The following is a 46,861-nucleotide window of genomic DNA, read 5'->3' as shown; positions in this document are numbered from 1 at the left end:
CTTCCAAGAAAAACCTCTAAGCTTCAGGTTATAAGAACCCGTACCGTAAACCGACACAGGTAGTTGGGATGAGAATTCTAAGGTGCTCGAGAGATTCATGGCTAAGGAACTAGGCAAAATAGACTCGTAACTTCGGGAGAAGAGTCGCCCTACTCCGGTAGGGCCGCAGTGAAAAGATCCAGGCGACTGTTTATCAAAAACACAGGGCTTTGCTAAATTGAAAGATGATGTATAAGGCCTGACACCTGCCCGGTGCTGGAAGGTTAAGTGGAGTTGTTAGCTTCGGCGAAGCAATCAAATGAAGCCCCAGTAAACGGCGGCCGTAACTATAACGGTCCTAAGGTAGCGAAATTCCTTGTCGGGTAAGTTCCGACCTGCACGAATGGTGCAACGATCTGGATACTGTCTCAGCCATGAGCTCGGTGAAATTGTAGTATCGGTGAAGATGCCGATTACCCGCAGCGGGACGAAAAGACCCCGTGAACCTTTACTATAGCTTCGTATTGACTTTGGATAAGTAATGTGTAGGATAGGTGGGAGACTTTGAAGCGGCGTCGCTAGGCGTTGTGGAGTCATCCTTGAAATACCACCCTTTGCTTATCTAGAGCCTAACTCAGTAATGAGAACAGTGCGTGGTGGGTAGTTTGACTGGGGTGGTCGCCTCCAAAAGAGTAACGGAGGCTTCTAAAGGTTCCCTCAGCACGCTTGGTAACCGTGCGTAGAGTGCAATGGCATAAGGGAGCTTGACTGAGAGACATACAGGTCGATCAGGTACGAAAGTAGAGCATAGTGATCCGGTGGTTCCGCATGGAAGGGCCATCGCTCAAAGGATAAAAGGTACTCCGGGGATAACAGGCTGATCTCCCCCAAGAGCTCACATCGACGGGGGGGTTTGGCACCTCGATGTCGGCTCGTCACATCCTGGGGCTGGAGAAGGTCCCAAGGGTTGGGCTGTTCGCCCATTAAAGTGGCACGCGAGCTGGGTTCAGAACGTCGTGAGACAGTTCGGTCTCTATCTGCTGTGGGCGTTAGAAATTTGAGTGGATCTGACTTTAGTACGAGAGGACCGAGTTGGACTGACCTCTAGTGTATCTGTTGTCTCGCCAGGGGCACTGCAGAGTAGCTACGTCGGGAAGGGATAAGCGCTGAAAGCATATAAGCGCGAAACCCACCACAAGATGAGATTTCTTTAAAGGGTCGTGGAAGATCACCACGTTGATAGGCTATAAGTGTAAGTGCAGTAATGTATGTAGCTGAGTAGTACTAATAACCCATAGGCTTATGTACAGTCTTCCCCTCCTAGTGAGGGGAAGCGAAACTCTTTGATAGATTTATGATATGATTTTACTAATATGTTAACTTTTACAGTTGAAATATACTGCAACGATTTAAGGTGATTATCGCAATGGGGCTCACCTCTTACCATTCCGAACAGAGAAGTTAAGCCCATTAGCGCCGATGGTACTGCCACTGGTGGGAGAGTAGGTCGTTGCCTTTCTTTTTAAACCTCATTACTATATTAGTAATGAGGTTTTTTGTTTTTATAATAATTCCCTCACTTATGCTTAACTAATCAAAATAACGCTCCTCGAGCGTACCTTTTTAAAATTATAGCGTTGTTTTTTTTAACTTTAAAAAAGTAATTTTGTTTTTTTAAGCTAATAAGATGAATAAAGCAATTTATATAGCAGCAAGTGAGGCAAACTCGGGTAAGTCTATGTTAAGTTTAGGTTTAATGCAGTTGCTACTTAGGACAAAACCGAAGGTTGGTTATTTTAGACCTATAATCGATAATCCTATTGATAACAAAAGAGATAATCATATTAATACAGTTCTAAACTATTTCAATTTAAAATGTGATTATGAAGATTGTTATGCTTTTACAAGATCTGAATTGCTTACAAAGCTAAATAATGACGAAGAAGATGAACTCATCAATAGAATTATAGAGAAATATAAGAAGTTAGAAGAAGAAAATGATTTTGTAATTATTGAAGGAACCGATTTTTCTGATCATGGAGCGGTAATTGAAATGGATTTAAACGTTTTAATTGCTAAAAATATCGGAGCTCCAGTAATTATTGTTTCAGGAGGAGTAAATAAATCACTTGAAGATTTTATTCAAAGTTTGAGATTAACTTATGATTCTTTTGTAGATAAAGACGTGCAAGTTATAGCTGTAGTTGCTAACAAAGTACAAGAGAAAAATATTCCAACTATAAAAAATGAAGTTGGAGTTAACTTGCCAAAATCGGTTTCAATTAATGCAATTCCAATTGATGAGAAATTAAACAATCCAACAATTAAGGAATTCTTACTAGAAATTGACGGTAAAGTATTATTTGGCAAAGAATTTTTAAACAATACTACAGGTGAAATTAAAGTAGGAGCTATGCAGTTGGCTCATTTCTTACATCATTTAAGTGATGATAGTGTTGTGGTGACACCTGCAGATAGATCTGATATTTTATTAGGAACTTTACAAGCTAATATATCAAGTAATTACCCTAGTATTTCTGGGATTGTTCTTACTGGAGGAATGGAGTTGAACTCATCTATTATTAAGTTAATTGAAGGTTTAGAAAAGATTATTCCTATACTTTGGGTAAAAGAAGGTACATTCAGTGTAGCATCAAAGTTAGGAGCTGTTCGTTCTCATATTTATGCAGAGAATGTAAATAAGATAAAAATGTCTATCAATACGTTTGAAAAATATGTTGATGTGGCTGGATTGAATGAAAAATTAGCTAGTTATAAAGGTTCAGAAGCATTAACTCCAAGAATGTTTCAATATAATTTACTAAAAAAGGTTAAAGAAGTACATAAGCATATTGTATTGCCTGAAGGTAATGATGATAGAATTTTAATAGCTGCCTCTCAGTTACAAAAAACAGATGTTGTTAAGTTAACTATTTTAGGTAAAAGAGTAAATGTTGAGGCATCTATAAAAAGATTAAATATTCCTTTTGATTTTGATAAGACCGAAATAATTAATCCTATTGAATCAGAATGTTTTACTGATTTTTCAAATACTTTATATGAATTAAGAAAGCATAAAGGATTGAGTCCTGCTATGGCAGAAGATTTAATGGCTGATGTATCCTATTTTGGAACTATGATGGTACATAAAGGATTGGCAGATGGAATGGTGTCAGGAGCTGCACATACTACGCAACATACAATAAAACCAGCCTTACAGTTTGTGAAAACAAAACCAGGGTTTTCAGTAGTTTCATCTATTTTCTTTATGTGTTTAGAAGACAGAGTTTCTGTTTTTGGCGATTGCGCAATAAACCCGAATCCTACCGCAGAAGAGTTGGCAGAAATCGCAATTTCATCGGCAGATTCAAGTATCGCTTTTGGAATTGACCCTAAAATAGCTATGTTGTCGTATTCCTCTGGAACTTCAGGAAAAGGAGAAGATGTTGATACTGTTAGAAGAGCTACAGAAATAGTGAAAGAAAAACGTCCTGATTTAAAAGTAGAAGGACCAATTCAGTACGATGCAGCTGTAGATCCTTCCGTAGGAAAAAAGAAATTACCAAATTCAGAAGTTGCTGGTCAAGCAAATGTGTTGATTTTCCCTGATTTAAATACAGGAAATAACACCTATAAAGCGGTACAACGTGAAACAGGAGCTTTGGCAATCGGACCAATGTTGCAAGGATTAAATAAACCGGTAAACGATTTAAGTAGAGGATGTACCGTGGACGATATTTTTAACACCGTAATTTTAACAGCAATTCAAGCACAAGAATAAGTCAGTCTATGAAAGTTTTAGTTATAAACTCAGGAAGTTCTTCTATAAAGTATCAATTGTTTGAGATGCCTCAACAAGAAGTTATTTGTTCAGGTTTAATTGAAAGAGTTGGCTTAGAAATCGGAGGAATTCACTACAAGTCAAGTAAAGATAAAATTGAAGAAGAAGTAGCAATTAAAGATCATAAAGCTGGTTTAGAAAAAGTAGTTGGTTTATTATTGGATGAAAAAGTAGGAGTAATCTCTTCTACCGATGAAATTAAAGTTGTAGGACATCGAGTAGTACATGGAGGAAGTACATTTACAAAAACTACTTTAGTGACGGAGGAAGTAAAAAAGAAAATTGAATCATTATTTTCGTTAGCACCTCTTCATAATCCAGCAAACTTAGAAGGGATAACAGTATCTGAATCTATTTTTAAAAATGCACAACAAGTAGCAGTTTTTGATACAGCATTTCATCAAACGATACCTGTTGAAGCATACAAATACGCGATACCTAATAAATTTTTAGACGAACATAGAATTCGTTTGTACGGTTTTCATGGAACAAGCCATAAATATGTGTCTGAAAAAGCGAATAAATATCTTCAAAAGAAGAATTCTAAAATTATCACGATTCATTTAGGTAATGGATGTAGTATTACTGCTGTACAAAACGGGCAAAGTATTGACCATAGTTTAGGATTCGGTCCTGTTACAGGTTTAATTATGGGGACTCGTTCTGGAGATATTGATCATTCATTGATTTTCTATTTAATCAATAACTTAGGATATGACGCTGGTTATGTAAATAATATGTTACAAAAAGAAAGCGGAATGTTAGGTTTAACAGGTTTTAGCGATTTACGTGATATTGAAGCTGCTGCAGCTGGTGGAGATAAAAACTGTCAGTTAGCGTTGGATATGAATGCTTATAGAATAAAAAAATACATAGGTTCATATGTAGCTGCGATGAATGGTTTAGATGCGATTGTATTTACAGCGGGAATCGGAGAAAATTCTGACACGATTAGAAAATTGGTTTGTACCGATATGGAATATTTAGGAATTGAATTGGATGTTGATAAAAATGCTGTTCGAGCAAAACAATTAACAGAAGTTCATAAGGAAACTTCTAAAGTAAAAGTTTTGGTAATTCCAACAAACGAAGAGTTAGAAATCGCAAAACAATCGTACGAATTATTATAGTATGAATTACAACTATGCTTATTTAGTTCGGTTTCAATATTTAGGTTTTCGCCTTCACGGTTGGCAAAAACAACCAAACTTAAAAACAGTTCATTTTTTTGTGGATAAAACCTTGAAGTTTGTCTGCAAAGGAATTCGATGTAAGTCCGTAGGAGTTGGTAGAACCGATGCAAAAGTTTCATCTACCGATTATTATTTTCAGTTGTTTATTGATGAAAAATTAGAGGAGTCTTTTTTTATTGAAGATTTTAATCGCAATTCACCTTCTGATATCCGCGTGCAAGCGGTGGAGCAACTTCACGACGAAGAGTTCAATATTATTCAACATCCAAAAGTTAAAGAGTATCGTTATTACTTTTCTTTTGGAGAAAAAAATCATCCTTATTGTGCGCCTTTTTTAACAGGATATTTGGATAAGTTGGATGTTGAATTGATGAAACAAGGCGCACAATTATTTGAAGGATTCCATAATTTTAAACATTATTGTACCAAGCCTTCACCAGAAACTAGGGTAGAACGTACCATTGATACTTGTATAATTGAAGAAAATACTGAATTGTCAGCTTCTTTTTTTCCTGAGAAAAGTTTCGTTTTAATTATTAGAGGAAGCGGATTTTTACGCAATCAAATTCGTTTAATCATGGGAGCATTAGCAGAATTAGGAAAAGGAAATTATGATTTAGAGTTTATCAAAAAAAGTTTAAGTCCTGAAAATAGTAATATCAATTTTATGAAAACGATTGCACCCGCATCTGGATTGCATTTACATAAAGTTGAGTTCAAAAAATAAAGCTTGTCAATCGACAAGCTTTATTTTTACTATTCTTTTATTTAAAATTAATCTCTAATTAAACTTCTTGAGATTACGATTTTTTGAATTTCTGAAGTACCTTCATAAATCTGTGTAATTTTAGCATCACGCATTAAACGCTCTACATGGTATTCTTTAACGAAACCATTACCTCCATGAATTTGAACAGCTTCAACAGTTTGTTCCATAGCTACTTTACTAGCGTATAATTTTGCCATAGCTCCTTCACGATCGTAGTTTTCACCAGCGTCTTTTTTGCATGCAGCAGCCATAACTAAATGACGAGCAGCAGCAATTTCAGTATACATATCAGCTAATTTAAAAGCAATCGCTTGGTGGTTGCAAATTTCAGTACCGAAAGCTTTACGTTCTTTAGAGTATTTTAAAGCTAATTCATAAGCACCTGAAGCAATTCCTAAAGCTTGAGCAGCGATACCAATACGACCACCAGACAAGGTTTTCATCGCAAATTTAAATCCGAATCCGTCTTCACCGATACGATTCTCTTTAGGAACTTTTACATCATTAAATTGTAAAGTATGCGTATCAGAACCACGAATTCCCAATTTATCTTCTTTTGGTCCAACATCAAAACCTTCCATTCCTTTTTCAACAATAAAAGCGTTGATTCCTCTATGTCCTTTCGCTCTATCAGTTTGTGCAATTACTAAATATACACCAGCACGTCCACCGTTTGTAATCCAGTTTTTAGTACCGTTTAATAAATAATGATCACCCATATCAATAGCGGTTGTAGCCTGTGATGTAGCGTCAGATCCTGCTTCAGGTTCACTTAAACAAAATGCTCCGATTTCTTCACCAGTAGCTAATTTTGTTAAGTATTTTTGTTTTTGTTCTTCCGTTCCATAAGCCTCTAAACCATAACAAACTAATGAATTGTTTACAGAAACCATTACAGAAGCAGAAGCATCAATTTTAGATAACTCTTCCATAATTAATACGTAAGAAATCGCGTCCATTCCGCTTCCTCCGTATTTAGGATCTACCATTACTCCCATAAAACCTAATTCACCCATTTTACGAACTAATTCGTCAGGGAATTGTTGTTTTTCATCTCTTTCTATAACTCCAGGTAATAATTCGGTTTGAGCAAAATCACGCGCAGCATCACGAATCATTAAATGCTCTTCAGTTAGGTTAAAATCCATTCTCTTTTATGTTTTGTTAAAATATTCGTAAAAATTGAGCTCAAAGATACTTTTTTAATAGCAATTTTTCAATAGAGTTGTTATTTTTACTTCATGCAAAAAAAAGATATGTACTGCATCGGATTGATGTCAGGGACTTCATTAGATGGAATTGATTTGGTATATCTAAAAATCAATCCATCTTCTTATACAAATTTTGAAATTTTAGAAGCAGAAACTGCACCCTATTCTAACGAATGGAAAACCAAATTGCAAACGGCTATTTCTTTTAAAAAGGAAGAATTGATAAGATTAGATGTTGCTTATGGGAATTTGTTAGGAGATGTGTTAAATAACTTTATTGATAAATATGCTATAGAAGACATTGATTTCATCGCTTCTCATGGACATACAATTTTGCATCAACCAGAAAACGGAATTACGCTTCAAATTGGTGATGGACAAACAATAGCGAATAAAACAAAACAAAAGATTGTTTGTGATTTTAGAAAACAAGATGTGCAATTAGGAGGTCAAGGAGCTCCTTTAGTACCTATTGGTGATAAATTGTTATTTGCTGATTATGATTATTGCTTGAATTTAGGAGGCTTTGCTAATGTTTCTTTTGAAAAGAAAAACGAAAGAATTGCTTTTGATATTTGTCCTGTAAATATTGTTCTAAATTATTATTGTAAACAAATGAATTTAGAGTATGATAATGAGGGAGAAATAGCATCAACAGGTAAAATAAACCAAAACTTGCTAGATAAATTAAATGAGTTGGGATTCTATCAAAAGAATCCACCAAAGTCGCTTGGGTTGGAATGGGTACAGCAACATGTTTTTCCGTTAATTGCTGATTTAGAAAGTGATATTCCTTCAATATTAAGAACTTTTGTAGAGCATTCTGCAATGCAAATTGGTAAGGTAATTCAAGGAAGCTCATCGGTTTTAGTAACAGGAGGTGGCGCGTTTAATACTTTTTTGATGCAGCGAATTGAATATCATGCTCAAGGGAAAATTGAGCTTCCTAATCAGCGCTTAATTAATTATAAAGAAGCATTGATTTTTGCTTTTCTTGGACTCTTGAAGATTGAAAATCAGGTAAATTGCTTAAAATCAGTAACAGGAGCGAGCAAAGACCATTCTTCAGGTAAGATTTTTTATCCTTTTTAAATGATTTAAAGTATTTGAGTACTAATTTTTTTATGGTAAATTTGTTCGGAAACAACTACATAACAAAATCTACACAAAAATGAATCAACTTTAGCTTCCCTAGCGGGAAAAATGACAAAGATTTTTTAAAAAATGAAAAGGAAATAAATTAAAGTTGAAAATCATCTATTACAAAACTAAACAATGAAAGAATTACTTAAGAAATACGAAGAAAAACAACCAGAAATAGTGTTTAACTGGAAAGACTCTGAAACTGAAGCAGAAGGTTGGACAGTTATAAATTCATTAAGAGGAGGAGCTGCAGGAGGTGGAACTCGTATGCGTAAAGGATTAGATAAATACGAAGTAATGTCGCTTGCAAAAACAATGGAAGTGAAGTTTACGGTTTCTGGTCCTGCAATTGGAGGAGCAAAATCAGGAATAAATTTTGATCCGCACGATCCAAGAAAAAAAGGAGTTTTAGAGCGTTGGTATAAAGCAGTGGCTCCATTATTAAAAAATTACTACGGAACAGGAGGAGATTTAAATGTTGATGAAATTCATGAAGTAATCCCGATTACAGAAGATAGTGGTGTTTGGCATCCGCAAGAAGGAGTTTTTAACGGTCACTTTAAGCCAACGGAAGCAGATAAAATCAACCGTATAGGTCAGTTACGCCATGGAGTTATTAAAGTGTTAGAAGACGAAAGTCTATCTCCTAGTGTAGCTAGAAAATATACCGTAGCAGATATGATTACTGGTTATGGTGTTGCTGAAGCTGTACGTCATTATTATGATATTTATGGAGGAACTGTTGTAGGTAAAAGAGCAGTTGTTCAAGGTTTTGGTAACGTTGGTTCCGCTGCAGCTTATTATTTAGCTCAAATGGGAGCTAAAGTTGTTGGTATTATCGATCGTGTTGGTGGAGTAATTAAAGAAGAAGGGTTTTCTTTCGAAGAAATTCAACAACTATTCTTACATAAAGACGGTAATACGTTAGTTTCAGAACATATGGTTCCGTTTGAAGAAATGAACGAGCGTGTTTGGAACTTGCCTTGCGAAATTTTTGCACCATGTGCAGCTTCACGATTAGTTACCCAAGAACAAATCAATAGTATGATAAGTACTGGTTTAGAAGTTATTTCATGTGGAGCAAATGTTCCGTTTGCAGATAAAGAAATTTTCTTCGGACCAATTATGGAAGATACAGATAAGAAAGTAAGTTTAATTCCGGATTTCATTTCTAACTGCGGTATGGCAAGAGTATTTGCCTATTTTATGGAGCGTAGAGTAGAAATGACTGATCAGGCTATTTTTGAAGATACTTCAAATACAATAAAAAAAGCATTACAAAGAACGCATGCTAAGAGTGCGGCTAAAACTCAAATAAGCGAAACAGCTTTTGAAATCGCTTTAAAAGAGTTGGTATAAAATTAAAATTTTAAAATTATGTTCAAATATTTTTTAGGAAACAGTCCTAGGTGGTTTAAAATGACCATGATTGGTTTTTTAATCTTTAATGTGTTTTCGTTTTTTGTTTTAGGAAAAACAATTACAGCATGGCTTTTTATTGGTGAATTCATTTTTACCTTGGCAATGGCGTTAAAGTGTTATCCGTTACAATCTGGTGGTTTATTGGCTATCGAAGCATTAGCATTAGGACTTACAACTCCTAAAAATGCCTATCATGAAGTAGATCAGAACTTAGAAGTAATTTTACTTTTAGTATTTATGGTTGCCGGAATTTATTTTATGAAGCCTTTATTAATGTATATTTTTAGTAAAGTGTTTACGAAGATAAAATCTAAGCTAATACTGTCTTTATTATTCGTGTTTTTAGCGGCTATTTTATCAGCGTTTTTAGATGCGTTAACGGTAACTGCAGTATTAATTAGTGTTGCAGTCGGGTTTTACGGAGTGTATCATAAAATTCATTCGAGTGCTGGAGATTACGATCATGATGGAATTCTAGATAGAAAAGAACTGAGTGGTGAAACCTTAGAGCAATTTCGTAGTTTTTTACGTAGTTTAATTATGCACGGGGTAGTAGGTACTGCTTTAGGAGGGGTGTGTACACTGGTAGGTGAACCTCAAAATTTATTAATTGGAGAGCGTTTAGGATGGGACTTTATAGAGTTCTTTAAACAAATGGCTCCAATAACTTTACCTGTTTTATTTGCTGGTATGGCAACCACTGCAGTTTTGGAAATGACAGGTTGGTTCGGATTTGGAGCAAAGTTACCTAACATAGCAAGAGATATTATTGAAGGATATACAAAAGAAGAGGATGAAAAAAGAACTGATAAACAAAAATATGGGTTAATAGTTCAAGGTGTTTCAGCAGTTTTATTAATTATAGGTTTAGCGTTACATTTAGCGCCGGTAGGATTTATTGGTTTGGCTTTAATAATCGTTCAAACTGCTTTTATGGGTATTATTGATGAACATCAATTAGGACATGCTTTTGAAGAAGCTTTGCCATTTACAGGTTTGTTGGTAGTATTTTTTGTTATTGTAGCAATGATTCACGATCAGCATTTATTCAGTCCTATTATTGCTTGGGCATTAGAGCAAGATCCAGCATCTCAACCAGGGCTTTTTTATATAGCTAACGGAGCGTTATCAGCAATTAGTGATAATGTATTTGTTGCTACTGTATATATTGGTGAAGTACAAGAAGCGTATAAAAGTGGGGCAATATCAAGAGAACATTTTGAAAATTTAGCAATCGCTATTAATACAGGAACAAATTTACCTAGCGTAGCTACACCAAACGGACAAGCAGCTTTCTTATTCTTATTAACATCGTCATTAGCACCGTTAATCAACTTATCATATGGTAAAATGGTGAAAATGGCATTACCTTATACTATCGTTTTAGGTGGTTTAGGATATTTAATGGTGAAGATTGTATTAGGATAGTAAATTAATAAATTACAATTTTGAAATCCTGAATTTTTTAAAGTTCAGGATTTTTTTAAACAATTAAAAAAGAAGTCATTCGTTAATAATAAGACATATAAAAATTACTTTAATGTTAGCATATTTTCAAGAACAAACCGAGTTACTAGAAGAAGCTCCACAAGAAAAAACATTATCAATCTATAATTTAATTATGGATGGTGGAGTTGGAGGTCAAATTATCATTGCGCTATTATTTGTGTTATTGGCTGTAGCACTTTACATTTATTTTGAACGTTTTTTTGCTATTAAAGCTGCGTCAAAAGTAGATGTAAATTTTATGGATCAAATTAGAGACCATGTAACCAACGGAAGAATTGATAGTGCTAAATCACTTTGTGATATTACCCAAAGTCCAACTTCACGATTAATAGGAAAAGGAATTTCTAGAATAGGAAAACCTTTAGAAGATATTAATACAGCGATTGAGAATGCAGGAAAATTAGAAGTATATCAGTTAGAAAGAAATGTTTCTGTATTAGCAACAATAGCAGGAGCAGCACCAATGATAGGTTTCTTAGGTACTGTAATTGGAATGATTGTTGCGATACATGAAATAGCAAACTCTGGTGGGCAGATTGATATTAAAATGTTATCTGACGGATTGTATACAGCAATGACAACTACTGTAGCAGGATTAATTGTAGGTATTATAGCTTACATTGCTTATAACCACTTGGTAGTTCGTACTGATAAAGTGGTATATCAGATGGAAGCAAAATCGGTAGAGTTTTTAGATTTATTAAACGAGCCCCTATAATGAATTTAAGAGGAAGAAATAAAGTCAATCCAAATTTCAATATGTCATCAATGACTGATATTGTTTTTTTGTTATTGATATTTTTTATGCTAACATCTACATTAGTTACGGTAAGTGCTATTGATGTTTTGTTGCCAAAAGCAGGAGGTAAAACCGAAAATCAAACTTCGGTAGCGGTAACTATTACAAATGATGCTTCTTTTTATATCGATAAAAGGAAAGTAAGTAATGCAGATTTAGAAAAAGAATTATTAACTAAAGTAGGAGCTGATAAAAAGAAAACAGTAGTAATTCGAGGAGATCAAAATGTACCGTATAAAAATGTAATGAGAGTAATCGATATTGCTAACAAGAACAAGTTAAAAATGATTTTAGCGGTAAAAGGCAAATAAAATGACAGTTTTAGATACGCAACATAAACGTAAATCAGCTGTAATCACAGCAATTATTCTGATACTTTTATTAGTAGGAATATTCAATTATGGAATGAAGTATCTAGATCCGCCTATAGAATATGGTTTGGCGATTAATTTTGGAAATTCTGAAGTTGGAAGTGGCGAGCCAGTAGAAAAAACAAAAGCACAAGCAACTCCTCAACAAGAAGAAGAGATAGTTGAAGAGCAAGTAGAGGATGCCCCTAAAGAAACGATAAAGGAAGAAATTATTACGGATGATACTTCGGAAGAAGTTCCAGTAGTTGAAAAAAAAGTAGAAAAGAAAGAAGCAGTAAAAGAAACCCCGAAAGAGGTAAAACCAAAAGAGAAACCAAAGCCTAAACCTTCAAAAGAAACAACGGATGCGTTAAACAGTTTGTTAAACGGAACATCAAAAGATGGGACAAACTCAGGAGAAGGAGACGATCAACAATCAGGTGTAAAAGGAAATGAAAATGGAGACCCAAATTCTGATAAATACTACGGAAATTCAGGAAGTGGTTCCGGAGGTAATTATAATTTAGCAGGAAGAAAAGCGTTGTCTAAACCTATCGAAAAACCCGATTGTCAAGAAGAAGGAACTGTTGTAGTAAGTATAGAAGTAGACCAAAACGGAAAGGTAACTAAAGCAACTCCTGGAGCTAGAGGGACTACAAACTCAGCCTTTTGTTTGTATGATGCAGCAAAAAAAGCAGCGTTAAAGACAAAATGGAACGCAGATGGAAATGCTCCTTCAAAACAAAGAGGAACGATTATCTACAAGTTCTCTCTCTCAAAATAACATATCTTTGCAAAATAGTGACAACCTAATGTTGTTAATATTGGTTGTGTTTATAATACTAGCTATCTTTAAAAACTCAATAAAAATTAGTACATGAAATTAACTGTCATAGGAACAGGATATGTAGGGTTGGTATCAGGAACATGTTTTTCAGAAATGGGGAACAAAGTTACTTGTGTTGATATCGATCAAGAGAAAATAAATAAACTGCATCAAGGAATTATTCCAATCTACGAACCAGGGTTAGAAAAAATGGTGCTAAAAAATGTAGAAAAGAAGAATTTGTTTTTTACTACAAAACTAGAAGAAGCTATTCAAGAAGCAGAGATCGTTTTTATTGCGGTTGGTACTCCTATGGGAGAAGATGGTTCAGCTGATTTACAATACGTGTTAGCAGTTGCTAAAGAAATAGGTCAGAAGATGAACCATAGGTTGATTATTGTTGACAAATCAACAGTGCCAGTAGGAACAGCTGATAAAGTTAAAGCTACGATTCAAACGGAATTAGATAAAAGAAAAGAAGCGATTGAATTTGATGTAGTTTCGAATCCTGAATTTTTAAAAGAAGGAGACGCTATCAACGATTTTATGAAACCTGATAGAGTAGTAATTGGAGCAGAATCTGACTATGCTTTTGAAAAAATGCGTCAGTTATACACGCCATTTACCATGTCACATGAACGATTTATAGCTATGGATGTTCGCTCAGCGGAAATGACAAAGTATGCAGCAAATGCAATGTTAGCAACAAAAATTTCATTCATGAATGAAATGGCGAATATTTGCGAGCGAGTAGGAGCAGATGTTAATAATGTCCGTGCAGGAATCGGTTCTGATTCAAGGATTGGTTATAGTTTTATATATCCAGGTGCAGGTTACGGAGGTTCATGTTTTCCGAAAGATGTAAAGGCGTTGAAGAAAATTGCAGAGGAAAATGGATATGAAGCGCAATTGATAAAGTCTGTTGAAGATGTAAATGACCGTCAAAAGTTTGTGATAGCACAAAAAATTATCAAAAGATTTGGAGAAGATTTATCAGGAAAAATTTTTGGTTTGTGGGGATTAGCATTCAAACCAGGGACTGATGATATGCGTGAAGCTCCAGCTATTTATGTTATTAAGGAATTGATAAAAAGAGGAGCAAAGGTGCAAGCGTACGATCCTAAAGCGATGGAGGAAGCGCAACATTTCTATCTAAAAGGAGTTGAAAATGTAGCTTATAAAAATGCTAAGTATGAAGTTTTAAATGATGCCGATGCTTTAATATTGTTAACGGAATGGAAAGAATTCCGTTCTCCAGATTTCTCAGAAGTAGAAAAGCAATTAAAAACTCCTATTATTTTTGATGGAAGAAATCAATATAATAGCTACAATTTGGAAGAAAAAGGTTTTGAATATTATCAAATAGGAAAGAACTAATGAAGATTTTAGTTACAGGAGCTGCAGGTTTTATAGGTTTTCATTTAAGTGAAAAACTATTAGTTGAAGGACATACAATTGTAGGAATAGATAATATCAACGATTATTACGATGTCAACTTAAAATATGCTCGATTAAAAGAGCTTGGGGTAGACAGGGAAAAGGCTGAATTCTTTTATCAAGAAACAAGGAGCAAGAAGAATGAAAACTTCAAGTTTATTAGACTAAACTTAGAAGATAAAAAAGAATTATTTCAACTATTTACTACTGAAAATTTTGATATTGTTTGCAATCTAGCAGCGCAAGCAGGAGTTCGTTACAGTATTGAAAATCCAGATGTTTATATTCAAAGTAACATTGTTGGTTTTCTAAATATTTTAGAATGTTGCCGACATCATGAGATTAAGCATCTTGTATATGCAAGTAGTTCGAGTGTTTATGGAGCTAATAAGAAAGTGCCTTTTTCAGAAGAAGATATAGTAGATAATCCTGTGAGTTTATATGCAGCTACAAAGAAGAGTAACGAATTAATGGCGCATACGTATAGTCACCTGTATAAAATTCCAACAACAGGGCTGCGATTTTTCACCGTTTACGGACCGTGGGGGAGACCAGATATGGCGCCAATATTGTTCGCTGATGCGATATCAAAAAACCGTTCAATAAAAGTATTTAATCATGGAAATATGGAGCGTGATTTTACTTTTATTGATGATATAGTAGAAGGTGTAAAAAGAGTAATTGAGAAGTCTGTTGAAGATAGAGAATTATACAAAATATATAATATTGGTAATAACGATTCAGTTAAGTTGTTAGATTTTATCACTCAAATGGAACTTAGTTTAGGTAAAAAAGCTACTAAAGAAATGTTGCCGATGCAAAAAGGAGATGTAAAAAAAACCTGGGCAGATGTAGATGAATTAATCAATGATTATAGTTATAAACCTGAAGTAAAAGTTGAAGAAGGAGTTCGTCGTTTTGTAGAGTGGTATAAAGAATACTCAAGCTAAGTTTATCCATTTTTATGAATTATCAAGAAGTTTTAAATTGGATGTTTGCTCAGCTTCCAATGTACCAGCGTCAAGGACAAACAGCATTTAAAAAAGATTTAACTAATATAGTTGCTTTTTGTAAAGAGCTTGATAATCCTCAGCAGAAAATTAAAACCATTCATGTAGGTGGAACAAATGGAAAAGGTTCTACCAGTCATATGCTCGCTTCTATTTTACAGGAAGCGGGTTATAAAGTAGGACTGTATACTTCTCCACATTTAAAAAACTTCACGGAACGTATCCGAATCAACGGAGAAGAAATTTCAAAAGATTCAGTAGTTGAATTTATTGTGAGCAATAAAACTTTTTTAGAGAAACAAGGATTGTCTTTTTTTGAAATGACGGTTGGTATGGCATTTCAAGAATTTGCAAATCAAAAAGTAGATATAGCTATTATTGAAGTTGGTTTAGGAGGAAGATTAGACTCTACGAATATTATCACACCGGAAGTTTCAGTAATTACAAATATAGGTTTAGATCATACAAAATTTTTAGGAGAAACCTTGCCTGAAATTGCGTTTGAGAAGGCAGGAATAATAAAAAGTAATGTTCCAGTAGTTATTGGGGAACGCCAGAAAGAAACTCAAAATGTTTTTATCGCTAAAGCGGAAGAATGCAAAGCTTCAATTGTTTTTGCTTCAGATAATGAAGAAAAATATTCAACCGATTTATTAGGAGGTTATCAAAAACATAATGTAACAACAGCGGTAAGAGCTATTCAGCAGTTAAAAGAGTTTAAGATTTCTGAAGAAAATATTAAAAACGGATTATTAAATGTCGTACAAAACACCAATTTAAAAGGACGTTGGCAAGTTTTACAAGAATTTCCAAAAATAATCTGTGATACAGCACATAATAAAGAAGGGTTAACCTATACACTTGAACAGTTAAAAAAAGAAGATTATAAAAAACTTCATATTGTATTAGGGGTAGTTTCTGATAAAAAGTTAGACGAAGTTTTTCCTTTGTTTCCCAAAAAAGCAACTTATTATTTCTGCAAACCAAATATTCCTCGTGGATTACTAGCTGAAGAACTACTGCAACAAGCAAGCGTGTATAATTTAGAAGGAAAGGTTTTTGATTCTGTGTATCAGGCTTTTGAAAAAGCTAAAAGAGATGCTTTAGTTGAAGATGTGATTTATGTTGGGGGGAGTACGTTTGTAGTGGCAGAAATTTTATAGAAAAAAAGTAAAAAAGTTATTGTAGATATCTAAAAGAGTTATATATTTGCACCCGCAATTAACAATTAAGGGCGCGTAGCTCAGTTGGTTCAGAGCACTTGGTTTACACCCAAGGGGTCAGGGGTTCGAATCCCTTCGCGCCCACAACTCTTAAAAGTTAAATTGCAATCGGGCGCGTAGCTCAGTTGGTTCAGAGCACTTGGTTTACACCCAAGGGGTCAGGGGTTCGAATCCCTTCGCGCCCACAAAAAAAGTCTCATCATTTTTTGATGAGACTTTTTTACTTTATAACCTTTTGTTAATAATGATTTTTGTAATTTCGCGCATTATTGTATCGAATAAAAATGAGAGAAGAAAAAATTGCAGTCATAGGTTTAGGTTATGTGGGGCTTCCACTTGCTCATTTGTTTGCAAATAAATATTCTGTTGTTGGTTTTGATGTAAATAGTGACAGGATTAAGGAGTTGAATAAAGGTGTTGATTCTACCTTAGAGGTAGATGATGCTTCTTTGAAAGAGGTGTTAAAAAAACAACCTTCAGGACTAAAAGGATTGTATTGTACAAATTCTATGGATGATATAAAAGACTGTTGCTTTTATATTATTACAGTTCCAACACCTGTTGATAAAAACAATAGACCAATTCTTTCTCCGTTAATTAAAGCGAGTGAAACAGTTGGTGCTGTTTTAAAGAAAGGAGATGTAGTTATTTATGAGTCTACAGTGTATCCAGGAGTGACAGAAGATGAATGTGTGCCTGTTTTGGAGCGAGTTTCTGGATTGAGATTTAATAGCGATTTTTATGCTGGATATTCACCAGAAAGAATAAATCCAGGAGATAAAAAACATACAATAGATAAAATCATAAAGGTAACATCTGGTTCAACTCCAGAAATAGGAGTTAAGGTGGATAATTTATATAAGTCTGTGATTACAGCAGGAACTCATTTGGCACCGACGATAAAAGTAGCTGAGGCTTCGAAAGTTATAGAAAACTCCCAAAGAGATATAAATATAGCCTTTGTAAATGAGTTAGCGAAGATTTTCGGATTGATGGGGATTAATACAAATGATGTTTTAGAGGCAGCTAGTACCAAATGGAATTTTTTACCATTTAAACCCGGATTGGTCGGAGGACATTGTATAGGGGTAGATCCTTATTATTTAGCTCAAAAAGCACAAGAGTTTGGATATCATCCTGGTATAATTTTAGCTGGAAGGAGAATGAATGATAGTATGGGAGAATATGTTGCTTCTCAAGTAGTAAAATTGATGATTGAGAATGACATAAAGATAAAAAATGCTGATGTTCTAATTTTAGGAATTACATTTAAAGAGAATTGCCCTGATGTTAGAAATACTAAGGTAGTTGATGTGGTAAAATCATTAAAAGAGTACAGTATTAATATAGATATTCATGACCCTTGGGCAAATGAACAGGAAGTAGAAAAGGAGTACGGATTAACTTCTAAAAAAGAAATACCAAATAAAGTATATGATGCAATTGTGTTAACTGTTGCTCACGGTGAGTTTTTAGAATTGAATTTGAAAACTTTAAAGAAAAAAGATACTGTTGTTTATGATGTTAAAGGTATCTTACCAAGAGAAATGATTAATAAAAGTTTATAATTGAAGAATTTTGCACTCATAGGAGCGGCTGGATATATTGCTCCACGTCATTTAAAAGCAATTAAGGATACGAATAATATCTTGATAGCTGCATTGGATAAGAATGACAGTGTAGGGATACTAGATAGTTATTTTCCTAAAGCAGACTTCTTTGTAGAGTTCGAACGTTTCGATCGTCATATTGAAAAACTAAAAAGACAGAAAAATATTCAGTTAGATTATGTGAGTATTTGTACACCAAATTATTTGCATGATTCTCATATTCGTATGGCATTACGTAGAGGAGCCGATGCAATTTGTGAAAAACCTTTGGTGTTAAATCCATGGAATGTAGATGCCTTAGAGGCAATTGAAAAAGAAACAGGCAATAAAATAAATACGATATTGCAGTTACGATTACATCCGAGTATCATTGCTTTAAAGAATAAAATTGAAAAAGAAAACAAGAAAGAAAAATACGAAGTAGATTTAACCTATATCACTTCTAGAGGCAGTTGGTACGACATTTCTTGGAAAGGAGATGAAAGTAAGTCTGGGGGAATAGCAACGAATATAGGAGTGCATTTTTTTGACATGCTTTCTTGGGTTTTTGGAGATGTTCAAGAAAATATAGTTCACCTAAGAGAAAAACACAAAGCATCAGGGTATTTAGAGTTTGAAAAAGCCCGTGTTCGTTGGTTTTTGTCAATAGATGAAACTTCGTTGCCAAAAGAAGTTCAAGTAAAAGGGCAGCGTACTTATCGTTCTATTACAGTAAACGGTGAAGAAATTGAGTTTAGCTCAGGTTTTACCGATTTACATACAACTAGTTATCAAGAAATCTTAAAAGGAAATGGCTTTGGTTTACATGAAGCAAGACAATCTATTGAAATTGTACATGATATTAGAAACAAAGATGTGTTTGTTTCTGATAATCACCATGCTTTTTTAAAGCTTTAACACTAGTTTTTAAAATAGTTAGAAATGAGCCAGTTAAAAAAAGGAGCTGCACTATCTTATATCACTATTATATTAACAAATATTGTAGGTTTAGTTTTAACTCCGTTTATAATTAAGAAATTAGGGGATGCCGAGTATGGTTTGTATACTTTAATAGGTGCTTTTGTAGGTTATATTAGTGTTTTAGATTTTGGATTAAATAACACTATTGTAAGGTTCGTGGCTAAGTATAGAGCAGAAAAAGATAAGCAAGGAGAAGAAAGCTTTTTGGGGACAACAATGTTTATTTATGGAATAATATCTTTAGTTATTCTTTTTTGCGGTGTACTTCTATATTATAATTTAGACAGTATTTTTTCATCTTCATTAACCAGTACCGAATTAGAAAAAGCTAAGGTAATGTTTGTTATTTTGATTTTTAATTTAGCAATAACATTACCCGGAGGAGCTTTTGCGGCTATATGCTCTGGTTATGAACATTTTGTTTTTCCAAGAGCTGTTAATATAGGAAGGTATATCTTTAGGTCATTAATGGTTGTAGGATTATTGATGTATGGAGGAGATGCAGTAGGGTTAGTTATTTTAGATACTATTATGAATATATTGGTAATAGTTTTAAATAGTATTTATGTTTTTAAAAAACTGAATGTAGATTTTAAGTTTAATATTAAAGATTTATTTTTAGTTAGAGAGATATTCTCATATTCTATATGGATTTTTGTTTTTGCAGTTGTAGGACAATTTCAATGGAAAGCAAGTCAAATAGTTTTAGGTAGTTTAACAAACACAACAATGGTAGCTATATATGCAATAGGGGTAATGCTAGGTACATATTATGGAGCTTTTTCTACTGCAATATCTGGTGTGTTTTTACCAAGAGCAACTAAAATGATTGTAAAGAATGCTTCTGGATATGAATTAACAATGATGATGGTTAAAATAGGTAGAATATCTTTAGTAGTATTACTGTTAATTTTAGGAGGGTTTGTTTTGTTTGGGGAACAGTTTATTGATTTATGGGTTGGGGAAAATTATAAAGAGTCTTGGTTTATAGCTTTGGTAATTATGATAGTCTACACAGTGCCTTTGGTACAGGCATTTGGTAATTTAATTCTAGAGGCTAAGAGTAAGTTTAGGTTTAAAGCGATTGTTTATATTAGTTTTATAGTTGTAGGTTTGGTATTAGGTAGCTTTTTAGTTCCAAGTTATGGATTAAAAGGAATGGTTATAGGTGCTTCTACTGGATGGTTATTAAGTGTTATTATAATGAATGTTTATTATCAAAGAGAAATTAAACTGTCAATTTTATTGTTTTTTAGAGAGTTATTGAGGTCAATATTGCCAACATATTTAATAATAATGCTAATAGGCTTTTTTATAAATAAAATACCAGGAAATGATTGGTTTAATTTATTAATTAAAATTTTTCTTTATTCCCTAGTTTTTATTGTGTTAATTGTCAGATTTGGACTTAATAAAAATGAACATGAGATGTTTAAGGGTTTTATTCAAGTAAAAAAAAATAAAAATGTTTACAATCAATAAAATAAATTTTAAAAATCAAGGAAGGACAATTTCTTACGATTATGATATAGATTATTCTATATTAAAATATTTTAATAATAAGGAATCTTTTTATGTTACATATCAGGAGGATGTAAGTAGTCTTCCAGAAAGTATAAATATAATACCTTTACTAGCAAATATTATACCTATAGCTTGGTTTGTTGGATTTGATGTTTATGTTGATGAATTGGATGAAACTTTTTACAAGTCATTGCAGAATTTAAAAGAAGAATTTTTAATTCACTTTCCTCAAATTAAATTAAAATCAAATTTGTATGTGAATTCTTTGGTTAAAAATATGATTCCTGGTAATAATAAAGGGCTTTTGTTTAGTGGAGGGTTAGATTCATTTGAGTCATTAACTAGGAATATTGATTTTAATCCGTATTTAATTTCTGTGCTTGGTGCCGATATTGAAATAAATGATAAAAGGAGATGGAGTGATTTTAAAAAGTTTAATAACGAAGAAAAGATTATTAATACGAAAAGGTTATTATATGTAGAATCAAACCTTAGAACTTTTTATACTTACAAAGTTGATTTATTAGTTGGTGTTAGCTGGTGGGGGAAAATTCAACATGGAATGGCTTTGATAACTTTGATTGCTCCTTTAAGTGTATTGTATGGAATTAAAACAGTTTTAATAGCGTCTTCAAATACAGGCGAAGTCTCTTTTGGTTGGGGTTCTACTTTTGAAACGGATGAAAAAGTAAAATGGGCAGATCAGCAAACAGTTCATGATGGATTTCATTTAAGGAGAACTGAAAAGATTCAAAAAATTGTTGATTTTGCAAACAGAAAAAAAAATTATATAAACTTGAGGGTTTGTTATTCTGAGTGGCGGGAAGGCTATAACTGTAGTAAATGTACTAAATGCCAAAGAACAATACTTGGAATAATTTTATGTGGTGAAAACCCTAATAATTATGGGTTTGATGTTCCAGGTAATTTTTATGATTTAATTTTTGAAAATTTTCAACATAATACCAAAATGACGATTGGTGTTTCATATGAATGGCGTTGTTTACAGGAAAAAGCGACCCAAGTTTGTTCGCCTTTCATAATTGAAAACGAGCATTTAGAGAAGATAAAAATTAAAACTTTCTCAAACTTAGAGATTCAAGATGATATTAATAAAGAAAATGAAAATACTCAAAAATTAGATCAAATAAAATTTATTTTGATTAATAAATTTAAATTTGTTTTTAAATATTATCTTCAAATGAGAAAAAAACTAAACTCAAAATAAAATGATAATGAAATACGGTTTGTTAAAATATGAAGAAAATAAAAAATTTTTTAACGTTGGAGATAATATTCAAAGTTTAGCTGCAAAACAATTTTTACCAAAGGTTGATGAATATGTGAGTAGAGAAAAAATGGCGGATTATAGAGGGAGTAAAATAAAAATGATTTTGAATGGATGGTTTACACATAATGTGCATAATTGGATACCTTCTGAAAAGATAGACCCCCTTTTTGTTTCCTTTCATATAAATAATACAGCAGCTCCTTACATGTTAGATGAAAAAGGAGTAGAGTATCTTAAAAAACATGAACCTATTGGATGTAGAGATCAATTTACAGCAGAAACACTTCAGGAAAAAGGAATTGAAGCCTATTTTACAGGATGTTTAACGTTAACCCTAGATACATATAAAGTAGATGATAGTCAAAGGACAGATGAGGTTTATATCGTTGACCCTTTATATGGTTATACTACTTACAAAAAGGTAACATATAGCTTTAGAAGCTTTGTAAGAAGTATTCTTAACGGTAATATATTTCACTTAGGGAAAAAAAATAAACATTTGAATAAAATTATTGATAAATCTTTATTAGAAAAAGCAATTTATATCAATCAAGAGCCAGAGGCTAATAAATATACTACAGAAGAAAAGTTTGAGATGGGAGAGGATCTATTAAAGAAATATGCTAAAGCAAAATTGGTTATAACTTCAAGAATTCATTGTGCTTTACCATGTTTAGCTTTAGGAACACCTGTAATATTTATTAACGGCTTTGATAGTTTTGTTGATTCTTGTAGGTTTGAAGGGATATTAGATTTATTTAATAGAGTTGATATAAGTAGTAAAACAGGAGAGTTTACTACGAATTTTATATTAGAAGGAAAAATAAACGAAAATACTGTAATAAAAAATCTGACAAAACATCATTCAATAGCAAGATCTTTAAAAGAAAAATGTAGAAAATTTATCAATGCATAATTAGTAAATTATTTAATTTAAGAATGTCATCAATTACATTAAGACAGTCCAATCACCTTAAAGCAATTGCCATTTTGATGATGCTGTTCCTTCATTTATTTAATAGAGATTATAAAGGGGTGTTTCAACCCTTTTTATTTATTGGTAATCATCCTTTGTCATACTATATCTCTTTATTTTGTGATTCATGTGTGCCAATTTTTGCTTTTGTTAGTGGTTATGGATTGTTTTTTAAATATAAGAAGTCTTCTGGAGTATATTTTAAAGATAACTTAAAACGGATTTTTAAGTTGTATTTAAATTTTTGGATAATACTTTTTATTTTTGCCCTAATTTTAGGTTTAGTTTTAAATAAGGAAGGTTATCCAGGTTCATTAAGTAAGTTTTTGTTAAATTTTACAGCAGTAGATACTAGTTATAATGGAGCATGGTGGTTTTTAACTACATATATATTATTCGTTATTACTTCATCTTTTTGGTTTAGATTAATTAAATCACATGGTTCAATATTGTTTATAGTGTTTTTGTTAGGACTTTATTTTATAGGAGTCTATTTTAAAATTTATAAAACACAAATTTTTGAATATCCTTTATTAAAGTTACTACACAAGCAAGGAGCTTTGTATTTATTTACACTTTTCCAGTTTTTATTAGGAGCACTTACCTTAAAGTTTAAATTGATAACTAAATTTCGTAATTTTATCGATAAGGTACCAAATGCTAATATATTTTTAATTTTAGGGATGTTATTATTAATCATAGTTCATGGTTTAATTCCTAATGTTATTATTGCTCCGTTTATAGCTTTAACTTTTATTTTTCTATTTAGTCAGTTTTCATTTGGGGTTAATTCTGTTTTTATGAAAGCTCTTGAATTTATTGCCCCACATACGACGAATATTTGGTTAGTTCATACATTTTTTTATTTAGTTTATTTTCAAGAACTAATTTACTGTCCCAAGTATACTGTCTTAATATATCTTTGGTTACTTTCGTGGTGTGTTTTTAGTTCTTTTTTAATTAATTATTTAAATAAGTTAGTACTGAGGTTACTTGGATTCAAAAAATAGAAATTAATAATTATTATTTAGCAATGAAAAAAAAGATACTAGTTTGTTTTGGTACTAGACCCGAAGCAATAAAAATGAGTTCATTGGTTCATGAATTGAAAAGTGAACCGTTGTATGATGTTCAAGTGTGTGTTACTGCTCAACATAGGGAAATGTTAGATCAAGTAGTTGATTTTTTTGAAGTAACTCCAGATTATGATTTAGATATCATGAAAGCTAATCAAACATTGAATGAATTAAGTGGGCGCATTTTTTTAAAAATGGATGCGATAATATCAGATTTTAATCCAGATTTGGTGCTAGTACATGGAGATACAACGACTTCAAGTATTTGTGGTTGGACAGCTTTTAATAAAGGAATTAAAGTAGGACATGTTGAGGCAGGGTTAAGAACGCACAATAAATTCTCTCCTTTTCCAGAAGAATTAAATAGACAAATTACAGGTAGAATAGCAGATTTTCATTTTGCACCAACAACGATATCTAAACAAAACCTTTTAGAAGAAAAGATACAAGAAAATAATGTAACTATTACTGGAAATACAGTAATAGATTCTCTTTTATGGACAGTAGATAAGATCGATGGGGGATATTCTAATTCGGTAATTTCAAGTTTAGAAGAGAAAATAGATTTTACAAAAAAAGTAGTTTTAGTAACTGGCCATAGAAGAGAAAACTTTGGAGACGGTTTTTTAAACATTTGTAAAGCTATGGTAACTATAGCAGAACGTGAAGATGTAGAGATTGTTTTTCCTGCGCACTTAAATCCTAATGTGCAAAGGCCAGTAAATGAGTTGTTATCAAACTATAAAAATATTCATTTAATTGCTCCTTTAGATTATCCTGTGTTTGTTTGGATGATGAAAAAATCTCACATGATTATTACAGATTCAGGAGGGGTACAAGAAGAAGCACCTTCTTTAGGAAAACCTGTCTTGGTAATGAGAGATACAACAGAAAGACCGGAAGCAGTAAAAGCGGGAACTGTTAAGCTTGTTGGAGCAAACTACGATAGGATAACAGAAAGTGCTTTTGAATTGCTAAACGACGAAAACTTATATAATACAATGTCGAAAGCCCATAACCCTTATGGAGATGGAAAGGCAAACAAAAGGATTTTAGAATTTTTAAAAGAAAATTTATAAAATGATACCTAAGATAATTCATTATTGTTGGTTTGGAGGAAACCCTCTTCCGCCGTTAGCTGTTAAATGTATAGCGTCATGGAAGAAATATCTTCCAGAATATGAAATAATTGAATGGAATGAAAGCAATTTTGATTTAGAACAATATTTATTTGCTAAAGAAGCATTAGAAAACAGAAAGTTTGCCTTTGTTTCAGATGTATGCCGATTACATGCATTAAAAGAAATAGGAGGAGTTTATATGGATACTGATGTTGAGGTCTTAAGAGGTTTAGATCCGTTTTTAGAAAAGAAGGCTTTTTCTGGTTTTGAAAATGATGATTTTGTACCTACAGGTATCATGGCAAGTGAAAAAGATGGAGTATGGGTTACTGAAATGTTAGCATATTATGATGGAAGATCTTTTGTAAAAGAAGATGGAGAATTAGATACAACTTCAAATACTAAAATAATAACTGATTTAATGATTGAAAAAGGATTTGTTATGAATAATTCTTTTCAAGAAGTTGAAGATTATATAGCATTTTATCCTAATGATTTCTTTTGTCCTAAAAGTTATAAAACAGGTAATATAGAGCTAACTGAAAATTCATACTGTATTCATCATTTTGCTAAATCTTGGATATCCCCAACGGGAAGATGGAGAAACATTATTAAAATGAAAGTAATGAATGTTTTTGGGGCACATCGTGTGCAAAAAGTTATAGACCTCATAAAGAAGTAGAAGGTGAGAGTAGTTTATTTAATGGATCAAATGTATTTGCATGGTGGAGCAGAAAAAATTGTTTCATTAAAAATTAATTCATTGATTGAAGATTTTGGATATGATGTTTTTTTGATTACTAATGGTCAAAGGAATAAAAAGAATGTGTATACCTTATCGCCAAAAGTAAATCAATTAGATCTTAATATAAATTACATTCAAGGAATAAGTTTCTTCCATCCTGTAAACTTATTAAAAACAATACAGCATTTTTTTAAGTTAAAAAGTACATTTAAAAAAATTGATCCAGATATAATAATATCAGTAAGCCAAACACCAGATCAGTTTTTTTTACCCTTTATTAGAAAGAAAACACCTAAAATAAAAGAATTTCATTCCTCGGGAGTGAGTCTAAACTTAGGTTTCTTAAAACGAAAGTTGTTTAACTTATATAAAAAATACACAACGTTAGTTTTATTAAATAAAGACGAACAACAGTATTACCCTTTTCCAAATACATTTATCATACCTAATTTTATTGATAAAAGAGAGGAAGAGTTATTTACGGATTATTCTAATAGAGATAAGGTTATTATTGCGGCAGGAAGAATTGCACCTGTAAAACAATTTGATCATTTGATAGAAGCTTGGAAATTAATTTTCAAAAAATTTTCTGAATGGGAAATTCATATTTACGGAGAAGGAGACGATGAATTAAAAAATCAATTACAAACTATTCAGTCGAATTACGAAATTAAAAACTTGTATTTCAAAGGAGCTGTTTCAGATTTGGATCAAAGAATGAAAAAAGCTTCTTTATATGTAATGACCTCTTTAACTGAATGTTTTCCGATGGTATTGTTGGAAGCAATGTCAAATGGAATCCCTATAATAAGTTATGATTGCCGAAATGGACCAAGAAATATTATGAGTAATCAAAAAGAGGGTATATTGGTCAAAGAAAATAATATAGAGGTGTTTTCAAAGAAACTAGAAGAAGTACTTTTACAAGTAGAAAATAGAGAAAAGTTCAGTAAAAACTCATTAGAAACAAGTAAGAATTTTTTGAAAGATAAAGTTATAATTGAGTGGGTTAACTTATTCAAAATATTAACCAAAGCTTAATCATGACACATGTTTAATGTAATTTTTTATATGTCAATAATACCATTACCATATTATACTTCAATATATTATACTTTTTTACTATTTATAATAACGGGAAGCTACCTAAAAGTTAGAAGACAGAGATTACATTTTGATGGTAGAAGTAACGCGCTTATTTTATTAGTAATAATTGTTCTGTATATGGGGTTAAGACCTATAAGTGGACGTTATTTTGGCGATATGGACACTTATAATAGGTATTTTGAATATTATAGTCGAGGAGGAGGGATTATAGGTGCGAAAGATATTCTGTGGCATTTATTTATGAAGATGTGTAGTAATATTTTAAATGCAAAATCTTTTTTTTTATTATGTAGTGTTTTATATGTAACACCATTATATATAGCTTGTAAAAAATGGTTTGGTAAAGAGTTATATATTCCTTTTTTGATGTTTATCGCTTCGTTTTCTTTTTGGGGTTATGGAACAAATGGAATTAGAAATGGAATCGCTACTTCTTTAGTAGTCTTAGCATTTTCATATGGGCACAAGGAAAAAATCAAATCATTATTACTTTTAGTGATAACTTTTTTTATACACTCAAGTATAATTATACCATCTATCGCATACTTAATTACTTTTTTTTATAAAAAACCGAAATATTATGTAAGAGGATGGTTGTTATGTATCCCTTTATCATTACTGTTAGGAGGTTTTTGGGAAAACTTCTTTGCTTCATTTGGGTTTGATGATAGAACAGGTTATTTAACGGAAGGAAATGTTAATGACGTTAGTTTTGCATATACAGGTTTTAGATGGGATTTTTTATTATATAGTGCAACTGCAATTTATGCGGGATACTTTTTTAGTATAAAGAAGAAATTTAAAGATAATACTTATTTAAGATTATTTAGTATCTATGCTACATCTAATGCCTTTTGGGTTTTGGTTATTAGAGCAAATTTTTCTAATAGGTTTGCTTATTTATCGTGGTTTATGATGGCAATTGTTATATTTTATCCTTTTTTGAAACAGCAATTTTTTAAAAATCAACCTAAAGTTTTAGGAACTGTAATATTATTATATTTTGGTTTTACATACATAATGTATATTTTAACATCATAATGGAAAAGAAAACACTAACAGTATTTACACCAACATTTAACAGAGCGTACTGTTTACATCAACTATATAAAAGTTTATGTAGGCAGACTTCAAGTGATTTTTTATGGTTAATAATAGATGATGGGTCTACTGATAATACAAAAGAAATAGTAAGTTCTTGGATAAATGAAGATAGAGTCAATGTAGTATATATATATCAAGAAAATCAAGGAATGCATGGAGCTCACAATACTGCATATAATAATATAATAACGGAACTAAATGTTTGCATTGATTCAGACGATTTTATGCCAGATAATGCTGTGGAAATAATCATAGAGAAATGGAAAACTGTAAAGAATGATTTTAGCTTAGCAGGAATTATAGGGTATGACGTGTATAAAAATTTAAAAACAGTAGGAACAGACTTACCCCAAAAGGTCAGTAAAACTACCCTTAGTGACTTGTATTATAAGTATGGAGTTAAAGGGGATAAAAAACTAGTGTTAAAAACAAGTATAGTGAAGAAATTTCCTGCTTATCCTTTATTCCAAGAAGAAAAATTCGTACCTCTCCATACTTTATATTTAATGATAGATCAAGAATATGAGTTAGCGTGCTTAAATGAGCCATTATGTGTTGTTGAATATATGCCAGATGGTTCATCTCTGAATATTTTTAAACAATATAAACGACACCCTAGAGGGTTTAGATATTCTAGGATTATTGAATTGAAGTATTTAAAGAATGTTAAAACGAGAGTAATTAAAACTTTGCATTTAATTTCTTCAACTTTGTTTATTGGAGATTATAAGTTTTTTAAAGGTAATCCAGCCAAATTTTTAACCCTTATTTGCTTGCCTTTAGGAATACTTTTCCATTTATATATAAAACACAAAATAAAGAATAGCCAATGATTTACGATGATTTATATAGATATACAGGTAAGAAAACCTTTGTTTTGTTATTACGTTATGTTTTATTTACTCCAGGTTTTCGTTACGTTTTTTTTCTTAGAAAATGTCAACAATCGAAAAATAGTATTGTAAAAATATTTTGGTTAATCTGTTTAAGACTATGCATGCATAGAACTGGAATTCAAATTCCATATCAAACCAGAATAGATAATGGGTTCAGAATCGCACACTTTGGAAATATAGTGATTAATCCTTCAGCTAGCATCGGAAAAAATTTTAATATAGCAAATGGAGTAACGATAGGTAATGCTTCAGGGAAGAAAAGTGGGGTGCCAGTAATAGGAAACAATGTTTATGTATCCGCCAATGCAGTAATAATTGGGAGGGTAAAAATAGGAGATAATGTATTGGTTGCGCCTAATGCTTTTGTCAACATAGATATTCCTGATGGAGCAATTGCATTAGGGAATCCTTGCCAAATAATACCTAAACATAAAGCTAGTGAAAAGTATATAGTTTATAAAATATAAATATGAAGGTTATACAAATCATTAATTCATTAAATACTGGAGGAGCCGAAAAGTTGTTGTTAGATACTATTCCGTTATATAGAAAAGAAGGAATAGAGATGGATGTTTTGGTGTTTTGGAATAACAATCACCAATTCATAAATGCATTAAAGGCTTTAAATTGTTGTAGAGTTATAGTTCTAAAAGAGTCTGATAATTATAAAGATATTTATAATCCATTAAACATACTAAAACTAAGAAAATTTTTAAAGAACTATGATATAGCACACGTACATTTGTTTCCCGCTCAATATTATACAGTTATTGCAAATCTATTGATTGGAGGAAAATGTAAATTGATTTTTACAGAACACAACACAACCAATAGGAGAATTCAAAAAAGTTATTTTAAAGTTATTGAAACATTTGTTTATGCGCGTTATAAAAAAATTGTATGTATTTCAGAAGAAATACATAATATATATAAACAATATATTCCAAAGCATTTAAGGAAATTTAATGTTATTAATAATGGAGTGAATTTGAATGCAATTCTAAATGCTAAACCATTTCAAAATAAAATGGATATTAACTCAAACATAAAGAACACTAATTCAATAATTCTTCAAGTATCAGCTTTTAGGGCTCAAAAGGATCAAAAAACTTTGATTAGGGCTCTAGGATTATTACCAAAAAAATTTATATTACTTTTAGTAGGAGAAGGAGAAACTAGAAAGGAATGTGAATTACTAGTTTCGGAGTTGTTACTTGCTGATAGAGTTTTTTTCTTAGGACAGCGAATGGATATTCCTCAGTTATTAAGAACAGCAGATATTGTGGTTTTATCTTCCAAATATGAAGGAATGTCATTATCGAGTATTGAAGGGATGGCTTCAGGTAAGCCTTTCATAGCATCTGATGTCCCTGGATTATCTGATATAGTAAGAGGAGCAGGTGTTCTTTTTGAAGAAGGTAACTCTCAAGAATTAGCTCAAAATATAAGTAGATTAATAGAAGATAGTTCCCTGTATAAGGAAATAGTGCGTTCTTGTCAGGAACGTGCAGAGCTATTTAATATTGATAGAATGATTAGTAATCATATAACTCTTTATAAAGAAGTGTATGAAACATAAGCTTATTTGTATTTCTACTGTAGCAATTTCTTTAAATTATTTACTAAAAGGGCAGTTGTCTTTTTTAAATGAACGTTTTGAAGTTGTGGCAGTTTCTGGTGCAGATGAGCATTTGCAAGAAGTAGAAAAAAGAGAAGAGGTTCGTGTTGTTTCTGTTCCAATGAAGCGTAACATTAGTCCGTTTCAAGACTTACGTTCTTTATGGAAACTGTATTGTTTGTTTTTAAAGGAGAGGCCAGTAATGGTGCATTCCATAACGCCTAAAGCAGGATTATTAACAATGTTAGCAGGAAAAATGGCAGGTGTTCCTATTCGTATACATACATTTACAGGATTAATTTTTCCTAGTAGGAGAGGTTCTTTTCAAAAACTATTAATTTTGATGGATAAACTATTATGTTGGAGTGCCACGAATGTTTATCCAGAGGGTCAAGGTGTAAAAGAAGATTTAGAAGATTATAAGATAACTACTAAGAAACTAAAAGTTTTAGCAAATGGAAATGTGAATGGAATTGATATAGATTATTTCTATTCAAAAACTGTTTCTCAAGAAGATAAAAATCAGTTAAAGAAGGAATTGCAAATATCTGATGATGATTTTGTATTTGTTTTTGTAGGTCGTTTGGTAGCAGATAAAGGAATTAATGAGTTAGTTAATGCTTTCACTAAACTATCTAAAGAAAAGAAAAATATAAAACTATTATTAGTAGGACCATTTGAAAGTGATTTAGACCCTCTTGAAAATGAAACATTAAATAAAATTGATAATAATAAAAACATTATTAGTGTAGGGTTTCAAAAAGATGTACGTTCGTATTTTGCGATTGCAAATGTATTAACTTTTCCTAGTTATCGGGAAGGATTTCCAAATGTAGTTATGCAAGCAGGAGCAATGGATTTACCAAGTATTGTGTCTAATATTAATGGTTGTAATGAAATTATTGAAGAAGGAAAAAATGGAGTAATTATTCCAGTCAAAGATAGTGAAGCAATTTATGCTGCAATGAAAAGACTGATTGAAGATGAAGATTTTTATAAAGAATTAAAAACCAATGCTAGAGAGATGATAATAGCACGTTACGAACAAAAAATAGTATGGAATGCTTTGTTAGAAGAATACAATACATTACTTAAAGAAAAAGGGTATGCTGTATAAAAACTATATCAAACGTTTTTTAGATATTATAATAGCATCTTTAGGAATTATAATTTTATTGCCAATCTTCATAACTATTGTTATAGGATTGTTTTTTGCAAATCAAGGTAAACCATTTTTCTTTCAAGCTAGACCTGGTAAGAATGAGAGGGTTTTTAAGATTATAAAGTTTAAAACTATGAATGATAAAGAAGATGTTCAAGGAAATTTATTGTCAGATGCAGATCGATTGACAACTATCGGTAAGTTTGTAAGAAAAACTTCTTTAGATGAAATTCCTCAGTTGTTCAATGTGCTAAAAGGAGATATGAGTTTAATAGGACCACGACCTTTATTACCTGAATATTTACCACTGTACAATGTGGAGCAAAAGAAAAGACATAATGTAAAACCTGGTATTACTGGTTGGGCGCAAGTAAATGGACGAAATGCAATTAGTTGGAAACAAAAATTAGACCATGATATTTGGTATGTTGAAAGCTTAAGTTTTTTTTTAGACATAAAAATAGTCTTTTTAACTTTTTTAAAAGTGTTTAAATCGGAAGGAATTAGTTCAAATAACCATGTAACAATGGAAAAGTTTAAAGGGAATAATTAAATGTTTTATGATATTGTCAATTATAATACCAGTATATAATGTTAGTGATTTTTTAGAAGAATGCATTGAAAGTATCATTACTCAAGATGTTGATAGTGAGGTTTATGAGATAGTTTTGGTTAATGATGGTTCTACTGATAACTCTGAGGAAGTTTGTAGAAAACTTAGTGATAAATGTTATAACATTAAATTCATTACTCAAAAAAATCAAGGACAAAGTTCTGCTAGAAATAAAGGAGTCAGTTTAGCAAAAGGGAAATACATCTATTTTATTGATTCTGATGATTTTCTTTTAAAAAAATCTTTTTCTTTAATTTTTAATCGAATTATTAAGGGCGATTTAGATTTTATTGGATTTGAGTATGAAAGGGCGAAAACAAGGTTTAAAGGCTTAAAAGATGATTTAAAGCTTAATCTTAAATGTAAAGGAAGCGGGTTAAACATATTAAAAGAATATAATTATAATAATGGTCCGTGTTGGTATATAATAAAAAAAGAGCTGTTAAATAATCTAAAATTTGAAGAGAATAGATTATGCGAAGACGGTCTGTTTACTACAGAGCTATTATTGAAAGTTCAAAAAGGAGAAATATATAGTAATAAAATTTATGGTTATTATGTAAATCCAAACTCAACCGTTAATAATAGTAATGATAAAAGGTTGAGAAAAATGAATGAAGATATGTTTTTTGCGGCAACAAAATTCAGTCAGTTTATAAACAAGCTGAATACAGAGGATAAATTAAATAAAGGGGTGTTTTTTAGATTAAAAGACAGGCAAGAATCATACACCTTTTTTGCAATAGTAAGGTTTTTAAAGAGCCGTAGAAGATACAAAGAAGTTAAGCCGTTCTTGAAAGAACTTAAAAACTTAGATTATCCAGCTTATCCTATAAAAGTATTTGATGGTTATAAAATAAAAAAAAATCAATTATTAATAGAGTTGTTTAACTCTAAAACATGTCTTTATTTCATGATAAAGATTAATAGAATACTAAAATTCATAAAATAATTATGAGTAATATACTTATAACTTCTGCTGGTCAAAGAGTTTCATTGGTTAAAGCCTTTCAGAAAGAAATAAGAAAATTAAGTATAAATAATAAAGTTTATACCGTAGATTTAAATCCGATTTTGGCACCAGCTTGTCATATATCTGATGGATATAGGCATATTAAGCGAGTTACAGATGAAAGATATGTAGAAGAGTTACTTAGTATTTGTAATGAGCTAAAGGTGAAGGTGGTTATACCTACTATTGATACAGAATTATTAATTTTAGCAGAAAATAAAGAATTATTTTTAAAAGAAGGAATAAATCTCGTTGTTTCAGAACTTAATTTTATAAAAATCTGTAGAGATAAAAGGGTTATGAATAGTTTTTTTGAGAAAAAGAACATTGATATCCCACAGAGAGTGGATAAAATGGATCCTTTATTTCCTCTATTTATTAAGCCTTATGACGGATCATTAAGTAAAGATACTTTTCTTATTCAAAAGAAGTCAGAATTAACAGATTATCATTACGAGAACCCTAAACTTATGTTTATGGAGTATATTGACCATTCGAAGCATGATGAGTATACGGTAGATACATATTATGATAAAAATGGATATTTAAAATGTATAGTTCCAAGAAAAAGAATTTTTGTAAGAGCAGGAGAGGTTAATAAAGGAGTTACTTGTAAAAATGAAATAATTGAGTGTATAGAAAAAAGACTTTTTCATATAGAAGGTGCAATTGGTTGCTTAACTATGCAGTTTTTTTTAAACCCAGAAACAAAACGTATTATAGGTATAGAAATAAATCCTAGATTTGGAGGAGGGTATCCATTAAGTTATTTAGCTGGAGCTAATTACCCAAAATATATTATTGATGAGTATGTTTTAAATAAAAGGATAGAATATTTTGACAATTGGGAAAATAATTTATTAATGCTTCGTTATGATGATGAGGTGCTAGTTCGTAATTATGAAGAGTAAGTATGTAGTCTTTGATCTAGATGACACATTGATGTATGAAATTGATTTTTTAAAATCAGCATATAAAGAAATAGCTAAATATGTCGATTCTGAAAATAGGGAGGAGCTAGGAAATAAAATGTTTGATTGGTATACCCATGGTTATAATGTGTTTAATTTAATAGAAAAGGAATATTCTAATTTTTCTGTAAACCAATTATTAACAATATATAGGAACCATTTTCCAGATTTAAACCTAAAAGAAGAAGTTAAGGAAGTTTTTGAATATTGTAAGCTTAAAGGATATAAACTAGGATTGGTTACTGATGGTCGTTCAATAACTCAGAGGAATAAACTTAAAGCTTTGGAAATAGACAATGTTTTCGATAAATTAATCATTTCTGAGGAGTTTGGAACTACAAAACCAAATGAACGAAATTTTAAGGTCTTCATAGAAGACCAAATAGAGGAATACTATTATATTGCTGATAATCCCAAAAAAGATTTTATTGCACCAAATAGACTAGGATGGAAAACTATTTGTTTATTAGATAAAGGGAAAAATATTCACACACAAAATTTTAACGTAAAGGATGAATTTTTACCAAAAATAAAAATAAAATCAATTATAGAACTAAAACCTTATTTATAGTATTATTGGGTTCAAGACAATACTTTTTATATAATTATGTTAGAAAAAATATGGTTATCCTCACCACACATGGGAGGTGGCGAACAAAAATATGTACAAGAAGCGTTTGATACCAATTGGGTAGCGCCTTTAGGACCTAATGTAAATGGTTTTGAAAAAGATTTAGAGGAGTATGTAGGAGAAAACTCAAAAGTAGCTTGTTTAGCTTCTGGTACTTCTGCCTTACACTTAGCACTGATTTTAGCGGGAGTAAGGAATGGAGATGAGGTGTTGTGTCAAAGCATGACCTTTTCTGCATCAGCAAATCCAATAGTATACCAAGGGGCAACACCTGTTTTTATAGATAGTGAACAAGATACATGGAATATGTGTCCAAGCGCTTTAGAAGAAGCTATTGAAGATAGTATTGCTAAGGGGAAAAAGCCAAAAGCAATCATTGTAGTGCATTTATACGGAATGCCTGCTAAAATGGATGAGATTTTAGCAATTTCAAAAAAGTATGACATTATCTTAATTGAAGATGCAGCTGAGGCCTTAGGATCAACCTATAAAGGACAAAAATGTGGTGCGTTTGGTGATTTTGGAATTTTATCATTCAATGGAAATAAGATTATTACAACTTCTGGTGGAGGTGCTTTGGTGTGTAATAATGAAGAGGATAAACAAAGAGCTATCTTTTTAGCTACTCAAGCACGTGATAACGTTCCTCATTACCAACATTCGCATATTGGATATAACTATCGTATGAGCAATATTGTAGCAGGTATAGGTCGTGGTCAAATGGAAGTACTTGATAAGCATATTGGTTTTAGAAGAGCTAACAACCAATTTTATCAAGAGTTATTTGAAAATGTAGAAGGAATAACAGTGTTAACAGAGTCAACATCAGAGTATTTCTCTAACCATTGGTTAAGTGCTGTAATCATAGATGAAAATAAAACAGGTTTTTCAAGAGAAGATCTACGTTTAGCTTTAGAAAACGAGAATATAGAGTCTCGTCCGTTATGGAAACCTATGCATTTACAACCTGTGTTTAAAGATTGTAAATATTATGGGGAAAATGTTTCAGAAAAATTATTTGAAAATGGGTTATGTTTACCATCGGGTTCTAATTTAAGTCATGATGATAGATCGCGAATAAAAGAGGTAATTTCGAAAATGATTAAGTAATGAAAAAAATACTAGTAACAGGAGGATTAGGTTTTATTGGTTCTCATGTAGTTGTTGAGTTACAAAATTCAGGCTTTGAAGTAGTAATTGTAGATAATTTATCAAACTCTAAAATTGATGTTTTAAGCCAAATTTCAGAGATCACTGGAATTAAACCAGAATTCTATCAGATAGATTTACGAAATAAAAAAGCAGTACATGATTTTTTTAATGAGAATATAGTTGATGGTGTTATACACTTTGCAGCTTTTAAAGCAGTGGGAGAAAGTGTTGAACAACCGCTGGATTATTACGAGAATAATATCAATGCCTTAGTGTATCTGCTACAAGAAATGAAAAATAGAAATATTGATCATTTTATCTTTAGTTCTTCGTGTACGGTATACGGACAAGCAGATGAATTACCTATAACCGAGAATGCTCTGACTAAACCAGCTGAGTCTCCTTATGGGAATACAAAGCAAATAGGAGAAGAGATTATAAAAGACAGTTGTAAGGCATATGATATGAATGCAATTGCCCTACGTTATTTCAATCCAATTGGAGCGCATAGATCAATTAAAATTGGAGAATTACCATTAGGAGTTCCTCAAAACTTAATTCCATTTATCACACAAACAGCGGCTGGTATTCGAGAAGAATTATCAGTTTTTGGTGATAATTATCCTACTCCAGATGGTACAGCTATTCGAGATTATATCCATGTAGTTGATTTAGCAAAAGCGCATGTAAAAGCTTTAGAGCGTTTGTTGAATAAAGAGAATGAAGAAAATTTTGAGTTTTTTAATGTAGGAACAGGTAAAGGAAGCTCTGTAATGGAAATTATACAAACCTTTGAAAAGGTTACAGAAAAACCATTAAACTACAAAATAGTTGATAGAAGAGAAGGTGATATTACTTCAGCCTATGCAGACACCACTAAAGTTAATGAAGTTTTAGGTTGGGAATCAAATGAAACACTAGAGGAAGCATTGCTCTCTGCATGGAAATGGCAACAAAAACAGAAATAATTTAGAATTCAGAGCTCAGGTTATTCTGAGCTTTATTTTTTCTATAAATTAGCATTGTAATAAACAGAATAAATGAAAGGAATTATACTAGCAGGAGGTTCAGGAACGCGGTTGTATCCAATAACAAAAGGAGTGTCCAAACAACTACTTCCTGTATATGATAAACCTATGATTTATTATCCGTTGTCGGTGTTGATGTTAGCAAGCATTAGAGATATTTTGATAATTTCTACTCCAAATGATCTACCCAGTTTTCAAAAATTATTAGGAGACGGAAGTGATTTAGGAATTCAGTTAAGTTATGCTGAACAACCTTCTCCTGACGGACTCGCACAAGCCTTTATTATTGGTAAAGAGTTTATAGCGAATGACGATGTATGTTTGATTTTAGGAGATAATATTTTCTACGGTCATGGATTACCTGAAATGCTACAGTCTGCAATTCATAATGTTAAAAATGAAAATAAAGCTACTATTTTTGGCTACAATGTTAAAGACCCAGAGCGTTATGGTGTCGTTGATTTTGATTCAAAAGGTAATGCGATTTCTATCATAGAAAAACCTGAATTTCCTAAATCCAATTTTGCAGTTGTCGGACTGTATTTTTATCCGAATAATGTTATTCAAGTGGCTAAAAATGTAGAACCTTCAAAAAGAGGAGAGTTAGAAATCACTTCAGTAAATCAACATTACTTAGAAAAAGAACAACTTAAAGTTGAATTGATGGGACGCGGTTTTGCATGGTTAGACACTGGTACACATGATTCTTTGCTAGAAGCAAGTCAGTTTATAGAAACCATTGAAAAGCGTCAGGGGTTAAAAGTTGCTTGTATAGAAGAAATAGCTCTGTATATGGGGTATATCAATAAAGAACAAGTAAGAAAATTGGCAGAGCCTTTGCAAAAAAACAGTTACGGACAATACTTGTTAAACTTAGTAAAAGAGTAATGATGATTTTTACGAAAACAGAACTTGCTGAAGTTGTACTAATAGAACCAAAAGTTTTTGGAGATCAAAGAGGATATTTTTTTGAATCATTCAATCAAAAAGAGTTTGAAGAACATATCGAGCTAAAAAATTTTGTACAAGATAATGAGTCAAAATCCACTTTTGGAGCTTTAAGAGGTTTGCACTTCCAAAAACCTCCGTTCGCACAAGCTAAATTAGTGCGTTGTATTCAAGGAAAAATATTGGATGTAGTGGTTGATGTTCGTAAAAACTCACTTACTTATGGTAAGTATATCACTGTAGAATTATCCGGAGAAAATAAAAAGCAATTGTTTATTCCAAGAGGTTTTGCACATGGGTTTGTAACCTTGTCAGATGAAGCTGTTTTTGCTTATAAAGTGGATAATTGGTACGCTCCTGAATACGATTCTGGAATTATTTGGAATGATCCTACTTTAAATATCGATTGGAAAATTGATAAAGAAAAAGTAATTATTTCTTCTAAAGATCAACAGCTTTCAAAGTTTAAAGATTTAGAAACTCCATTTATTTATTAGTAACTTTGAAAAGTTAATACAGTAAACTTTTATGAAGTATATTTTAATTACTGGTGGTGCGGGTTTTATAGGCTCTCATGTTGTTCGATTGTTTGTGAAATCGTACCCTAATTATCATATTTTAAATTTAGACGCATTAACATACGCGGGAAATTTAGAAAACTTAAAAGACCTAGAAAATCAACCAAATTATACTTTTATTAAAGGGGATATTTGTGATGAAGCATTGGTAACCAACTTATTTTCTAACTATTCTATAGAAGGTGTGATTCATTTGGCAGCCGAATCTCATGTAGATCGCTCAATTTTAGATCCTCATTCATTTGTTAAAACAAATGTTATAGGAACATTAAATTTATTGGAGATAGCAAAAAATAGTTGGAAAGATAATTTTGAAGGAAAACTGTTTTATCATATTTCTACCGATGAGGTCTACGGAAGTTTAAGCGATGAAAGTTTTTTTACTGAAGAAACATCTTACAATCCAAAATCTCCTTATTCAGCCTCGAAAGCATCTTCAGACCATTTTGTAAGAGCGTATCATAACACTTATGGTTTGCCAATTGTAATTTCTAATTGTTCAAATAATTATGGTTCGCATCAATTTCCAGAGAAATTAATTCCGTTGTTTATTAATAATATTAAGAACAATAAAGAATTACCTGTATATGGTGAAGGAAATAACGTTAGAGATTGGTTGTATGTTGAAGATCACGCCAAAGCAATTGATGTGATTTTTCATAAAGGAAAACTGGGAGAAACCTACAATATTGGAGGTTTTAACGAATGGAAGAATATAGATTTAATTAAGGTGTTGATAAAAACAGTAGATGCGTTTTTAGGAAGAGAAGAAGGGGCTTCTGATAAACTGATAACGTATGTAAAAGATAGAGCAGGACATGATTATCGTTATGCTATAGATGCTTCTAAACTAAAAAATGAATTGGGTTGGGAACCTTCTTTACAGTTTGAAGAAGGAATGAAAAAAACGGTTCAATGGTATTTAGAAAATGAAGAATGGGTAGCTAATGTAACTAGTGGAGAGTATCAAAAATACTATGAGCAGATGTATGAGTAAACAAAGACCGAAACTATTTAAGTTTCGGTCTTTTGTTTTTATTGAGTAGAGTTTATCGTAATCTCGATAAGCTTAAATCTCTATTGTATTTTACTATAAATAATCCTTCATTGCTAGTGCTACCGAACATTTTTTTACGGTAATCAAATTTGTTTTCAACTCGTAGAGAAACACCTTTTTTAAAGGTACTGCTTAGGTCATCACCAGAAGCTAAACGCATTAAAACATCGTAAGTAATATCAAATCCTTTAATAGCGTAATCAGAAGGAATAGTATTGTTTCTGTCTAAATACTTTTTATTGAAAGCTTTAGTTTCTGAAGCGTCTTCATCGGTAAAAGTGTTAGAAACATAGGTGAAGTCGATATCAGCAAGTTTGTTGTTGTCAATTCTACTATAAGCTTCTTCTGTTTTATCAATAGCAAAAACTTGAACTTTAACATCATCAGGTAAACCAATCATACTATTTAAAGCGTCTGCTACCACTACGTTATTATCAGAAGCAAAGATTACCCAATTGTGTCTTTTTGTAGACATTTTACTGGTAAAACGTTCTCTTTTTATATAGCCTTTTTCAGGTTTTAAAACGTGAATTGTACTAATACTATCATGTTTTTTTAATTCAGAAATAATAGCACTTATTTGATTTTTTGTGTTGGCTTCATCATCGCCAACAACAAATATCTCTTGATCTTTATAACTATCTTTTAAATAAGTAGCCAAATACTCTGTGTATTTACTTTTTTCAGGAGAAGTTTTTACTAGTTTAGAAGATGAAAACTTGTCTTGTTTACTAGAGTAATGAGGGAAAATTACAGGAGCATCTACACCTCTTGCTACATCTTCAGCTTTATCTGAATAAAACGGACCAATTACAACATCTGTATAATCTAATTGATTACTGTTTAAAATATCAGATATGTTGTTTCCTCTGTTTCCAGTATCAAAAATAGAAGCATTTATATATATACCTTGTTGTTTTAGTGAATCAATAGCGATTTCTGCTCCCAAATAAAAGTCAGTAACCATATTTGCTAATTGATTTCCTTCAAAAATTTCTTTACTAGATTTTTCTGTGTACTCGTCTGCTTTAAAAGGTAATAAAATAGCTAAGTTTATAGAGGTTCCTTGACTAATACTATCTTTATAAAAAGTATAGTTTTCACTTTCGTTTACTTGCTCGATAGGTTTTATTTTAAGTAGTTGACCTATGGATAAATTATTGTCAACTATACCAGGATATTCTGGATTTAAACGAATTAAGTCGTCTTTACTCACATTGTAAAATCGAGTTAAACTGTATACAGTTTCCTTGCTTTTTACAGTATGAGTTAAAAAGTTTTTTAAAATATCTTCTTTGTCAACAATAATTGTTTTTTTAATTTCTTTAACCTTTAAGATTTGACCAATACTCAAATTATTACTCTGAATATTTGTATATTCAGGGTTGTATCTTATTAAATCATCTTTGGTAATTCCGTATTGTTTAGTAATTCTATATACTGTTTCACCTTTTTGAACTTCGTGCGTTTCGTATTCAACTATAGTTTGTTGAAAAACGGTATCTTCTGTTTGATTTTCGTTTTCAGAAGAAGTTTCATCATCTTTAGTTTCAGATGTAACTGTATCGTTTTCGGTAGAAGAAGTTGTAGATGAAGAAGTACCTTTCTTAAGTTTAGGATTTGGAATTACAATTACAGTATTCGCATCAGGACGACGTCCAACATCAGGATTTAAACGTAATAAATCTTTTGTACTCATGTCTAAACGATCTGCAATGTCACGCATTGTTTCTCCTTCTTGAACTTTGTACGATACATAACGTTTTTGCTGACCGCAAGAAACAGTAAAAGTTAAAATACAAACTAATAATAAAAACTGTAATTTCTTCATCTACTCTTTTTTATATTTTTGAGATTATTCCCATTCAATTGTTGCAGGTGGTTTCGAACTAATGTCGTACACAACTCTATTTACACCTTTAACATTGTTTATTATTTTATTTGATGTTTTTTGTAAAAACTCATACGGTAAATTTACCCAATCTGCAGTCATACCATCGGTGCTTTCTACTGCACGTAAAGCTACCACTTTTTCGTAGGTTCTTTCATCACCCATAACTCCAACAGAGTTTACAGGTAATAAAATAGCTCCAGCTTGCCATACTTTGTCGTACAATCCGCTTTCTTTTAATCCGTTGATAAATATGGCATCTACTTCTTGCAAAATACGAACTTTTTCGGCAGTAATATCACCTAAAATTCGAATTGCTAAACCAGGACCTGGAAAAGGATGGCGACCTAACAATTCTTTGTCAATTCCCATGGAAGCACCTACGCGACGTACTTCATCTTTAAAAATCATACGTAAAGGCTCTACCACTTTTAATTTCATAAAATCAGGTAAACCACCAACGTTATGATGACTTTTAATCGTTGCAGATGGACCACCATTTACCGAAACAGATTCAATAACATCAGGATAAATTGTTCCTTGGGCTAACCATTTAGCATCTTCTATTTGATGTGCTTCATCATCAAAAACATCAATAAAAACTTTACCAATGGCTTTACGTTTAGTTTCAGGATCACTTAATCCAGCAAGAGCTTCCAAAAAACGTGCCGAAGCATCAACTCCTTTAACGTTTAACCCCATTCCTTCGTATTGTTTTAATACGTCGGAAAATTCATTTTTACGTAGCAATCCGTTGTTAACGAAAATACAGTGCAAATTACTTCCGATAGCTTTGTGTAATAACACAGCTGCCACGGTAGAGTCTACTCCTCCAGATAAGCCTAAAACAACTTTATCGGTTCCGATTTTAGCTTTTAATTCAGCAACTGTTTCATCTACAAAAGAATCAGGTGTCCAAGTTTGAGCTACTCCTGCTATATTAACTAAAAAGTTTTGTAATAATTGTTTACCATCGGTAGAATGATATACTTCTGGGTGGAATTGAATAGCATAGGTAGTTTCTCCTTCAATTTTATAAGCTGCATTTTCTACATCATGAGTACTGGCTAGCAGAGTTCCGTTAGTAGGCAATTCTTTAATCGTGTCAGAATGACTCATCCAAACTTGACTTCCTTCAGAAATACTCTTAAAAAACTCCTCGTTATTTTTAATAAAAGATAAGTTAGCTCTACCGTATTCACGAGTGTTTGATGGTGCTACCAATCCGCCAGAAAAATGAGCTAAATATTGTGCACCGTAACAAACGGCTAACAATGGTTTTTTACCTCTAATTTCTGATAAATTTGGATGAGGAGCTTCTTCGGAACGAACCGATGAAGGACTTCCAGAAAGGATTACCGCTTTAAAATCGTTTAAGTTTTGTGGTATTTTGTTGTAAGGGTGAATTTCACAATAAATGTTTAATTCTCTTACTCGGCGCGCAATTAATTGCGTGTATTGCGATCCGAAATCTAATATAAGTACGTTGTGTTGTTGCATGCGCAAAAATAGTACTTACATTTTAGATTTGCGAGAATATTTGCTAAGAAATTCTTGGGTTTTGAAAACTGTTAGTACTTGTAAATAATTGCGTTAATACTCATTCCTGCTCCAACAGATGCAAGAATAATTACATCACCTTTTTTTACTTCTTGATTTTCTATATTCCCTTTTAAAACTAAGTCGAGTAGGGTAGGTACAGTAGCTACCGAACTATTTCCTAACTTATGAATACTCATAGGCATTACCCCTTCAGGAATTGGTTTTTTATACAATCGATAAAAACGTTTGATGATTGCTTCATCCATTTTTTCATTCGCTTGATGAATAAATACTTTCTTAACATCATCAATTGAAACACCGCTTTTATCTAGTGCAGTTTGCATAGCTTTTGGTACGTTATTTAACGCAAATTCGTAAATTTTTCGTCCGTGCATTTTTATATAACGAACATCTTTGTCTTTGGTTTTGTCGTATGAATTTCCGAAGAATAAAAAGTAAGCTTCATCTTTAGTAAAAGTTTGAGAAGCATGACTTAAAATTCCACTATCGGTCTTATCAGTTGCTTCAACAATACAAGCACCAGCACCATCGCTATAAATCATAGAATCACGATCGTTAACATCAACAACTCTCGATAAGGTTTCACCACCAATTACTAAACATTTTTTTGCAATTCCTGCTTTTATAAAAGCCTGTGCTTGAATTACACCTTCAACCCAACCAGGGCATCCAAATAAAATGTCATAAGCCACACAATTAGGATTTTCAATTTGTAATAAATGTTTTACACGAGTAGCTAAACAAGGTAGAATGTCACTTTGAATAGCACCTTCTTTAACATCTCCAAAATTATGAGCAAAAATAATATAGTCTAGTTCTTCAGGGTTTATATTGGCGTCTTCAATCGCTTTTTGAGCTGCAAAAAAGCCGAGGTCAGAAGCTTTGTATTTATTTTTAGCATAACGACGTTCTTCAATACCAGTGATAGATTTGAATTTTTCAATAATTACTGGGTTAGGGTTATTAAAAGCGGTTCCGTCTGTATTTAAAAATACATGGTCGTTAAAGTTTGCATTTTCTTTTGCGATAGAAGGTATAAAAGAACCTGTTCCTGTAATTACTGATAGCTTCATCGTTGATAAATTTAGGGTTGATGAACTACAAATAAAACATTTTTATCGACTATAACCTCTTAATTTATAGTCAATTTTAAAGAATTGTTGGATTCTTAAAAAAACAAGGATTAATTGCTTTTTTAAGAAAATGAAGTTGCTTTTTTTAAGATTTTAATGTTCTGTTTTTATAAATATGAACTGTCGAAAGAAAAAGGCAACAAAGATAATAACGATTCTGTTTTTACAATTTGCCCTACTTCTCCCATAAAAAGAATCTCAATTGGTTCTTTTTGGTTGATTTCATATTCTGATAATGTTTGTCGACACGCACCGCAAGGACCAACTGGTTTATTAACTGTTGAGTTTTCTGACGAAGCTGTTATTGCTATTTTTTTTACTTTCATATCAGGAAATTCTGAACCAGCTCTCCAAATAGCAACACGTTCAGCACACATACCAGAAGGGTATGCAGCATTTTCTTGATTGTTTCCTAAAACAACATGTCCGTTATCTAACAAAATAGCAGCACCCACATTAAATTTAGAATATGGTGCGTAAGCTTTGTGTCTTGCTTCTACTGCTTTTTGCATTAAAGAAGCATCTTCGGTAGATAATTGAGAAATATCTTCAAATAAAGTAGCGGAAGTAGTTACATTAATTTTCTTCATAGTGAATGAATTAGTCAAAAAAAGCAGTCGGTAGACTGCTTTTGTATTCTGGTACGAATTTATAAAAAAATAGTTAAGTTTTTAATAAACTTCGTAAAGTTGTCCTAAATCGAATGAAAGAGAAAAACGTAAGGTATTTTCTAAAGGATTGTTTACAGCTGCTGTATTTATTAAGTACGATAAATCGATGTTAAATGATTTTGTTGTAAAACCAGCTCCTAAAGTAAAATACTGACGTTGTCCTTTTTCTTCACTTTCGTGAAAATATCCTGCTCTCATTGCAAAAGCATTGTTATATGTATATTCAGCTCCTAAAGCCCAAGTAGTTTCTTGTAGCTCTTCACTAAAGCTTCTGTCTCCTAATGAGGTAAACATACCTTCAAACCATCCTCTATCAGAATTAGGGTTAGATGGTACTAATAATTTTGTGAATTCAACATTTAATCCGAAGATGTTCATGTCGTCTATAATAAAGTCGAAACCACCACCAATTTTTGCATTGGTAGGAATAAAGTTTTCAACTCCAGGAGTGTATTCTACCTTAGGTCCAATGTTCGCAATGTTAAAACCTAAACGATAACGTCCGTTAAAACTTCCGTAGTTTTCTTCTTTTGATTGGTAATAACCAGAAACATCAACACCAAACGAGTTAACAGCATTTAAATTAGAGTCGTTACTTCTAATTTTATAGTTAGAGTGCACATACTTTAAACCGATACCCATTGAAAAAGTTTCACTTAATTTTAAGGAATAAATACCTGTAATGGCTATTTCGTTTGGAGTTTCAGTACCATTAGAAATACCACCTTCGGTTGTTAAATCTACTTGACCAAGGTTGAAATATTTTAAGTCGACACCCCAAGCAGAATTTTCACTGTACCTGTTTACATAAGAACCACCACCAACAAAAATATCATCAGTTAGGTTTCTTAACCAAGGAGTGTAGTTTACACCAAGACTAATTTGATTTTGATTAAAAACGGTTTTGGCTGGATTATGGAAAATAGCAAAAGCATCTGAAGATGTTGCAACTCCAATATCTCCCATACCACCAGCGCGAGCGTCTGGGGTTATCAATAAGAAAGGCATTGCCGTAGTGTTTATTGATGTTTGGGCTTGTACTTTGTTTTGAAGGGTAAAGCACACAAAAAATAATACGATCGATAATTTTTTCATGTAAAATTTGATTAATTGTTCAGCAAATATATAATTTTAAGTTGAAGGATTATCGGGGTTTGATGTATTCTTTACAAAAGTAAGCTTATATTTTTTCTTCTTTTCGTAGTATACTAACGATGTTATAATGAATATATTATATAGTACGTGCTGATTTAATTGTTCTTTTAGTATTTGATTTTAGAAATATTAGACTTTTAACAGTTAATATTTTAATCTTTTTCTTAGATTCGTAATACTAAAGTTTAAAATACGCCGTTTGTAATCTTGACGCGTGCAAGGTTACTAAATGTGATTTTGTGCTTAAATTAGTTGTAAGGAATTAGAAATATTGTAAATTGCGACACCCTTAAAAATAGATAGAAATACATGAAAAGTACGTTAAAATTATTTAGTTTATTAGCAATTACTGGTTTGTTAATTACTTCTTGTAAGAGTAATGGAGGTAGCGGTTCTAGTAAATCCTCTCTAACTGGTTGGAACTTTAACGACCCTAGTTATGGTGGTTATTTAAAAGGGAAAAACAAAGAAGGAAATAGTGTTCCTCCAGGAATGGTACATATTGAAGGAGGTACCTTTACAATGGGATTGGTTCAAGACGATGTAATGTTCGATT

Annotated in this window: 42 protein-coding genes, 2 tRNA genes and 2 rRNA genes (1 of these 46 running past the window's edge); 40 read left to right on the top strand and 6 right to left on the bottom strand. The window is 31.8% G+C overall.

Translation table 11 applies throughout. The features are described 5' to 3' along the window. The 5 genes from ACKTST_RS10225 to ACKTST_RS10205 all read left to right on the top strand — a co-directional run. Nucleotides 1–1,287, top strand: a 23S ribosomal RNA gene (locus tag ACKTST_RS10225); the annotation flags it as partial. A gap of 102 nt (nucleotides 1,288–1,389) precedes the next feature. Beyond that, nucleotides 1,390–1,498: ribosomal RNA gene (rrf, locus tag ACKTST_RS10220) — 5S ribosomal RNA — on the top strand. A gap of 168 nt (nucleotides 1,499–1,666) precedes the next feature. Then, nucleotides 1,667–3,760: a phosphate acetyltransferase gene (gene pta / locus ACKTST_RS10215; RefSeq protein ID WP_408047646.1), complete on the top strand. Its 2,094-nt coding sequence runs from the start codon at nucleotides 1,667–1,669 to the stop codon at nucleotides 3,758–3,760. 8 nt (nucleotides 3,761–3,768) lie between these two features. Beyond that, nucleotides 3,769–4,950 carry an acetate/propionate family kinase gene (locus tag ACKTST_RS10210; RefSeq protein ID WP_408047645.1) on the top strand — a complete coding sequence of 394 codons (1,182 nt, stop codon included), beginning with the start codon at nucleotides 3,769–3,771 and terminating at the stop codon, nucleotides 4,948–4,950. 1 nt (nucleotide 4,951) lies between these two features. Next, nucleotides 4,952–5,740 carry a tRNA pseudouridine synthase A gene (locus ACKTST_RS10205; RefSeq protein WP_408047644.1) on the top strand — a complete coding sequence of 263 codons (789 nt, stop codon included), beginning with the start codon at nucleotides 4,952–4,954 and terminating at the stop codon, nucleotides 5,738–5,740. A gap of 47 nt (nucleotides 5,741–5,787) precedes the next feature. On the opposite strand, the gene ACKTST_RS10200 is transcribed toward ACKTST_RS10205, so the two are convergent. Next, nucleotides 5,788–6,930, bottom strand: coding sequence for an acyl-CoA dehydrogenase (locus tag ACKTST_RS10200; protein WP_408047643.1), 1,143 nt, complete (start codon nucleotides 6,928–6,930; stop codon nucleotides 5,788–5,790). 93 nt (nucleotides 6,931–7,023) lie between these two features. Here ACKTST_RS10200 and ACKTST_RS10195 point away from each other — a divergent pair, with 93 nt between their 5' ends. The 34 genes from ACKTST_RS10195 to rfbB all read left to right on the top strand — a co-directional run bounded on the left by ACKTST_RS10195 (nucleotide 7,024) and on the right by rfbB (nucleotide 39,832). Then, complete coding sequence (locus tag ACKTST_RS10195; protein ID WP_408047642.1) at nucleotides 7,024–8,085, top strand: anhydro-N-acetylmuramic acid kinase; 1,062 nt, start codon at nucleotides 7,024–7,026, stop codon at nucleotides 8,083–8,085. A 183-nt stretch (nucleotides 8,086–8,268) separates the two neighbouring features. Continuing rightward, nucleotides 8,269–9,495 (top strand): Glu/Leu/Phe/Val dehydrogenase dimerization domain-containing protein, encoded by a 1,227-nt coding sequence (locus tag ACKTST_RS10190; protein ID WP_408047641.1) that lies wholly within the window; start codon nucleotides 8,269–8,271, stop codon nucleotides 9,493–9,495. Nucleotides 9,496–9,513: 18 nt separating this feature from the next. Continuing rightward, nucleotides 9,514–10,986 carry a sodium/proton antiporter NhaB gene (nhaB, locus tag ACKTST_RS10185; RefSeq protein WP_408047640.1) on the top strand — a complete coding sequence of 491 codons (1,473 nt, stop codon included), beginning with the start codon at nucleotides 9,514–9,516 and terminating at the stop codon, nucleotides 10,984–10,986. A gap of 112 nt (nucleotides 10,987–11,098) precedes the next feature. Further along, nucleotides 11,099–11,785 (top strand): MotA/TolQ/ExbB proton channel family protein, encoded by a 687-nt coding sequence (locus ACKTST_RS10180; protein WP_408047639.1) that lies wholly within the window; start codon nucleotides 11,099–11,101, stop codon nucleotides 11,783–11,785. Continuing rightward, nucleotides 11,785–12,177, top strand: coding sequence for an ExbD/TolR family protein (locus tag ACKTST_RS10175; protein ID WP_408047638.1), 393 nt, complete (start codon nucleotides 11,785–11,787; stop codon nucleotides 12,175–12,177). Before ACKTST_RS10180 ends, ACKTST_RS10175 begins: the two co-directional genes overlap by 1 nt. A 1-nt stretch (nucleotide 12,178) precedes the next feature. Continuing rightward, complete coding sequence (locus ACKTST_RS10170; protein ID WP_408047637.1) at nucleotides 12,179–13,000, top strand: energy transducer TonB; 822 nt, start codon at nucleotides 12,179–12,181, stop codon at nucleotides 12,998–13,000. A gap of 93 nt (nucleotides 13,001–13,093) precedes the next feature. Next, a complete protein-coding gene (locus ACKTST_RS10165) occupies nucleotides 13,094–14,419 on the top strand; it encodes a UDP-glucose dehydrogenase family protein (protein WP_408047636.1) in 1,326 nt (441 codons plus the stop codon). After that, a complete protein-coding gene (locus ACKTST_RS10160; RefSeq protein ID WP_408047635.1) occupies nucleotides 14,419–15,429 on the top strand; it encodes an NAD-dependent epimerase in 1,011 nt (336 codons plus the stop codon). The genes ACKTST_RS10165 and ACKTST_RS10160 overlap by 1 nt, the downstream gene beginning before the upstream one ends. 14 nt (nucleotides 15,430–15,443) lie before the next feature. After that, nucleotides 15,444–16,652: a bifunctional folylpolyglutamate synthase/dihydrofolate synthase gene (locus tag ACKTST_RS10155; protein WP_408047634.1), complete on the top strand. Its 1,209-nt coding sequence runs from the start codon at nucleotides 15,444–15,446 to the stop codon at nucleotides 16,650–16,652. Between the two features lie 69 nt (nucleotides 16,653–16,721). Next, a tRNA-Val gene (locus ACKTST_RS10150) sits at nucleotides 16,722–16,796 on the top strand. Between the two features lie 26 nt (nucleotides 16,797–16,822). Further along, nucleotides 16,823–16,897: transfer RNA gene (locus ACKTST_RS10145), tRNA-Val, on the top strand. Nucleotides 16,898–16,996: 99 nt separating this feature from the next. Next, on the top strand, nucleotides 16,997–18,280 hold the full coding sequence (locus tag ACKTST_RS10140) for a nucleotide sugar dehydrogenase (RefSeq protein ID WP_408047633.1): 1,284 nt from the start codon (nucleotides 16,997–16,999) through the stop codon (nucleotides 18,278–18,280). Continuing rightward, a complete protein-coding gene (locus ACKTST_RS10135) occupies nucleotides 18,281–19,219 on the top strand; it encodes a Gfo/Idh/MocA family oxidoreductase (RefSeq protein WP_408047632.1) in 939 nt (312 codons plus the stop codon). It abuts the gene before it with no gap. Nucleotides 19,220–19,243: 24 nt separating this feature from the next. Then, on the top strand, nucleotides 19,244–20,764 hold the full coding sequence (locus ACKTST_RS10130; RefSeq protein ID WP_408047631.1) for a lipopolysaccharide biosynthesis protein: 1,521 nt from the start codon (nucleotides 19,244–19,246) through the stop codon (nucleotides 20,762–20,764). Beyond that, complete coding sequence (locus tag ACKTST_RS10125; protein WP_408047630.1) at nucleotides 20,748–22,034, top strand: hypothetical protein; 1,287 nt, start codon at nucleotides 20,748–20,750, stop codon at nucleotides 22,032–22,034. Before ACKTST_RS10130 ends, ACKTST_RS10125 begins: the two co-directional genes overlap by 17 nt. Nucleotides 22,035–22,041: 7 nt before the next feature. Then, nucleotides 22,042–23,013 carry a polysaccharide pyruvyl transferase family protein gene (locus ACKTST_RS10120; RefSeq protein WP_408047629.1) on the top strand — a complete coding sequence of 324 codons (972 nt, stop codon included), beginning with the start codon at nucleotides 22,042–22,044 and terminating at the stop codon, nucleotides 23,011–23,013. Between the two features lie 23 nt (nucleotides 23,014–23,036). Continuing rightward, nucleotides 23,037–24,083, top strand: coding sequence for an acyltransferase family protein (locus tag ACKTST_RS10115; protein ID WP_408047628.1), 1,047 nt, complete (start codon nucleotides 23,037–23,039; stop codon nucleotides 24,081–24,083). 23 nt (nucleotides 24,084–24,106) lie between these two features. Further along, nucleotides 24,107–25,228 (top strand): non-hydrolyzing UDP-N-acetylglucosamine 2-epimerase, encoded by a 1,122-nt coding sequence (gene wecB / locus ACKTST_RS10110; protein ID WP_408047627.1) that lies wholly within the window; start codon nucleotides 24,107–24,109, stop codon nucleotides 25,226–25,228. Nucleotide 25,229: 1 nt separating this feature from the next. Next, nucleotides 25,230–25,952 (top strand): glycosyltransferase family 32 protein, encoded by a 723-nt coding sequence (locus ACKTST_RS10105; protein WP_408047626.1) that lies wholly within the window; start codon nucleotides 25,230–25,232, stop codon nucleotides 25,950–25,952. Between the two features lie 3 nt (nucleotides 25,953–25,955). Next, the gene (locus tag ACKTST_RS10100) at nucleotides 25,956–27,056 is read left to right on the top strand and encodes a glycosyltransferase (protein WP_408047625.1); all 1,101 of its coding nucleotides are present in this window, start codon (nucleotides 25,956–25,958) and stop codon (nucleotides 27,054–27,056) included. A 9-nt stretch (nucleotides 27,057–27,065) separates the two neighbouring features. Further along, nucleotides 27,066–28,163 (top strand): EpsG family protein, encoded by a 1,098-nt coding sequence (locus ACKTST_RS10095; protein WP_408047624.1) that lies wholly within the window; start codon nucleotides 27,066–27,068, stop codon nucleotides 28,161–28,163. Beyond that, the gene (locus ACKTST_RS10090) at nucleotides 28,163–29,059 is read left to right on the top strand and encodes a glycosyltransferase family 2 protein (RefSeq protein WP_408047623.1); all 897 of its coding nucleotides are present in this window, start codon (nucleotides 28,163–28,165) and stop codon (nucleotides 29,057–29,059) included. Before ACKTST_RS10095 ends, ACKTST_RS10090 begins: the two co-directional genes overlap by 1 nt. Next, complete coding sequence (locus ACKTST_RS10085; RefSeq protein ID WP_408047622.1) at nucleotides 29,056–29,589, top strand: serine acetyltransferase; 534 nt, start codon at nucleotides 29,056–29,058, stop codon at nucleotides 29,587–29,589. Before ACKTST_RS10090 ends, ACKTST_RS10085 begins: the two co-directional genes overlap by 4 nt. A gap of 2 nt (nucleotides 29,590–29,591) precedes the next feature. Then, nucleotides 29,592–30,701: a glycosyltransferase gene (locus ACKTST_RS10080; RefSeq protein ID WP_408047621.1), complete on the top strand. Its 1,110-nt coding sequence runs from the start codon at nucleotides 29,592–29,594 to the stop codon at nucleotides 30,699–30,701. Then, nucleotides 30,691–31,857 (top strand): glycosyltransferase family 4 protein, encoded by a 1,167-nt coding sequence (locus ACKTST_RS10075; protein WP_408047620.1) that lies wholly within the window; start codon nucleotides 30,691–30,693, stop codon nucleotides 31,855–31,857. Before ACKTST_RS10080 ends, ACKTST_RS10075 begins: the two co-directional genes overlap by 11 nt. Further along, the gene (locus ACKTST_RS10070) at nucleotides 31,850–32,455 is read left to right on the top strand and encodes a sugar transferase (RefSeq protein ID WP_408047655.1); all 606 of its coding nucleotides are present in this window, start codon (nucleotides 31,850–31,852) and stop codon (nucleotides 32,453–32,455) included. Before ACKTST_RS10075 ends, ACKTST_RS10070 begins: the two co-directional genes overlap by 8 nt. A gap of 13 nt (nucleotides 32,456–32,468) precedes the next feature. Then, nucleotides 32,469–33,467 carry a glycosyltransferase family 2 protein gene (locus ACKTST_RS10065; protein WP_408047619.1) on the top strand — a complete coding sequence of 333 codons (999 nt, stop codon included), beginning with the start codon at nucleotides 32,469–32,471 and terminating at the stop codon, nucleotides 33,465–33,467. A gap of 2 nt (nucleotides 33,468–33,469) precedes the next feature. Beyond that, nucleotides 33,470–34,438 carry an ATP-grasp domain-containing protein gene (locus ACKTST_RS10060; protein ID WP_408047618.1) on the top strand — a complete coding sequence of 323 codons (969 nt, stop codon included), beginning with the start codon at nucleotides 33,470–33,472 and terminating at the stop codon, nucleotides 34,436–34,438. After that, on the top strand, nucleotides 34,428–35,069 hold the full coding sequence (locus ACKTST_RS10055; RefSeq protein ID WP_408047617.1) for an HAD family hydrolase: 642 nt from the start codon (nucleotides 34,428–34,430) through the stop codon (nucleotides 35,067–35,069). Before ACKTST_RS10060 ends, ACKTST_RS10055 begins: the two co-directional genes overlap by 11 nt. Before the next feature lie 36 nt (nucleotides 35,070–35,105). Continuing rightward, nucleotides 35,106–36,239, top strand: a complete 1,134-nt coding sequence (locus ACKTST_RS10050; protein ID WP_408047616.1) for a DegT/DnrJ/EryC1/StrS family aminotransferase — start codon at nucleotides 35,106–35,108, stop codon at nucleotides 36,237–36,239. Then, entirely contained in the window at nucleotides 36,239–37,249 is a 1,011-nt protein-coding gene (gene galE, locus ACKTST_RS10045; RefSeq protein WP_408047615.1) for a UDP-glucose 4-epimerase GalE, read from the top strand. Before ACKTST_RS10050 ends, galE begins: the two co-directional genes overlap by 1 nt. A gap of 72 nt (nucleotides 37,250–37,321) precedes the next feature. Next, nucleotides 37,322–38,197, top strand: a complete 876-nt coding sequence (gene rfbA, locus ACKTST_RS10040; RefSeq protein ID WP_408047614.1) for a glucose-1-phosphate thymidylyltransferase RfbA — start codon at nucleotides 37,322–37,324, stop codon at nucleotides 38,195–38,197. A gap of 2 nt (nucleotides 38,198–38,199) precedes the next feature. Beyond that, nucleotides 38,200–38,754, top strand: a complete 555-nt coding sequence (rfbC, locus tag ACKTST_RS10035; protein ID WP_408047654.1) for a dTDP-4-dehydrorhamnose 3,5-epimerase — start codon at nucleotides 38,200–38,202, stop codon at nucleotides 38,752–38,754. Nucleotides 38,755–38,785: 31 nt separating this feature from the next. Next, the gene (gene rfbB / locus ACKTST_RS10030) at nucleotides 38,786–39,832 is read left to right on the top strand and encodes a dTDP-glucose 4,6-dehydratase (RefSeq protein ID WP_408047613.1); all 1,047 of its coding nucleotides are present in this window, start codon (nucleotides 38,786–38,788) and stop codon (nucleotides 39,830–39,832) included. 52 nt (nucleotides 39,833–39,884) lie between these two features. On the opposite strand, the gene ACKTST_RS10025 is transcribed toward rfbB, so the two are convergent. The 5 genes from ACKTST_RS10025 to porV form a co-directional block, all read right to left on the bottom strand. Next, the gene (locus ACKTST_RS10025) at nucleotides 39,885–41,723 is read right to left on the bottom strand and encodes a LysM peptidoglycan-binding domain-containing protein (RefSeq protein WP_408047612.1); all 1,839 of its coding nucleotides are present in this window, start codon (nucleotides 41,721–41,723) and stop codon (nucleotides 39,885–39,887) included. A gap of 24 nt (nucleotides 41,724–41,747) precedes the next feature. Continuing rightward, a complete protein-coding gene (gene guaA, locus ACKTST_RS10020) occupies nucleotides 41,748–43,283 on the bottom strand; it encodes a glutamine-hydrolyzing GMP synthase (protein ID WP_408047611.1) in 1,536 nt (511 codons plus the stop codon). A gap of 71 nt (nucleotides 43,284–43,354) precedes the next feature. Beyond that, on the bottom strand, nucleotides 43,355–44,419 hold the full coding sequence (locus ACKTST_RS10015; protein ID WP_408047610.1) for a 3-oxoacyl-ACP synthase III family protein: 1,065 nt from the start codon (nucleotides 44,417–44,419) through the stop codon (nucleotides 43,355–43,357). A 167-nt stretch (nucleotides 44,420–44,586) separates the two neighbouring features. Continuing rightward, entirely contained in the window at nucleotides 44,587–45,069 is a 483-nt protein-coding gene (gene cdd / locus ACKTST_RS10010; protein ID WP_408047609.1) for a cytidine deaminase, read from the bottom strand. 81 nt (nucleotides 45,070–45,150) lie between these two features. Further along, entirely contained in the window at nucleotides 45,151–46,245 is a 1,095-nt protein-coding gene (porV, locus tag ACKTST_RS10005; protein ID WP_408047608.1) for a type IX secretion system outer membrane channel protein PorV, read from the bottom strand. Between the two features lie 369 nt (nucleotides 46,246–46,614). Between porV and gldJ the strand changes: the two genes are divergently transcribed. Then, a protein-coding gene (gene gldJ / locus ACKTST_RS10000) for a gliding motility lipoprotein GldJ (protein ID WP_408047607.1) crosses the window boundary here: on the top strand, nucleotides 46,615–46,861 show its start. It continues 1,457 nt past the right edge of the window; only the first 247 of its 1,704 coding nucleotides appear in the window; it begins with the start codon at nucleotides 46,615–46,617; its stop codon lies off the right edge, out of view.

Source organism: Tenacibaculum crassostreae (assembly GCF_964512405.1).
GTDB lineage: Bacteria > Bacteroidota > Bacteroidia > Flavobacteriales > Flavobacteriaceae > Polaribacter > Polaribacter crassostreae.
This window is presented reverse-complemented; position numbering and strand designations above follow the sequence as displayed.

What these genes read in the sequence shown, in the direction of transcription:
- pta (WP_408047646.1), top strand. Translation starts at nt 1,667, where the DNA reads ATGAATAAAGCAATTTATATAGCAGCAAGTGAGGCAAACTCGGGTAAG.
- ACKTST_RS10210 (WP_408047645.1), top strand. Translation starts at nt 3,769, where the DNA reads ATGAAAGTTTTAGTTATAAACTCAGGAAGTTCTTCTATAAAGTATCAA.
- ACKTST_RS10205 (WP_408047644.1), top strand. Translation starts at nt 4,952, where the DNA reads ATGAATTACAACTATGCTTATTTAGTTCGGTTTCAATATTTAGGTTTT.
- ACKTST_RS10200 (WP_408047643.1), bottom strand. Translation starts at nt 6,930, where the DNA reads ATGGATTTTAACCTAACTGAAGAGCATTTAATGATTCGTGATGCTGCG.
- ACKTST_RS10195 (WP_408047642.1), top strand. Translation starts at nt 7,024, where the DNA reads ATGCAAAAAAAAGATATGTACTGCATCGGATTGATGTCAGGGACTTCA.
- ACKTST_RS10190 (WP_408047641.1), top strand. Translation starts at nt 8,269, where the DNA reads ATGAAAGAATTACTTAAGAAATACGAAGAAAAACAACCAGAAATAGTG.
- nhaB (WP_408047640.1), top strand. Translation starts at nt 9,514, where the DNA reads ATGTTCAAATATTTTTTAGGAAACAGTCCTAGGTGGTTTAAAATGACC.
- ACKTST_RS10180 (WP_408047639.1), top strand. Translation starts at nt 11,099, where the DNA reads ATGTTAGCATATTTTCAAGAACAAACCGAGTTACTAGAAGAAGCTCCA.
- ACKTST_RS10175 (WP_408047638.1), top strand. Translation starts at nt 11,785, where the DNA reads ATGAATTTAAGAGGAAGAAATAAAGTCAATCCAAATTTCAATATGTCA.
- ACKTST_RS10170 (WP_408047637.1), top strand. Translation starts at nt 12,179, where the DNA reads ATGACAGTTTTAGATACGCAACATAAACGTAAATCAGCTGTAATCACA.
- ACKTST_RS10165 (WP_408047636.1), top strand. Translation starts at nt 13,094, where the DNA reads ATGAAATTAACTGTCATAGGAACAGGATATGTAGGGTTGGTATCAGGA.
- ACKTST_RS10160 (WP_408047635.1), top strand. Translation starts at nt 14,419, where the DNA reads ATGAAGATTTTAGTTACAGGAGCTGCAGGTTTTATAGGTTTTCATTTA.
- ACKTST_RS10155 (WP_408047634.1), top strand. Translation starts at nt 15,444, where the DNA reads ATGAATTATCAAGAAGTTTTAAATTGGATGTTTGCTCAGCTTCCAATG.
- ACKTST_RS10140 (WP_408047633.1), top strand. Translation starts at nt 16,997, where the DNA reads ATGAGAGAAGAAAAAATTGCAGTCATAGGTTTAGGTTATGTGGGGCTT.
- ACKTST_RS10130 (WP_408047631.1), top strand. Translation starts at nt 19,244, where the DNA reads ATGAGCCAGTTAAAAAAAGGAGCTGCACTATCTTATATCACTATTATA.
- ACKTST_RS10125 (WP_408047630.1), top strand. Translation starts at nt 20,748, where the DNA reads ATGTTTACAATCAATAAAATAAATTTTAAAAATCAAGGAAGGACAATT.
- ACKTST_RS10120 (WP_408047629.1), top strand. Translation starts at nt 22,042, where the DNA reads ATGAAATACGGTTTGTTAAAATATGAAGAAAATAAAAAATTTTTTAAC.
- ACKTST_RS10115 (WP_408047628.1), top strand. Translation starts at nt 23,037, where the DNA reads ATGTCATCAATTACATTAAGACAGTCCAATCACCTTAAAGCAATTGCC.
- wecB (WP_408047627.1), top strand. Translation starts at nt 24,107, where the DNA reads ATGAAAAAAAAGATACTAGTTTGTTTTGGTACTAGACCCGAAGCAATA.
- ACKTST_RS10105 (WP_408047626.1), top strand. Translation starts at nt 25,230, where the DNA reads ATGATACCTAAGATAATTCATTATTGTTGGTTTGGAGGAAACCCTCTT.
- ACKTST_RS10095 (WP_408047624.1), top strand. Translation starts at nt 27,066, where the DNA reads ATGTTTAATGTAATTTTTTATATGTCAATAATACCATTACCATATTAT.
- ACKTST_RS10090 (WP_408047623.1), top strand. Translation starts at nt 28,163, where the DNA reads ATGGAAAAGAAAACACTAACAGTATTTACACCAACATTTAACAGAGCG.
- ACKTST_RS10085 (WP_408047622.1), top strand. Translation starts at nt 29,056, where the DNA reads ATGATTTACGATGATTTATATAGATATACAGGTAAGAAAACCTTTGTT.
- ACKTST_RS10080 (WP_408047621.1), top strand. Translation starts at nt 29,592, where the DNA reads ATGAAGGTTATACAAATCATTAATTCATTAAATACTGGAGGAGCCGAA.
- ACKTST_RS10075 (WP_408047620.1), top strand. Translation starts at nt 30,691, where the DNA reads ATGAAACATAAGCTTATTTGTATTTCTACTGTAGCAATTTCTTTAAAT.
- ACKTST_RS10060 (WP_408047618.1), top strand. Translation starts at nt 33,470, where the DNA reads ATGAGTAATATACTTATAACTTCTGCTGGTCAAAGAGTTTCATTGGTT.
- ACKTST_RS10055 (WP_408047617.1), top strand. Translation starts at nt 34,428, where the DNA reads ATGAAGAGTAAGTATGTAGTCTTTGATCTAGATGACACATTGATGTAT.
- ACKTST_RS10050 (WP_408047616.1), top strand. Translation starts at nt 35,106, where the DNA reads ATGTTAGAAAAAATATGGTTATCCTCACCACACATGGGAGGTGGCGAA.
- galE (WP_408047615.1), top strand. Translation starts at nt 36,239, where the DNA reads ATGAAAAAAATACTAGTAACAGGAGGATTAGGTTTTATTGGTTCTCAT.
- rfbA (WP_408047614.1), top strand. Translation starts at nt 37,322, where the DNA reads ATGAAAGGAATTATACTAGCAGGAGGTTCAGGAACGCGGTTGTATCCA.
- rfbC (WP_408047654.1), top strand. Translation starts at nt 38,200, where the DNA reads ATGATTTTTACGAAAACAGAACTTGCTGAAGTTGTACTAATAGAACCA.
- rfbB (WP_408047613.1), top strand. Translation starts at nt 38,786, where the DNA reads ATGAAGTATATTTTAATTACTGGTGGTGCGGGTTTTATAGGCTCTCAT.
- ACKTST_RS10025 (WP_408047612.1), bottom strand. Translation starts at nt 41,723, where the DNA reads ATGAAGAAATTACAGTTTTTATTATTAGTTTGTATTTTAACTTTTACT.
- guaA (WP_408047611.1), bottom strand. Translation starts at nt 43,283, where the DNA reads ATGCAACAACACAACGTACTTATATTAGATTTCGGATCGCAATACACG.
- ACKTST_RS10015 (WP_408047610.1), bottom strand. Translation starts at nt 44,419, where the DNA reads ATGAAGCTATCAGTAATTACAGGAACAGGTTCTTTTATACCTTCTATC.
- cdd (WP_408047609.1), bottom strand. Translation starts at nt 45,069, where the DNA reads ATGAAGAAAATTAATGTAACTACTTCCGCTACTTTATTTGAAGATATT.
- porV (WP_408047608.1), bottom strand. Translation starts at nt 46,245, where the DNA reads ATGAAAAAATTATCGATCGTATTATTTTTTGTGTGCTTTACCCTTCAA.